Genomic DNA, 57,671 nt, shown 5'->3' with positions numbered 1-57,671 from the left:
CGGGGCCGCCTCGGCCACCAGTGCCTCGCTGGCCTTGGCGGTCTCCAATTCCGTTGCCCCAGGAGTCAATACCGCCGCCAGCGCCGCGTATCGCATCACCTCGGCGGCCCGCCCCAGCCCCTCGGAGAGCAGCCTGGTGATCAACACGATCTGGTCAGGCGCGATACCCAATTCGAGAAACCGGTCGGCGAAGCCCACTGCTTCGGCGTCAGCGCGCAGCAGCACCGCCGCGTCGGGGTCGTCGACGGTCGCCAGCCCCATCGCCCGTTGCAGCCGCTGCACCAGCGCCACGTCGAGGCCGGTCTCCTCGCTGATCTCGCGCGTCGAGACGTACCTTCCGTCGTCCCCAGCCACTCGACGCGAAGCCAGCAACATGGGGGTGACGGCCTGGCGGATCTGGTCGGCCGTGATGCCGCGCGACAGAAGCCAGTCGACCAGCTCTGCACGCTGTGCAGCGGCCTCGCCGTCGAGCCCGTCAAGGAGAGTGGGATCGGCCACCATCAGGTCAAGGTATACCCACGGGCCGCGTGGACGGCCGGAGCGGTCGATGCGGCCAACAATGCCGACATGTCCTGGGGATAACGGACGTCCACGATCACCGAGTCCCCGAAGCGGTACGGCTTGCCCGCCACCAGACCACCGAACTGCTTACGCAGCCGGGACATCTCGGCGCGCACCGTCACCACCCTGGACCGATCGCCGTAGAGATCCTCCGCCAGTTCGGGGGCGGTCCGGCCCTGCTGGTTGGTGGCCAGGACCAACAGAATCTCGGCGTGGCGGCTGGAAATGCCGCGCCGCCAGCTGCCGAACTGGCCGGCCATCTCCAGCGACGGTTCGCCATCCCGCAGATCGAGGACGACGCGCGAGGGCGCTGCGCTGGGCTCGGCGTCGTCGGCAACCCGGACCAGCCACCCGCCCGGCAGCGCCTCGACATCGCACATGCCCAACGGGGGAATCCACACCCGTCCGGGTAACCCGTTCTCGGGCAACAGGATCCGATTGTGCAACGGCAGGCAGTCGACCGCGGCGACCCAGCCTTCGGCGTCGACCGCCAGCGCGGGACTGCCCACTCTGGCCAAGATGGGCGCCGCCACCGCGCGCAACCGGTTCAAGGTTCTGTCATGTGCCTCGCGCAGTTGCGATTCGGCCAGCCGCGCGACCAGATCCACCAGCGCGACCGTCGTCGGATGCACCGTCGAGGCCGGGCCCGATACGTCCACGATGCCGATGACCTGACCGGTGCGCGGGTCCTTGATCGGCGCACCGGCACAGGTCCACGGATGGTGACTGCGCAGGAAATGTTCGGCCGAGAAGATCTGCACCGCACGATGGGAGGCCAGCGCGGTGCCGATCCCATTGGTGCCCACCGCGTTCTCACTCCACGTCGCGCCCTCGACGAAACCGAGTCGATCGGCGAGACCGAGCACCCGCGTCGAGCCCGAGCGCCACAGCACCCGGCCCCGGGCATCGGCCACTACCAGGATGTTGTCACCCTCTTCGATCACCGACTCCAGCCCGCGGGACACGTCCTCGAGCACCGCGATCAGCCCGGACTGTTGGCGCAGCAAGTCCAACCCCGTCGTCTCGACCTGTGGCGGGATGTGACGGTCCGGGTTTATCCCCTTGGCCCGCAGCCTGTTCCAGGAATCTTCGATCACCGCCCGAGGACGGGCCGGCGCACGGTCACCCGACATGGTGGCGTCATAGACCGCCGACAAGAGCATGGCGTACTGCCGCGGATCCTCACCAGGCGATACCGCGGGCTCAGGTACCGAAGAACCGGACATCACCGCCGATTGTGCTCCACATCACATCTAGACGCCAATCGGCACCCCCGTCGGATCGACCAGCACCTTCATCTTCTCGCCCGCGTGCAGGGCTTCGAATCCCTCGTCGATCACGTCGTCGAGCGCGATCGGGGTGACCCATCCCGTCGTGTCGTACCTACCCTGCGCCATGAGATCGATGACCGCCTCGAAATCCGCCGACGTGTAGCACAGCGAACCCTGGATCCTGGACTCGTTCATCACCAGATTGAGCAACGGTGTCGCCAACGGTTTCTCGTAGATCGCCACGCTGACGGTGGGCTTGCGGGCACCGACGCAGGCCGTGGCCGCCGCGATCGCCGGGGCCACGCCGGCGGCATCGAAGGCCGCGTCGGCGCCCCGTCCATCGGTGTGGTCGACGATGAACTCCGGCACGTCGGTGGTGGTCGGGTCCAAGGTCCTGGCACCGAGCGCCTCGATCGCAGTCCTGCGGGTGAGCGAAGGTTCCACCACGAAAACGTCGTCAAGCCCCTTGCCGCGCAACGCGAACCACAGACCGATGCCGATCGGCCCGGCCCCGAAGATCACGGCCGTGTGCAGCGGACCCACCTCACCGAGCGTGGCGGCGTGATAGGCCACCGCCATGGGCTCGACCAGTGCGCCGAGTTCCAGCGAGACGTTGTCGGGAAGCCGGTGCAGCATGTCCGTCGGCACCACGGTGTATTCGGCCATGCCACCGTCGGACATCAGGCCGTGGAAGCCGATCTGCCGGCAGATGTTGTAAGTGCCGGCCCGGCACGGCCCGCAGTGCCCGCACCGGTAGATCGGCTCGATCGCGACGCGCTCGCCGGGGGCATAGTCGGTGACGCCCGCACCGATCTCGGTGATGGTTCCGGAGAATTCGTGCCCCATGGTCAGCGGCAACTGCCGGCCGGTCAGAGGGTGCGGTCCGGTCGGCACGAAGATCGGACCGGCATAGTATTCATGCAGGTCAGTGCCGCAGATCCCGTTGAAGCCCACCTTGATCTTGACGGTGCCCGGGGCAGGGTCGGGTTCGGGGACATCGGCGACTTCGACTTTGTTCGGTCCGTAGTACACGGCTGCTTTCATAGGGACGTTCTAGGCCCTCGACCGGGTGCGCCGGAAGGGTTGCAACCCCGTGCAACCCTTGTTGCGGCGTTTGACACGGTGTGGGCTGGGCCACATGACGCAGACCACCGCCGCACCGCTGGCCACACTGTCACCACAAGAACGGGTGGATGCCTGGCTGGCCGATTTCGAATCCGCACTGGCCGACCGCGACATCGAGCGCGTCGCCGGAAAGTTCGCGACCGACAGCTTCTGGCGTGACCTGGTCGCCTTCACCTGGAACCTCAAGACCCTCGAAGGTCGGGACGGCATCGCCGACATGCTGACCGCACGGCTGCACGACACCGACCCGTCCGGCTTCCGGACCTCGGAAACCCCGACCGAGGAATTCGACGGAGACCACGTCGTCACCTCGGCGTTCATCGAATTCGAGACGGCGGTCGGCCGCGGCAAGGGACATCTGCGGCTGCGCGACGAACTGGGCTGGACCTTGCTGACCACCCTGCAGGAACTCAAGGGTCACGAAGAGCGCAAGGGCGCGACCCGGCCGCTGGGTGCGGTGCACGGCTCCGATCCGGACCGACGGTCGTGGGCCGAGAAGCGCCTCGACGAAGATCTGACACTGGGCTACACCGAGCAGCCCTACATCGTGGTGATCGGCGGTGGGCAGGGCGGTATCGCCCTGGGCGCCCGGCTCCGCCAGCTCGGTGTGCCCGCCATCGTCGTCGACCAACACGAACGCCCCGGCGATCAGTGGCGCAAGCGCTACAAGTCGCTGTGCCTGCACGATCCGGTGTGGTACGACCACCTGCCTTATCTGCCGTTCCCGGCCAACTGGCCCGTGTTCGCGCCGAAAGACAAGATCGGCGACTGGCTGGAGTTCTACACCCGGGTGATGGAAGTGCCGTACTGGAGTTCGACCACTTGCCTTTCGGCGGCCTACGACGAAGACGAACAGCGGTGGACAGTCGAGGTGAACCGCAACGGCGAGCCGGTGACGCTGCGCCCGGTACAGCTGGTGCTCGCGACGGGAATGTCGGGCAAGCCCAGCATCCCGACGCTGCCGGGCCAGGAACTGTTCCGCGGCGACCAGCACCACTCCAGCCACCACCCGGGGCCGGACAAGTACGTGGGTAAGCGAGTGGTAGTGATCGGCTCCAACAACTCCGCTCACGACATCTGTAAAGCGTTGTACGAGAACTACGTCGACGTCACCATGGTGCAGCGCTCGTCAACCCACGTCGTGAAATCGGATTCGCTCATGGAGCTGGGCTTTGGTGACCTGTACTCAGAGCGGGCCGTCGCGGCGGGAATGACCACCGAGAAGGCCGATCTCACCTTCGCATCGCTGCCGTACCGCATCATGGCCGACTTCCAGCGGCCTATCTACGACGCGATCCGGCAGCGCGACAAGGACTTCTATGCCCGATTGGAAGCCGCCGGATTCGATCTGGACTTCGGTGACGACGATTCCGGCCTGTTCATGAAGTATCTGCGGCGCGGCTCGGGCTACTACATCGACGTCGGCGCGTGCGAGTTGATCGCCGACGGCAGCATCAAGCTCGCGCACGGCGAGGTGGACCGGCTGACCGAGAACTCGGTAGTGCTGGCCGACGGCACCGAACTGCCCGCCGATGTGGTGGTGTACGCCACCGGTTTCGGCTCGATGAACGGCTGGGCGGCCGACCTGATCAGCCAGGAAGTCGCCGATCGGATCGGCAAGGTGTGGGGCCTCGGCTCTGGCACCACCAAGGATCCCGGGCCGTGGGAGGGCGAACAGCGCAACATGTGGAAGCCCACCCAGCAGCCCAACCTGTGGCTGCACGGCGGCAACCTGCACCAATCCCGGCATTATTCGCTGTATCTGGCGTTGCAGCTCAAGGCCCGCTACGAGGGCCTGGCGACGCCGGTGTACGGACTGCAGGAGGTCCATCACCTGAGCTGACGACCCACGACATGGCGCCCCGAACGTGAGTCCCCCACATGCCGTTCGGGGCGCCCGCGTGTGTGCGGCCTTGGTATACAGCAGTAGTGCGATGGGTGTGGCGTTTGGGAGTCCTGCTGATCGCGGCGGTGACCGCACTCGCCGCGGGCTATTGGGTGATGAACTCACGCAGCTTCACGCTCGCCGGTCACCTGGTGCACCGCGTAGAGACTTCCGCCAAGGTCGTCGCGCTCACCTTTGACGACGGTCCTACCGGGTACACCCCCGAGGTGCTACGGATGCTCGACGACGCCAAGGTTCGAGCGACCTTCTTCCTCACGGGCGCGGAATTGACGGCCGCGCCCCAGTACGGCGCCGCGATTGCCGCCGCCGGCCACGAGATCGGCAATCACAGCTACTCGCATCGGCGGATGGTGCTGATCTCACGGGACACCGTCGCCGACGAGATCGAACGGACCGATTCCGCGATCCGGGCCACCGGTTATCAGGGCGCGATAACGTTCCGCCCGCCCTACGGGAAGAAGTTCTGGGCCCTGCCGCGATACCTCGCCGCCCACGATCGGACAATGGTCACCTGGGACGTCGAACCCGATTCCGCCGCTGGCGCGAACGCCGACGCGATAGTCGCCGAGACGGTCTCGGGGGTACGGCCGGGGTCCATCATCCTGCTGCACGCGATGTACGACAGCCGCGACGCCTCGCGGGCGGCCGTCCCCCGCATCATCGACGAATTGCGCACGGCGGGTTATCGATTCGTCACCGTATCCGAACTGCTGGCCACTCCGTGACGGGCCTGCTGCACGGGCTGACGCCCATCATCGGCGACGAGCCCGAGGTGCTGATCCTGGGCAACATGCCCAGCGCCATGTCGCTGGCGTCAGGCCAGTACTACGGGAATCCGCGAAACGCGTTCTGGCGCATCACCGGCGCACTCTTCGGATTCAGTGCCGACGCGCCCTACCCGGAACGAGTGGCGCAGCTGTGCGCCCACCACGTCGCGGTGTGGGACGTACTGCGGTCGTGCCGCAGGGTGGGCAGCCTCGACTCCGCAGTAGAGCGCGACAGCATGGTGCCCAATGACTTTGACGCATTCTTCACCGCACACCCCACGCTGCGCCAGCTGGTTTTCAATGGGGCTGCCGCCGAGACCAACTATCGACGCCTGGTGGGCACTCCTCCGCTTCCCAGCGTGCGGGTGCCCTCGAGCAGCCCCGCGCAGACCATGCGCTACGAAGACAAGCTGGATGCCTGGCGGCGGGCGCTGAACGCTTAGCCACAGCCAGGCGATGCCCTGAGGCTTGACACTGTTGCGTGTCCCTGGGTGGTGGCATAATCGAACATGTGTTCGAAGGTGGGTGCGAGTCTGATGTTGCGTTGATCGACAAGATCAGCGCTGCCGCGCGGGCGGAGTCGGTGGCGATCGCTGCCCGGCTGGCCGCGATCGCGGCCTTGGACACGCTGCGCGAACAGGAACTGATCGACAGCATTCTGTGGCGCACCGATCCCTACGAAGAGGTGTGTGCCGAGGTGTCGGCAGCGATGCGGATCGCCCGCGGCCGGGCCGGCACCCAGGTTCACCACGCCCGAGTACTACGCGACAAACTGCCCCAGGTCGCAGCCCGGTTCGCCGTCGGCGACATCGACTACCGGGTGGTGCGGATGATCATCGCCCGCACCGGCATCGTCGACGAATCGGTGTGGGCCGCGCTGGATGCCGAGTTGGCCGGCCGGGCGCATCGGTGGATGCGGTTTTCTGAGCGGCAGCTACGCGACCGGATCGATCACTGGATCGCCCAACACGACCCCAACGGGGTGCGGGTGCCCCCGGATTTGGCCCAAGACCGGTTCGTGCAGGTCGATCCCGGCCGCCCCGGTACGGCCACGATCTGGGCGAACGTGGACGCCGAAGACGCTGTGGCATTGGATCAACGATTGGACGCCCTGGCCGACACCGTGTGTGAGCACGATCCACGCACCCGGGAACGGCGCCGCGCCGAGGCGATCGGGCCGCTCGCCAGGTTGGAAGCTCACCTGGTCTGCCGCTGTGGTCGCGAGGACTGCCCGGCCGCGCAGAAACGGGCGGCGGCCAATGCCGCTGTGGTGCATGTGCTGGCCCAACGCGCCACCGTCGACGGCACCTCCGACGCCCCGGGATATCTGCCCGGGTACGGGATCCTGCCCGCCGAATCAGTACGCAACCTGGCCGGTCGCGCCACGATCAAACCGGTGCGCGTACCTGCCCCGCCCAGCGACACCGGCGACCCGCCTGCCGCGCCCGCGCCCGAGCCCGCCGAGGCATCCGAGCCCGGGTATCGCCCATCGGTGGCGTTGTCGGAGTTCATCCGCTGGCGGGATCTGACCTGCCGATTCCCCGGCTGCGACGCCCCGGTGGCGCGCTGCGACATCGACCACACCGCACCCTGGCCGGTAGGTCCGACGCATCCGTCCAACACCAAGCTCTACTGCCGAGCACACCATTTGATCAAAACGTTCTGCCCCGGCTGGACCGACCGCCAATTCCCCGACGGCACCGTCGAAATCACCACACCCACCGGCCACACCTACCTCACCGAACCCCACGGTGCGGCAATGTTTCCCGACCTGGCCCACCCAACCGGGGACCTGGACCTCCCGGCGCCGCCGGCACCGAACACCGATCCCACCCGCGGCACCAAGATGCCCAAACGCACACAAACCCGCGAACAAGACCGCCAAGACCGCATCAACGAAGAACGACGCCTACGCGCCGAACTCAACAACGACCTCGAAACAGAACGCCAATACCAAGCCTGGCTCGCCGAACAATACGAACCACCCCCACCCTTCTGACTAAGGTACAAACGTGCCACCACCAAGTGACATGAGCGGTAGCGTCCTTGGGTAGCTGCGGATGGGAGAAGCCATGAAGCTCTTCATCATCGGAGGCCTGGCCACCGTACTCACGGTGGCCGGTCTGATCACCTCGGCCCCACCGGCCAGTGCCGGCTGCCTGTATGGCGGCAACGTCATCAGCAAGTGCGACGGACCCATCCAACCCGACGGCAGCTGGCAACGTTGCATCGGAACGTGGGGCTATGTGCCCAGCGGTTGGAGCTCCCACCTGGTGCCCGTCAAGCGCTGCGACCCGATGGGGCCCGGCCACGACTATCCGTTCGATTTCACCTTCGCCGATCCACCGACTCATATCGACGACTGATCGACACCATGCACCGCCGCGTACTCCCCCGGCGTACTGCCCAGCATGGACCGGAAGTCGTTGATGAAATGGGCTTGGTCATACCAGCCGAGTCGCACTGCGAGATCAGCGAAATCGATATCCGGCGCGCTCTCGATCTCCAACGCGGCCTGCTGTAAACGGTATCTGCACAGCACCCACTTGACCGTTACCCCCACATAGCGCCGGAACACCCGCTGCGTGGTTCGCGTGCTCCATGGCGAAAGCTCCATCACCTGCTCGACTCGGTGCAATGACGCGTCGTCACGCATCCGATCGACCAATGGCGTCAACGCCCGGTACGTCGGATCCACCTCGCCGGCCGTCGCACCGATCGCCGAATCCATCCCCAGCCGCACCGCTGTCACGTCCTCACCCAGAACAAGTGGGGTGCCGAGCAATTCGTCGTCCGCCTGTTCAACTCGTCCGGTCATCACCGCGGCGTCCCCGCCGAACCGGGCGGTGAAAGCACCGGGCCGGAATCGGGCCCCCACGACAGACCCGCGCCCGCTGATGGTGATGCGGAAGACCTTGGGCACCACCCCGTGTATCAGCGTGCTGGGTAACCGATGGCCATGGCGCACAACATCATCGCCCCACTCGCGGGTCAGGTGCATGGCCGGGAAGGTGATCACGGTGCTCTCGAACGGACCCGCCTCGTGCCGGTCCCAGGACACCGACCAGAAATGCTCGACGAACCTCGCCGCATCCTCCGACGGCGCCCAGCGGTGGAGGTCGAAAGCAGAGGCATTGCCCGCACGGCCGACCACGCCCCGCTCTGGCGCGTTTTTCCAAGCCGCCACACCCCCAGCCTACGAAACTGGTCGGTATGAGTGTCACACCGATTCCGCAGGGCTACACCAGCCTCACTCCGTTCATCTGCGTGGACGGCGCCGCCGAGGCGATCACGTTCTACCAGAACGTGTTCGGCGCCGAAGTCGTCGAGCGGATGGACGGACCCGACGGCACCGTCGCACATGCCGAACTGGACTTCGGCACCGGCCGGCTGCAACTCGGCGACCCCCAAGAGGCCTATCAGATCGCCGCCCCGGCGCCGGGCGCCGCCGCGACTCATTCGATCGGGTTCTACTGCCCCGACGTGGATGACGTGGTGGCCCGAGCCGAGGAGGCGGGTGCGACGATCCGCGAACCCGCACAGACCTTCGTCACGGGCGACCGGTTTGCCTCCGTCCTCGACCCCTTCGGCCAGCGCTGGACCGTGATGACGCGTGTCGAGGACTTGACGCCGGCCGAACGCGAACGCCGCGTCGCGGAATGGGCGGCCGGCGCCGGAGGCTAACGTGGCGGGATGTCTTGCGTGTTCTGCGCCATCGTCGCCGGGGAAGCCCCCGCCATCCGTATCTACGAGGACGACGACTACCTGGGCATTCTCGATATCAGGCCGTTCACCCGCGGGCACACCCTGGTGATCCCGAAACGACACAGCGTCGACCTGACCGACACCCCCGCAGAGACCGTCGCGGCGATGGCCCGGATCGGCCAGCGCATCGCGCGTGCAGCCCGACGATCAGGGCTGCACGCCGACGGCAACAACATCGTGATCAACGACGGCAAGGCCGCGTTCCAGAGCGTGTTCCACATCCACCTGCACGTGGTGCCGCGCCGGGCCGGCGACAAATTGTCGTTCGCCAAAGGCATGTTTCTGCGCCGCGACCCGGACCGCGAGGAATCTGGGCGCCTGCTACGTGCGGGGTTGGCGCAACTCGACGAATCCGCGCAGGATTGAGCGCATGAGCGATCTGTCCCGCATCGAGCAGGTGGGCTTGCGGTTGCTGCACGTTCACGACTTGATCTATCAGAAGTCCAACGGCCTGATCGGGCATCGGTTCCCCGGCATGCCGCCGAGCCTGCTCCTGCGCACCACGGGCGCCAAAACCGGCCAGCCCAGGATCAATACGCTGAGCTATGCCAGGGACGGCAAGGATTACCTGGTGGTCGCGTCGATGGGCGGTGCACCGCGCTCACCCGGCTGGTATCACAACCTCAAGGCCCATCCCCGTATCGAGATCAACGTCGGTACCAAGCGACTCGCCGTCACCGCCAGGCCCGTCCTACCCGACGACCCTGACTATCAGCGGTTGTGGAAGATCGTCAACGACAACAACTCTCACCGCTACGAGGCGTACCAGAAAAAGACCACCCGGCCGATCCCGATCGTGGTGCTCACGCCCTAGAACAACTCCTTGGCGAGCAGTTCCAGCGTCGTGTCGCGCGCCGTCGCGGTGGCCGGATCGGCGCCGCGACGGGCCGAGCCCACCGGGTTGACCATGACCTCGTCGACGTCGAATTCTGCAGCCAATGCCCGGACCTGCTCGGCCGCTTCGGTGGGCGAACCGACCACTGCGCGCCGAAGCCCGGCCGCCACGATGGCCTGAGCTTGCGGGCTGAGCGTCGTCGCCTCGGCATCCTCGACGAGATCCAGCGCCCCGAGCGGCTGGCCCGTGCGCAGCCGGCCCATCATCTGCAGCTGCGGCAGCAGCAGCGCCTCGGCCTCCTCGGTGGTCTCGGCCACCGAGGCGTTGACGGTCAGGAAGGTCACCGGCTCGGCCGCCAGATTGCTGGGCTGGAACTCGTCGCGGTAGACGGCCAGCGCCTCAGCGGTGCCCTGCCCGGAGAAGTGGTGAGCGAACACGTAGGGCAAACCCTTCGCCGCAGCCAGATGCGCCGAGTACATCGACGAGCCCAGCAGCCACATCCGCGGCTCGGTAACCGCCGCCGGCGTCGCCTTCAGCACATAGTTCTCGCGCATCAGATCCCGCGGCAGCGGCACCCGGACCCCGCGTGCACTCATCAGGGCGACCACGTCGTCCAGGTACTGCGGGAACGCCTCGATATCACGGTCGTCGCGGCCGGCGGCGCCGCGCAGCGCCAACGAGGTGACCGGGTCCGAGCCCGGGGCGCGGCCGATGCCGAGATCAATGCGGCCGGGGTGGGCGGCTTCGAGCAGCGCGAACTGCTCCGCCACCGCCAGCGGGGCGTGGTTGGGCAGCATCACCCCGCCCGAACCCAGCCGCAGCTGGGTGGTGTGTGCGGCCAGATGCGCAATCAGGACCGGCGGGCTGGTGGCCGCGACCGCGGGCATGTTGTGATGCTCGGCCAGCCAGTAACGGGTGTATCCCAGCCGGTCAGCGGTCTGTGCGAGGTGAGTCGTTGCCGTCAGGGCATCGGCGGTGGTCTGGTCGGTACGCACCGGGACGAGGTCGAGGACAGAAAGCCGCATGACAGCGTCAACGTCATGAGCGGTCCGGTTCGTTCCCGCCCGCCTCTGTCACCATCCGCTTCGCGGCGATGAAGATGTCGTCGAGCATGGCCGGGGTGAGCCGGCCCGTGAAGGTGTTCTGCTGGCTGGGATGAAAGCAGCCGAGCAATGTGACCGGACCGAATGCCGAGCGCAGCTGCGCCGTGGCGCCGTGGCCGAACTTCGGCGCGGGTCGGGGTGCCCCGATCAGCTCCAGCGCCGCCCGCCACGCGAACCCGCCCAACGCGATGACCACCCGTACCGACGGCCCGACCAAGCGCCATTCCGCCTGCAGCCACGGCGCACAGGTGGCCCGCTCGGCCGGGGTGGGCGCGTTCGCCGGCGGAGCGCAGCGCACCGCTGCCGCCATGCGGGTGTCGATCAGCCGCAGGCCGTCGGCCGCATCGACACTTTCGGCTTGGTTGGCCAGACCCACCCTATGCAGTGCCGCGAACAGGAAATCCCCCGACCGGTCGCCGGTGAACACCCGGCCGGTGCGGTTGGCCCCTTGGGCGGCCGGGGCCAGCCCGACGATGAAGATGCCAGGGTTCTCCGGGCCGAGGCCGGTGGCCGGTCGACCCCAATATGGTTGATCGGCAAACGATTTCCGCTTGGCCACGGCAACCTCCTCACGCCACTCGACCAACCGGGGGCAGGCCCGGCACACCGAGATAGGCGCGTCGAGTTCGGCCAGCGAACCCGCTCGGGATGCCAGTCGCCGGACCTGCGCGGCCGTCTTGGCCACCGGGGTCGACGCATCCGCGGGATCGCCGGGCCAGCCCGAGCCGGGCGGCACCGGCGACGGGAAGAGGCTGCCCGTCGCAGGGTGAGGCAATAGCACCACCTCACTGTGCCGGAAATTCGATCGCGACGGGTGCGGGCGCGCTGTTAGATTCGGCCGCGATACCCCATGACCAACACCAAACGCGGCCCACTGCTGCTGATCCTGTTCGCCGCGTTGGCGGCGGGCGCGGGCAACGGAATCACCATCGTCGCGTTCCCGTGGCTGGTGTTGCAGCGCAACGGATCCGCGCTAGACGCGTCGATCGTGGCGATGGCCGGAACGCTGCCGCTGCTGGTCGCCACCCTGATCGCCGGGGCCGCCGTCGACTATCTGGGGCGGCGGCGGGTATCGATGATCTCCGACCTGCTCTCGGCGCTGTCGGTCGTCGCGGTCCCCGTACTGGCCCTGTTATTCGGGGTCGACGCGGTCAATGTCGCGGTGCTGGCGGTACTGGCCGCGCTCGGTGCATTCTTCGACCCGGCCGGGATGACCGCGCGGGAAACCATGTTGCCCGAGGCCGCCTCCCGGGCCGGCTGGACGCTGGACCACGCGAACAGCGTGTACGAGGCGGTGTTCAACCTGGCCTACATCGTCGGGCCCGGCATCGGTGGTCTGTTGATCGCCACGGTCGGCGGCATCAACACCATGTGGGTGACCGCCGGGGCGTTCTGCTGCTCCATCCTGGCCATCTCGGTGCTAAGGCTGGAGGGCGCGGGCGCCCCGGACCGCTCGATGCTGACCGAGGGCGTGCTGGCGGGCATCGTCGAAGGGCTGCGATTCGTGTGGCGCACTCCGGTGTTACGCACGTTGGCGATCGTCGACCTGGTGGCCACCGGCCTCTACATGCCGATGGAATCCGTTCTTTTCCCGAAATACTTCACCGACCGCGACGAGCCCACCGAACTGGGCTGGGTGTTGATGGCGCTGAGCATCGGCGGCCTGTTGGGTGCGCTGGGGTATGCGGTGCTGAGCAGGTACCTCAGCCGCCGGGCCACCATGCTGACCGCGGTGATCACGCTCGGGGTGGCGATGACGATCATCGCGTTCCTGCCGCCGCTTCCGTTGATCCTGGTGCTGTGCGCGCTCGTCGGGTTCGTCTACGGCCCGATCGCGCCGATCTACAACTACGTCATGCAGACCACCGCGCCGCCACACTTGCGCGGTCGCGTGGTCGGCGTGATGGGTTCATTGGCGTATGCCGCCGGACCGCTCGGGCTGATCGTGGCCGGACCACTGGCCGACGCGGCAGGGCTGCACGCGACGTTCCTGGCCCTGTCCTTGCCGATGCTGGCACTCGGCATCGTCGCGGTGTTCCTGTCGGCTCTGCGTGCGTTGGACCGGCCTAACCCCTGATGCGCGGCGGGGCAAAGACTTTCGCCAACTGCCGGACCGCCGCAGGATCGCCGTCGATCACCAGCCTGCCATCGGCCACCAGAGCGGGGACCTGCGCCGGGTCCATCGCCGCGCCCAACACCTCTGCCTCGCCCGTGAGTGTCACATCGACCACGGTCGCGTCCTCGCACGCCTCGATGCGCTCCGGCCCGATGTCGACGGTCGCCTGCCCCTCTGGGGTCACCAGACGCACCGTGACCGGTGGTCCGTCACGGTCCGCACTGGCGAACGCACGCACCGCGCGAATCAGCCACTCTGGCCGCACCGCGGCCCCCGGCTCGCGGGTCTCGAGCAGGTGCCGCCCCCACCGGATGTAGGCGTTGATCACGTCCTCCAGTGCCCGGCCGTCGTCGGTGAGCTCATAGACCGTCGTCGACGCGGGCTTGGGCAGTTTCAGCTTGTGAACGAGTCCGTGCGCCTCCAGGTCACGCAGCCGCCCGGCCAGCATGTCGGTGGCGATCGGGGCCAACGAGTCCAGAAGGTCTCCGTAGCGCTTGGGGCCTTCGAGCAGATCCCGCACCACCAGCAGGGTCCATCGATCCCCGACCAGGTCCAGGCTTTTCGCCAGAGCGCAGTGCTGTCCGTAGGAGCGTGCCGCCATACCTGCCAGAATAGCTGCGATTGGAATTTCCAACTTAATGCTTGTTTTTTCCAAGTCGCTGGGCCTACCGTGAGGTCATGACACCTCTCGTCGATATCGACGCCACCCCGGTCTTCGACCACCTGCTCGACATCCGCATCGCCTTCGAGTCGGTAGAGGTTTTCTCCACTCCCTTGGGTACTCGCATGACCTATGTCGTCAAGCAAGGCCGGTGCGTCGGACCCCGTATCGCGGCCGACGTGCTGCCCGGCGGAGGTGATTGGGTTCTGCTCGGCACCGACGGGGTGGCACGCCTGGATGTGCGCGCCACCCTGCGCACCGACGACGGGGCTGTCATCTACCTGACCAACACCGGCCGCGTTCAGATGGACCGGGCATCCGCCGATCGGTTCACCGCCGGAGAACTCATCCGCCACGACGAGATGACAGCGCGGTCCAGTCCGCTCTTCGAAACCGGCGACGACCGCTACCGCTGGCTGAACGCAATCCACACCGTTGCCATCAACCAGGTATCGCTGCGCGAAGTGCACTACCGGGTGTTCGCCGTCGTCTGACCCCCGCTCGTAGGATCGCGGTGTGCTGTCAGAGCTGATCGCGGAGCTGCCCGAAGGTGTCGTCGTCACCGACCCCGACATCCTGGCGTCCTATCGTCAGGATCGGGCTGCCGATCCGGCGGCGGGGACGCCGCTGGCGGTGGTCCGGCCCACCCGCACCGAGGAGGTGCAGACCGTGCTCCGCTGGGCCAGCCAACACCAGGTGGCCGTGGTGCCTCGTGGCGCGGGCACCGGGTTGTCCGGCGGGGCGACAGCGCTCGACGGCGGAATTGTGTTGTCCACCGAGAAGATGCGCGACATCACCGTCGACCCGGTCACCCGCACCGCCGTCGTACAGCCCGGGCTGCTCAATGCCGAGGTGAAGAAAGCGGTTGCCGCGCATGGGCTCTGGTATCCACCGGACCCGTCGTCTTTCGAGATCTGCAGCATCGGGGGCAATGTCGCCACCAACGCGGGCGGGCTGTGTTGCGTCAAGTACGGCGTCACCACCGACTACATCCTGGGCCTGCAGGTGGTGCTGGCCGACGGCACCGCGGTGCGCCTGGGCGGCCCGCGCCTCAAAGACGTTGCGGGCCTGAGCCTGACCAAGCTGTTCGTCGGGAGCGAGGGCACGTTGGGCGTGGTCACCGAGGCGACGCTGCGCCTGCTTCCTCCTCAGCACTCCCCCTGCACCGTGGTGGCCACATTCGATTCCGTGGCAGCCGCATCGAACTCGGTCGTGAAGATCACCGGCAAGATCCGGCCGTCGATGCTGGAATTCATGGACGCCGTGGCGATCAACGCCGTCGAGGACAAGCTCAAGATGGGTCTGGACCGCAACGCCGCGGCGATGATGGTGGCCGCGTCTGACGATCGCGGTGCCGCGGGCGCCGACGACGCCGAATTCATGGCTCGGGTGTTCACCGAATGCGGTGCCACCGAGGTGTTTTCCACGTCCGACCCCGATGAGGGCGAAGCCTTCGTGGCGGCTCGCCGGTTCGCCATCCCCGCCGTCGAGGCCAAGGGATCACTGCTGCTGGAGGATGTCGGGGTGCCATTGCCCGCCCTGGCCGAACTGGTCAGCGGGGTGGCGGCGATCGCGGCCGACCGAGACCTGCTGATCTCGGTGATCGCCCATGCCGGTGACGGCAACACCCACCCGCTGATCGTCTTCGATCCGGCCGACGCCGACATGGCCGCGCGGGCCCACCTGGCCTTCGGCGAAATCATGGATCTCGCTGTGGGACTGGGCGGCACCATCACCGGCGAGCACGGCGTGGGCCGGCTCAAGCAACCGTGGCTGGCCGGCCAGATCGGCCCGGACGCAGTGGAACTCAATCACCGGATCAAGCGGGCGCTGGACCCGCAGAACATCCTCAACCCCGGCGCGGCGATCTAGCCGCGGCTCACGCCATGCCCATCGCCGCCAGCACGCTGTTGGTGCGCAACAGGATCAGGCCCACGAACAGCACCAGCGCGGCCACCGAGACCCCGGCCTGAATCGCATTTCGGCGGGCGCTCGGGGCATACACGAAGGCCGCCGCAATCGCCGCACCGGTCACCAGGCCGCCGATGTGACCCTGCCAGCTGATCGCTCCGGTTCCCAGCGCCGGCCCGGCGAACGTGAACACCAGGTTGATCACCACCACCGCGCCGATCATGCGGACGTCCAGATTGAGCTTGCGGGCGACCACGAAGATCGCGCCGAACAACCCGAATATCGCGCCCGACGCGCCGGCAGTCGGGGTGTCCAGCGGCGTGAGCAGATACACCAGCACCGAGCCACCCAGCCCGCTCAGCGCGTACAACGTCCCGAATCGCAGCCGGCCCAGCCACTGTTCCAGCGGCGGGCCCACCACGTAGAGCGCCCACATGTTGAACAGCAGGTGCATCAGGCCGTAGTGGAGGAACGCCGAGGTGACCAAGCGGTAGTACTGGTCGCCCAGGGCGATCGCGCGGGGCCACAGCGTCAGATCGGTGGTCAGCTGCTGGTGCGAGGCCATCTGCAGCACGAACATCAGCACGTTCACCGCGATGAGCGCATAGGTCAGGATCGGCGCGCCCGTGCGGGCCACGCCGCCGAACTGGGTCCGCGCCGCCGGCACCGTCCTGGCGCCTTGGTTCACACAGTCCACGCACTGGTGGCCGACAGCCGCCGAGCGCATGCACTCCGGGCAGACCGGACGCTGGCACCGCGTGCAACGCACATACGTGGGGCGGTCCGGATGCCGGTAACACATCGGCGTCTGGACAGGCTGCGGCGCGTCAGGGGTGCTCATCACGCCCGAGCCTAATGGCAAACCCGCTATTGACACGTTCGCGAGAAGTGTCGTACGAATAAGACATGGCAGCGATTTTGTCTCACAGCCCCGCCAGGTTCGTCCCCGCCGACGCCGACACCTGGCCCAACCCGTGGCCCATGTACGCCGCATTGCGCGACCACGACCCGGTCCATCACGTGGTGCCCGAGGAATCGCCCGAGCACGACTACTACGTGCTGTCCCGACACGCTGACATCTGGGCCGCGGCCCGGGACCACGGCACGTTCTCCTCAGCGCAGGGCTTGACCATCACGTACGGCGAGCTGGACATGATCGGGCTGGCCGACAATCCGCCGTTCGTCATGCAAGACCCGCCGGTACACACCGAGTTCCGCAAGCTGGTCTCCCGCGGCTTCACCCCACGCCAGGTGGAAGCCGTCGAGCCGAAGGTGCGGGAGTTCGTCGTCGAGCGCCTCGAGGGGTTGCGCTCGAACGGCGGCGGTGACATTGCGGCCGAGCTGTTCAAGCCGCTGCCGTCGATGGTCGTCGCGCACTACCTCGGGGTGCCCGAGGAGGACAGGGACCAGTTCGACGGGTGGACCGACGCGATCGTCGCCGCCAACAGCTCGGCCGGCGGCATCACCGCGGCCATGGGTACCGCAGGTGCTGCCGTCGCCTCGATGATGGGCTACTTCTCGGAGCTCATCGAGCGCCGCCGCCGCGAACCCGGCGATGACACCATCTCGCACCTGGTGGCGGCCGGAGTGGGGGCCGACGGGGACATCGCCGGCGTGCTGTCGATCCTCGCCTTCACCTTCACCATGGTCACCGGCGGCAACGACACGACCACCGGAATGCTCGGCGGCGCAGTACAACTCCTGCAGCAGCGGCCCGATCAGCGCAAGCTCCTGGTGGACGACCCCGAGCTGATCCTGGAGTCGATCGACGAGTTCCTGCGCCTGACGTCGCCGGTGCAGGGCCTGGCCCGCACCACGACCCGTGACGTCACCATCGGAGACACCACCATCCCGGCCGGGCGCAAGACACTGCTGCTGTACGGGTCGGGCAACCGGGACGAACGTGAATTCGGCGACAACGCAGCCGAACTCGATGTCCGGAGATCCCCGCGCAACATCCTCACGTTCAGCCACGGCGCGCATTTCTGCCTAGGCGCCGCGGCCGCCCGGATGCAGTCCCGGGTGGCGCTGACCGAATTGCTCTCGCGCTACCCCGATTTCGAGGTTGACTTGGACTCGGTGGTGTGGGCCGGCGGCAGCTATGTGCGGCGGCCGCTGTCGGTGCCGTTCCGATCGGGGACCTGATGCCCCGCGACTGGTTGTCGTCCCGGCGGTCCGAGGTGGCCGCCGACCACATCCTCGACGCCGCCGACGCCCTCTTCACCCAACAGGACGCGGCGACCGTCGGGATGCACGAGATCGCCGCTGCCGCCGGGTGTTCGCGTGCCACGCTGTACCGGTACTTCGAGAATCGCGATGCGCTCTACACCGCCTACGTGCACCGTGAGGCGCGCCGACTGTACGAAGAGGTCAGCGAACAGGTCGTCGCCGTCACCGATCCGGCGCAACGGCTGATCGAAGGTGTGATCACCGCGCTGAATGCGGTGCGCGACAGCCCGGCACTGGCCTCGTGGTTCGCCACCGCACAGCGCCCGATCGGCGGCGAGATGGCCGAGCACTCCGAGGTGATCCGGGCGCTCGTGGAGGGGTTCGTCCGGTCACTGGCAGGTGAATCGAGGCAAGCCGACGAGGAGGTGGGCCGCCGGGCCCGGTGGTTGGTGCGGGTCATGGTGTCGCTACTGGTCTTCCCCGGCGTCGACGAGGCGGACGAGCGCACCATGTTGGCCGAGTTCGTCGCCCCACTCGTCGTCCCGGGACAACTACCCGTCGAGTAGGCGATTGCCGGGCGGAACAGGCTGAGCTGGCCCATACTTTCGACTATGGCCAGCCATCCGACGCCCCTGCCACCGCTACCGGCGGTCGCCGGCATCGCCGAGGTGGTATCGGTCATCGACACCATCACCGATTGGGCCGCGGAAAACGCCAGTCGGCTCGGCTATTTCGCTGCCCTGTACAAGCGGATCACCATCGCGGTCGGCACCGCGGTCACCGAAGGCGCATTCGAAGACGGCCCGCGGATGGACCGCCTCGACGCTGCGTTCGCGTCCCGCTACTTCGATGCGCTCAACGGATACTTCCATCCAGACCGGTACCCGAAACCCACCCGGTCGTGGCGGGCCACCTTCGAGTGGGCCGGCAAACCCGGACCAATCCTGGTGCAACACATGCTCGCCGGAATAACCGCCCATATCGTGCTGGACCTCGGCATCGCGGTGCAGGGCCTGGCCGGCGCCGGCCGGCTCCCGTCGCTGCACAAGGATTTCAACACCATCAACGCGGTGCTGGCCGGCCAGATCGGCGGGGTGGTCGACGACATCAACGAACTCTCACCGGCGCTGGCCGACATCTATGCCGTTCTCCGGCAGCATCAGATCTTCGTCCTCAACGAGGCCATCCGCTCCCTACGCGACAGCGCCTGGCGGTTCGCGACGGTACTGGCGCTGGAACCCGGATTCGCTCGGCCGGCCACAATCTGGGCGCGAGACCTACAGGTGAGCCGCCAGGCGCAGGCCGTGTTCGACCCACCGAGCCTGGTCGGCGCATTCGACCTGGCGATCGGACAGATCGCCGCGCGTGAGAGCCGGGATGTCGCCTACAACGTTCGCGTACTCGACGAGATCGCCTCGACACCGGCGCCGATCCAGACCGCGCTGTAGACCGGTCCGTCAGGCCACCCAGTAGGCCTGCGCCTTGATGGATTTGCGCGGGATGCCGTACTCCTCGCGGAAGACCCGCGCGACCGCGCGGGTGGTGCGGTTGTTGCACGCGACCCAGCCGAAGTGGTCGGACGCATCGAACGCCGATGCGCTGAGGGTCTCCAGCAGATCCTCCGTGAATCGGTCCACCCAGACGATCTCCGCGCTCCCGTTGACCGGTAGCTCACGGTCGTCGTCGTATCCGGCTTCGAGAAAAACCCACGCCGGGACGTCCCCGATCGCTTCCAACAGCGAGTTGATGGCAGGCAGCGACGCGGTGTCCCCGACGATCAGGTATCCGGCCGGCGCGGGTTCGGGCAACGCGAAGTTGCTGCCGAGGACCGTCACGTCCAGAACATCTCCGGGCATCGCCGCCCGCGCCCAGCGGGTGGCGATGCCGTCGTGCATGGCGAAATCGATGTCGAGGGTGCCGGCCCGCGGATCGGGGTTGACCAACGTGTAACCCCTTTGATGGGCCTTGCCGCCGTCGGGGAACCAGCCGCGCACCCACATCGTCGGATGCACCCGGTGCTCGGCGAGCAGCCTCTCGGCGCGGAAGTGCAGCCTCAGATAGTTCGGCGTGAGCTCGGTACTACCGGTCACCGTCAGCTCGTAGTCACCGCCGCGCCAGAGTTTGACCAGGGCCCCTTCCAGCCCGCGCGACGCCTTTTCCTCAGCCATGCGCACCCTCCAGATCTTTGTTAGGTAAGCATACCCTAACTACAAGATCAGGAGCGGACGCGCGTGAACCGGTGCAGCAGCCAAGCAGCCGGAATGGTGAACACCATGGTGAGCACGAACAGGTTGAACATCGACCCCGTGTAGACCGGATCCCGCATCACCTCGACCATCACCAATTCCATGATCATCAGGTGGATCAGGAAGATCTCATAGGAGATCTCACCGAGGAAGACCATCGGCCGGGAAGCCAAAAAGCGGTTGTACCAACCGCGGTCACCGAGTGCGGGTGGGGCCACCAGCAACGCCGCGATCACCGCGTAGAAGAACGTCTTGAACAACGCCTCACTCAACTTGGCCGGCGACGTCGTCGGCTCCCCCGCGATCGGCGTCGACGCGATGAAATAACACACCACGGCCAACGGCACGCACACGACGGCATAGCCGCGCACCTTGAGCTGGCTCAGCACGGTCAGCGCCATCCCCGCCACAAACCACGCCATATAGGTGGGCAGCCAAAGCCGGGCGCCGTCAGGCAGATTCGCAGAATCGTGCACGATCCATAGCCACACCGGCGACACCGCGGCCAGCAACACCAACCCGAAGAACAACAAGCCCGGCCGCCAGCGCCGCCGGCACAGCACCACCAGCAGCAGGTAGGCGAGCAACGGCAGCGCGACGTAGAACGCCGCCTCCACCGCCAGGCTCCACATCTGGGTCAACCCCTGATGCAGATAGGAGAACAGATAGTTGTCGGTGTAGATCTGGGTCAAAGTCAGGTTGCGGAACAGGCCGACCCAGGTGTGGCCGGGGTTCGGGCCCCCGGTCCGAAAGTGGTAGAGCAGGTAGGCGATCACCACCGTCACCACGTACGCGGGCATGATCCGTCGCACCCGATGCCACGCGTAGCGGCGCACCGACGGTGCCGTGTAACTGGTCGCCGCCGCTGGATCCGATTCGCGGCTCGCCGCGGCCACCCATGGCCGGAACAGCAGAAAACCACTGAGTACGAAGAAGATCGGCACACCGATCTCGGCACGCGAATACACCAGCCCCAGGTAGCCCTGCGGATATTTCCCCGTGGTGTAGGCCGCGTGCGTCAGCACCACCAGAATGGCGGCCACCGCTCGGATCCCGGTCAGTGCGGCGACGCGCGTCGACCCGGAGGGCACCGCGTCTACCGACTCAAGGCCTCCCTGATCCGACGTGCCCGTCACACTTCTGGAGACCGTCACTTGGTCTTCCGGTGCGGCTTCCCCGAGCGGTCGCGGTAACCCGAACGGTCCTTGCTCTCGGAACGGCCCTTGTTCTCGGAACGACCCTTGTACTCACGACGCGGTCCGCGATCGTCACGCTCGCCACGATCGGGCGTCAGATTGATCAGCATCCCCGAGATCCGGGTGTTCTCCAACGCCTTGAGTGTCTTGCCGGACAGCTTCTCGGGCAGCTCAACCAACGAGTAGTCCCCGCGAATGGTGATGTGGCCGAACTCGTTGCGGTGCAGACCGCCCTCGTTGGCGATGGCGCCGACGATGTGGCCGGGCCCCACCTTGTGCCGCTTGCCCACCGAGATCCGGTACGTCGCCAGGCCTTCGCGCGGAGGGCGCTCCTTGCGCGGCGGCCGCTCGCCCCGGTCGTCACGCTCCCGGCGCTTCTCCGGTGGCGGCTCGGTCATCAGGAACTCTTCGCCGTTACGCGACTGCAGTGCGAGCGCCGCGGCGATATCGGCCATCGGGACGTCGTTCTCGCGCTCGTAGTCCTCGATCAGCCTGCGGAACAACTCCAGTCCGTCGGCGTTGAGCGAATCGGTGATCGAGTCACGGAACTTGGCCACGCGTTGCGCATTGACATCGTCGACGCTCGGCAGCTCGGCCTCGATGACCTTGGAGCGGGTGTGCTTCTCGATGGCCTTGAGCAGGTGGCGTTCGCGCGGGGTGACGAACAACAGCGCATGCCCGGAGCGGCCGGCCCGGCCGGTGCGGCCGATGCGGTGCACGTAGGACTCGGTGTCGTGCGGGATGTCGTAGTTGACGACATGGCTGATGCGCTCGACGTCGAGGCCGCGGGCCGCGACGTCGGTGGCGATCAGGATGTCGATCGTGCCGTCCTTGAGCGCGGTGATGGTGCGCTCGCGCTGAGCCTGATTGATGTCACCGTTGATCGCGGCGGCCGCGAAACCACGGGACTTGAGCCGCTCGGCGACCTCCTCGGTGGCCTGCTTGGTGCGGACGAACACGATCATCGCGTCGCCCTCCTCGACCTCGAGCACCCGCGTCAGCGCATCCAACTTGCGGGCACCGGCCACCTGGATGAACCGCTGGGTGATGTTCTCAGCGGTGGCCGTCTTGGCCTTGACCGTCACCTCCACCGGATCGTGCAGGTACTTCGAGGTGATCTTGCGGATGGCCGGCGGCATGGTGGCAGAGAACAACGCCACCTGCTTGTACTCCGGGGTGTCGGCGAGGATCCGCTCCACCTCTTCGGCGAAGCCCATGGTGAGCATCTCGTCGGCCTCGTCGAGCACCAGGTAGTCCAGGTTCGACAGGTCCAGCGTGCCGCGCTCGAGGTGATCGATCACACGGCCGGGAGTGCCCACCACCACCTGCGCACCGCGCCGCAGACCCGACAACTGCACCGTGTAGGAGGCGCCGCCGTAGATCGGCAGCACGTTGATCTCGGGCAGGTGCGCGCCGTAGCGGCCGAAGGCCTCGGCGACCTGCAACGCCAGCTCACGGGTGGGCGCCAGCACCAAGGCCTGGGTCTTGCGGCTGGAGGTGTCGATCTTGGACAGGATCGGAATGGCGAAAGCCGCAGTCTTGCCGGTGCCGGTCTGGGCCAGCCCGACCACGTCGGAGCCCGCCAGCATGGCCGGGATGGTCGCGGCTTGGATCGCCGACGGCGACTCATAGCCGACATCAGTGACTGCCTTCAGCACCGCAGGGTGAATCTGCAGGTCGGCAAACGTTGGGGCGGTCTCCCCCGAATCCGGGTCTGGCGAGGTCATCGCTTCAGAAGTCTAGTGCCAATCGACGGCGATCCCGGCCGCGCGCCTGCACAAACCCGCCACGGGAGCGCGGTAGGTTGCCCAACTGTGAAACGGGTCGCAATGTTCGCCATGGCCCCCGGGGTCGTATTGGCGACCGTGCTCACGCTCACCGGATGCGGATCGGGTGACTCCACGGTCTCCAAAACCCCCGACGCGGGACCCGGACCGGCGCCGACATCGGCGCCCAAACCCGCCGCCAAGGCGGCGCCTACGTCGGCACCACCGCAGGCCGACCCCTGCGCGGTCAACCTCGCCGCCCCCGAGATCAGCAAGGCCGTCTCCGAGTTGCCCCGCGACCCACGCAGCAACCAGGCCTGGAGCCCCGAGCCGTTGGCAGGCAACTACAACGAGTGCGCTCAACTGTCGGCGGTGATCGTCAAGGCCAACACCAACTCCGACCACCCCAACACCCGGGCCGTGCTGTTCCACCTCGGCAAGTTCATCCCCACCGGCGTGCCCGACACCTACGGCTTCAACGCCATCGACAAGACGGCCAGCACCGGTGACACCGTGGCACTTCAGTACTCCGGTGGATTCCACGGGCTGGCCAGCACGGTGAAGTTCCGCTGGAACGGCGGCGGCGTGGAATTGATGGGCAACGTGGGCTGAGGCGTTCGGCGCGACTGCATACGTCCAATAGGCGGCAACACCGGGCGAATGTCGGGCTACCATGCTCCGGCAGAGGCTGAATTACCGTCGACGGGGGTTTTAACTATGTCCGGAGCAGAGATCGCTGCAAGCGTACTATTAACGCCAATATTCGAAGAAATACTTAAACGGTCAATTACGATCGGCGAGGCCCACAAGCGGAACCGCCGCTACAAAATTGATGATAAAGAGAAAAATATCTTTCGCAACTTTGACGTTGCCCACCTGGAGACAAAGGTCGAGACGCTAACTTTGTACGCGGATCTTCCGCCTGGCGTATCCCTTCGAGACATCGAGTCCGCCCTGACGACTCCAGAAGTCCGCGGTAACGTGAAGGAGCTAATTGCCGGAGTTATCGCGGACGCGAATCCGCAAACAATAGAGGGGATCGGCGAACTCTTTGCGATCAATCTCACGCGCTCCATAGGCGCCAATTGCCTTGACTCGTCCGATCTGCCTGCGAAAGTCTTTAACCTCCTGCTTAACGCGTGCCGAGATGTAGTTGACCGAATCCAGCATTCCGACCCCGAGCTCTATTCCGGCCTGAAGCAATCCGGCCAGCTGATGCTCATCCTTTCCAACCTACAATCGATAGAGCGACATATAAAATGCGGCCTCCGCACCTATCGAGACCCAGAGGTTATCGCTCAACACACCGAATTCGATGCTACATACAGGGCCCAGCTAATACAGTCCCACGACTACCTCGAGCCGCCCGATTTTGAAACTAAGCGAAAAATCCCATTCGACAAGCTATATGTCAGCCCGACGTTTGTACCGTGGGCACACGAAACCCGCACTCGCACGAGAGTTAACGTCGACGCGTTATCATCTATGATTGATCGCACTGTCGTACTAGGCGATCCGGGTGGCGGCAAATCTACCGTCTCAAAATACCTCACCTGCAAGGCAGCCCGGAGTCAAGTAAACAGTACAATACCGTTCTTAGTAATCCTCCGGAATCTGCCCCCGACATCCCGATCGACGGAGACAATTGTCGATCATATCGAAAACAGGATGAAGTCCTATTATCAGTGCTCTCCGCCGACCGATTACGTTGAGCACGCCATGCTTTCGGGCAGAGCATTAGTTATATTCGACGGGCTGGATGAGCTGCTGGATGTTGCGGACAGGCGGGACATTACCGAACGAGTCGAATTATTCTCGAATAGATATCCTCTAGCTAGAGTATTGGTAACTTCAAGAAAGGTTGGTTACGATCAGGCCAGGCTAGATCCCTCGATCTTCGCCCGCTATGACCTTGCGGGATTTTCAAATGCCAATGTAGCCATCTACGCCAGTAAATGGTTCGCCCTTGTAGATTCACTTTCGGACGAAGAGGGAAACAACCTAGCATCCTCGTTTCTGAAAGAAAGCATCAATGTCCCGGATCTTCGTCGGAATCCTCTGATGCTAGCACTGATGTGCATCATTTACCGTGGTGAGGGTTTTATCCCCAAGAATCGCCCAGCCGTTTACGAGCGATGCGCGAACCTTCTGTTCGAAAAGTGGGATAGTTCCCGAAAAATTCAACCAAAGCTGCGCGCTGCAGATTTTGTGGACGCAGCGATGAAGCATCTTGCCTATTGGATGCTGACCTCAAATGAAGAAAACGAAGGAGTTTTAGAATCATCGCTGGTTAATGAATGCGCGACCATGCTTAGAGATAACTTCGCCAATGACCAAGAAGCGACGATCGCGGCTACTGAGTTCGTAACGTTTTGCCGCGGCCGCGCCTGGGTTTTTTCCGACGCTGGTTCAACGGCTGATGGCGAATTGCTCTATAAGTTCACCCATCGAACCTTCATGGAATATTTCGCTGCTTTCCACCTGACCAAGATCCGAGAGACAGCGCAGCAGCTTGGCAGAGCCCTTTTGCCCAAAGTCAGCAATCAAGAATGGGATGTTACCGCACAGCTTGCAGTCCAGATATTCGACAAATCGCGCCTAAACGGCGCGGAGCGCATCTTCAATTATTTTATTTTAAACAGAACAAAGCGCTCTCTATTTCGTCGCATTAATATCACCAGCTTCATCGTCCGATGCATGTCGTTTATTCCGGTTTCGTATGCATTTATCGAAGTCATCGTCCGGCGCGTTGTTGACGAGTTACATGAGCTTGCGTCGGGCACCGCGCCCGAATCAGTTTCACTACGCGGAATACCGATCGCGTCACTACCCGCACTCCTTGCAGTTCGCACCGAATCGGTCGCTGCTGTTGCTTCTCTGCTGTCGGCCGAGATCGAACGGTTGATGTCGACAGATGAGGCAGGACGCGCTGCCGCACGCTTTCTCATTGCGGAGCTTGTCGATACCTGGCGCTACCCTAATTCCTCAGGGGCTCTGCCGACGGCCAGTAGTCAGGAGTGGGACGAATGGAGTGTGTCCGAATTTTCGAAATGGAAGTCTCAATTACTAACCAATCGCGATGACAACCCACTATATTGGTTCATCGCCGAAGACCTTCAGCTGATAACGGTTTCTGAGTTAAAAGTCAAAATACTCGAAAGCTACAAGGTGCGCCTTCCGCTCGATTTTGCCTTTGTCCAAGGCAGATCGGACATGTTTTCGTTAATGTCCTACGGACCGCTTGTCGAATTAGTCTCCTTTGCACTAGACCGGGAGGAAGAAGACAGATCCAATAAGGAAATACATCGAATCGAGATGCTCACCAATGCAGTGGAAGCTCTCTCAGCCCCACCATTCATCACCTATCCCGGTAACCCTTTACCTCCGCAGATATTCGACCTTGACATAGCCGATAGATACCTCAACTTGCCGCCTCGGCATCAATGGCTGGTCACAGTTTTCGCGCTTATTTCATGGGAGACGTATGAGAAGCATGGTGCATTGATCGATGACTCCCTAGCCGACATGTACCCAAAACCTATCCGGGACTATTTGTTGGCCCGGAGGGCAGTCATCCAAGAGAAACAGACAGATGCCGAGATAATCGATGTCTCCAACTACCCGGAGAACCAACGTGCGTTAGTGGCTGATTGGGCTGCCGGAAAGGTCGATCTCGTCAGCCGGATTGAGAAGTGATGTAGGAAGCCGCGATTTCCAGCCTGCCGGTCCGGAGATATGTCGGCTCCCTCACCTACAGTGACAACGTGTTCGTCACCGAAGGCGCGTCGGGGCCGACGGTCATCTACAGCGCCTCGGATCTGGCCGCGGCCGCCCGCTGTGAGTATGCCCTGCTGCGCTCGTTCGACGCGCAACTCGGGCGCGGCCCGGCGGTGTCCTCCGACGACGAATTGCTGGCTCGCACGGCACAACTCGGCGGCGATCATGAGCAACGCCACCTCGAAGAGCTGCGCGCTGACTCTGAGGTGACGGTGATCGGCCGGCCCACCTACACCGTGGCCGGGCTGACGGCGGCGGCCCACGCCACGCTCGACGCGGTGCGACGCCGCGACCCGGTGATCTATCAGGCCGCGATGTTCGACGGGCGCTTCGCCGGCTTCGCCGATTTCCTCATCTGGGACGGTGAGCGCTACCGCCTGCGCGACACCAAACTGTCCCGCTCGGTGAAGGTCGAGGCGCTGCTGCAGCTGGCCGCCTACGCCGACGTGCTGTCGGCCGCCGGGGTTCCGGTTGCCGACGAGGTCGACCTGGTCCTGGGCGACGGTGCGATGTCCAGCTACCGCGTCGACGAACTGCTGGCGGTGTACCGGCCACGGCGCGCCGCGCTCCAGTCCTTGCTCGACGGCCATCTTCTCGGCCGCACCGCGGTGCAATGGTCCGACGACACGGTGCGGGCGTGTTTCGGCTGCGGTGAGTGCGAACAGCAGGTCCGCGCCACCGACGATCTGTTCCTGGTCGCCGGGATGCGGGCCAGCCAGCGCGCCAGGCTCATCGAGGCCGGCGTCAGCACCAGGCGCCAACTGGCCGACCGCGCCGTTCCGGTGCCCGGATTGGCCCAGCGCGCGCTGACCGCGCTGCGGGGGCAGGCCCGCCTGCAGGTCGCACCGCAACCAGATGGCAGGCCGCCGTACGAGGTCGTCGATGCGCAACCGCTGATGCTGCTGCCGGATCCGGACAAGGGCGACCTGTTCTTCGACTATGAGGGCGACCCGTTGTGGACGGCCCACGGCCAGGACTGGGGCCTGGAATACCTGTGGGGCGTGCTGGGTGCCGAGGGGAATTTTCAGGCGTTGTGGGCGCACGACCGGGCCAGCGAACGCCAGGTCCTCATCGACTTCCTGGACCTGGTTCGCAAGCGCCGCAAACGTTTTCCCAAAATGCACATCTACCACTACGCGCCCTATGAGCGCAGCACCCTGCTGCGTCTGGCCGGCCGCTACGGCGTGGGCGAGAACGATGTCGACGACCTGCTGCGCAACGGCATTCTGGTCGACCTTCTTCCGTTGGTACGCAAGAGTATTCGCGTCGGCACCGAGAACTACAGCATCAAATCGCTGGAACCGCTCTACATGGGCAACGAACTGCGCGACGGTGAGGTCACCAAGGCCACCGATTCGATCACCGAGTACGCCCGCTACTGCGCGCTGCGCGAAGCCGGTCACCACGACGAGGCCGCCACCGTCCTCAAGGAGATCGAGGACTACAACCGCTACGACTGCCGGTCCACCCATCGGTTGCGGGACTGGCTGATCAACCGCGCGTTCGAAGCCGCGGTGCCACCGCGCGGCCCGCAACCGGTGCGCGACGGAGGACCGATCGAGAAGGCCGACGCCGTCGACCGCAAGCTGCTCAAATTCGCCGGGGACGGTGTGGAACCGCGAACCGACGAGCAGCAGGCCGTGGCCATGATCGCCGCGGCCCGCGGCTTCCACAAACGTGAAGACAAACCGTTCTGGTGGGGGCACTTCGACCGGCTCAACAACCCTGTCGACGAATGGGCGGACAGCACAGGGGTTTTCGTCGCGGAAAAGGCAGAGGTGGTCACCGACTGGCACACCCCGCCGCGGGCCCGCAAGCCGCAGCGGCAGGTCCGGTTGACCGGCGCCATCGACTCCGGAGAGCTGGGTGCCGAGGTATACGCGCTCTACACCCCACCGGCGCCGGCAGGCCTGTCCGACGACCCGGACCGTCGCGGCTTCGGCAGCGCCACCGTCGTCGGCTGCGACAACCCGGAGGCACCCACCGAGGTGCTCATCACCGAACGCCGACCCAAAGACGGTGACACGTTCACGCAGGTGCCGTTCGCGCTGACCCCCGGCCCGCCCATCAACACCCGGCCCCTGCAGATGTCCATCGACAGCACGGCGGCCACCGTGTCCGCCGCGTTGCCCAAACTGCCCGCCGACGCGGTCACCGACGTGCTGCTGAGGCGCCCGCCACGCACGGTCAGCGGCCGGCCACTGCCCCGCAACGGTGACACCGCGGCCGACATCACCGCGGCACTGCTGGATCTGGATGGCTCGTATGTCGCGGTGCACGGGCCGCCCGGCACCGGCAAGACCTACACCTCGGCGAAGATCATCGCCGGCCTGGCCAACGAACACCGTTGGCGCATCGGCATCGTCGCGCAGTCGCACGCGGTGATCGAGCATCTGCTCGAGCAGGTGCTCGACGCCGGCGTGCCCGCCGAACATGTGGCCAAGAAACGCAAGGGCGCCGACCCGCGGTGGACCCCGATCAGCGAGAACGCCTACGCCGCATTCATCGCGGACCATCCCGGCTGCGTGATCGGTGGTACCGCATGGGATTTCGCGAACGAGGGCCGGGTACCACGACAATGCCTCGATCTTCTGGTGATCGAAGAGGCCGGCCAGTTCAACCTGGCCAACACCATCGCCGTCGCCCCGGCTGCGCGTAATCTGCTGCTGCTGGGCGATCCTCAGCAGTTGCCCCAGGTCTGCCAGGGCACCCACCCCGCACCGGTCGACGACTCCGCACTGGGCTGGCTGGTCGAGGGCGCCCACACGCTGCCGGCCGACCGTGGCTATTTCCTGGACTGCTCCTTCCGCATGCACCCCGCCGTCTGCGCCCCGGTGTCACGGCTGTCCTATGACGGCCGCCTGCAATCACACGAAAAGGTCAGTGCCGCACGCAAACTCGACGGCATCGAACCCGGAGTCCGGACACTCGAAGTCGCGCACCTGGGAAATTCGACCGACAGCCCCGAGGAGGCCGCCGCCATCGTCGCGGCCATCACCGGCCTGCTCGGCACCATCTGGACCGACGAGCACGGCAGCACACCGCTGGGCCAGGAGCACTTCCTGGTGGTGACGCCCTACAACGCCCAGGTGACCACGGTGCGCCGAGCACTCGACGCGGCGGGCCTGACAGAGGTACAGGCCGGCACCGTGGACAAATTCCAGGGCAGGCAGGCCCCGGTGGTGTTCGTGTCGATGACGGCCTCCTCGGCCGCCGACGTGCCCCGCGGCATCGGGTTCCTGCTGAACCGCAACCGGCTCAACGTGGCGATCAGCCGGGCGAAGTATGTCGCCTACATCGTGCGCTCACCGCAGCTCACCGACTATCTGCCGGCCCAGCCCGACAGCCTGATCGCCCTCGGCGCCTTCCTGGCCCTGACCAACCCTGTGATACACCCGAGCGGTGACTGAAACGCTTACCGAAACGCTTGCCGGGATCGTCGGCGCCGGGTACGTCACCACCGATCCCGACGTGTTGGACGGCCGGTGCGTCGACCACACCGGGCGTTACCGCGGGCGGGCGACGGCGCTGGTGCGCCCCGGCACCGCCGACGAAGTCGCTGCGGTGCTGCGGGCCTGCCGCGACGCGGGAGCGTGCGTGACGGTGCAGGGCGGCCGCACCTCGCTGGTGGCCGGCACGGTTCCCGAGAACGACGACATCCTGCTGTCCACCGAGCGACTCACCCAGGTCGGCGCAGTCGACACCGTGGAACGGCGGATCAGCGTCGGCGCCGGAACTCCCCTGGCTGTCGTCCAGCGGGCCGCCACGGCAGCGGGCCTGGTGTTCGGCGTGGACCTGGCGGCCCGGGAATCGGCCACGGTCGGCGGCATGGCCTCCACCAACGCCGGCGGGCTACGCACCGTGCGCTACGGAAACATGGGCGAGCAGGTGCTGGGCCTGGACATCGCGCTTCCCGACGGATCCGTGGTGCACCGGCACAGCCGGGTACGTCGCGACAACACCGGCTACGACCTGGCCGCCCTGTTCGTCGGCGCGGAGGGCACGCTGGGAGTGATCACCGCACTGGACCTGCGCCTGCATCCCACACCCACGCATCGGATCACCGCGATCTGCGGCTTCGCCGATCTCGACGCACTCGTCGGAGCCGGCCGGATCTTCCGTGACCTCGACGGCATCGCCGCCCTGGAGTTGATCGACGCCCGGGCCAGCGCGCTCACCGCCGAGCACCTCGGCGTGGCCGCCCCCGTCGAAGGCGCCTGGCAGCTGCTGATCGAATTGGCCGCCGACAGCGACCAGACCGAACGCCTGGCCGACGCGCTGGAGGGCGCCGAGCTGTGCGGCGAACCCGCCGTCGGAGTCGACACAGGCGCCCAGCAACGGTTGTGGCAGGTCCGTGAATCGGTTGCCGAGGTGCTCGGATTGTTCGGCCCGCCACTGAAATTCGACGTCTCACTGCCGCTGTCGGCGATCAGGGGGTTCTCCGACGCGGCCGCTGAGCTGATCGCCGGCCATGCGCCAGAAGCGATCCCGGTGCTGTTCGGCCACATCGGCGAGGGCAATCTGCATCTGAACGTGCTGCGCTGCTCCACCGACGCCGAAGCCGAGTTGTACACCGCGATGATGGGCCTGATCGCAGCACACGGGGGCAACGTCAGCTCCGAACACGGCGTCGGCTCACGCAAACGCGACTACGTCGCGATGTCACGCACCGAGGCCGACATCGCGGCCATGCGGGCGGTCAAGGCCGCGTTCGATCCGGACGGTTATCTCAATCGCGCGGTGCTGTTCCATCGCTCTCGGCCATGAACTCGGCGTAGAGGTTCTCCCACGCCGGAGCGCGGAACACATCCGTGGCCGCCTCGTCGTCCGGTTCGTCGTCGCTGCCGTGATGGCTCACCGTGAACTCGACGTAGTCGTCGTCATCGTCGTCCCGGGGGTCCAGATACGGCTCCGGGTTCGGCGCGAAGGCGGGCTCGGCGTCGAAACCGAGCAGGAACAGCGCGGCCACCACCCCGAACAGAGCGACGAACGCCGGCAGCAGCATCGCCTGCGACATCGCCGCGGCGAAAGGCGCGTGCAGGAACGCGGGCAGTTGGGCCACCGCCCCCTCACCGCGGGGCGCCGCGCTTGCCGCGCCCGGCATCTCCGCACCGATCCGCGACGTCATGTACGCCGCGATCCCGGCACTGCCGAGCACCGACCCGACCTGGCGGGTGGCGTTGTACACACCAGAGCCGGCCCCGGCCAGATCGGGCGGGAGGTTGCGGGTCGCGGTCGCCGCCAGCGGGGACCAGATAAAGGCCATCCCGACGCCCATCACCAGCTGCGGCAGCAGCAGCCGCCAGATCGGCGTGGTCGGCGTCATCTCGAAGGCCAGCCAGGTCAAGCCGATCGCCATGGCCGAGAAGCCGAAGCCGATCACCGGCGTCGGATGGGCCCGGTCGACGATGCGGCCCACCACCGGAGCCAGCACGCCGCTGGCGATCGCCGTCGGCGCCGTCAACAGGGCCGAGCGGATCGGCGACAGCCCGCACACCGTCTGGGCGTAGAACATCAGCGGCAGGATCATCGCCGTCACCGCGAAGCCGATCGTCGCGACACCCAGGTTCGCCAGACCGAAGTCGCGGTCTTTGAAGATCCGCAGCGGGATCAACGGCTCGGCGGTATTGACCGCCTGCCAGCAGACGAAACCCACCATCACCGCGATGCCGACCGCGCCGGTGGCCCACACCCACGGCGCCCAGTGCCGCGACTGCCCCTCCTGCAGCGCGAACACGATCAGGAACATGCCGATGCCCGACAACACCACGCCGAGCACGTCGAACCGGTGCGGCTGAGTCGGCAGCACCGGGACCAGCCACACGGCCAGCGCCAGGCCCAGGATCCCGATCGGCACGTTGACGAAGAAGATCCACTGCCAGCCCAGTCCCCCGACCAGTACGCCCCCGGCCAGCGGTCCCACCAGCGTCGCCACCCCCGCGGTCGCACCCCACACGCTCATCGCCACCCCGCGCCGCTCCGGCGGGAAGATCCGGGTGATCGTCGACAAGGTTTGCGGCGTCAACAAGGCGGCCCCGATGCCCTGCACCACGCGGGCCGCGATGAGCATCTCGATGCTTCCGGCCAGGCCGCACCACAGCGAGGCCCCGGTGAAAACGGCCAGCCCGGCCAGATACAGATTCTTGGGCCCGTACACATCGCCGAGCCGGCCCGCGACGAGCAGCGGCACCGCATACGCGAGCAGGTATGCGCTCGTCACCCAGATCACGCCGTCGTAATCGGCACCGAGCTCCTCCATGATCGTCGGGTTGGCGACCGCGACGATCGTCGCGTCGACCAGGATCATGAAGAAGCCGACCATCATGGCCCACAGCGCGTTCCACGGGCTGGGGGTATGGGCGTTCGGCGCTGGGGACATGGCGATGTGGAGTGTTGGGCCTCGGGTCCGACCTAGTTGGGTTGTTGGCGGGCCCAGCCGACGCTACCCGGGACCAGGTCAGGCTGGCTCGACAACCGCATCGGAAACGATGTCGAGCGTGTCGCCTGAGTATTCGCTCGGCTCGTCGCCGCCGTTACGCCGGCCGACCAGCAGCAGCGCCGCCAAGGCGATGGCCATGCCCGCCGTCATGACCCACGACAACGCCGCCGCGCCGTTGCCCAGCGCCCCGATCGCGGGCGCCACCGCGGCCCCGAGCCCGAACTGTGCGGCCCCCAGCAGCGCGGCCGCCGTCCCGGCAGCGTCGGGATGACGCGACAGCGCAACCGCCGGCGCATTGGGGAGCACCAGGCCCATCCCGGCCAGGATCGCCAGCACCGGCGCGACGAACGCGGCCAGCCCGCCCACGTGCGCGACGGTCAGCACCACGAACACCACCCCGGCCAGCGTCGACCAGGCCAGCGCCGCCACCGTGATGGCCTGCGGTGAGAACCGGCGCAACAACACCACGTTGAACTGGGTGGACCCGATCAGCGCGATCGCGCCCGCGGCGAACACCAGCGCGAACGCCTGCTGGTTCAAGCCGTAGTGGCCCTGTAGGACGAAAGGCGCCGCCGAGATGTAGGCGAACAGGCCGGACATGCCCAGCGCGGCCACCAGCACCAGGATCACGAAACGCGAATCACGCACCAACTCGACGTAGGTGCCGACGATGCCGCGCACCGCCAGCGGGCGCCGGTGCGACACCGGCAGCGTCTCGGGCAGCGCGAGCGCGGCCATCGCCAACAGACCACCGGCCGCCACCACGAGCGCGACGAAAACCCAATGCCAGGAGCCGTGCAACAGCACCGCCGCCCCCAGCGACGGGGCCAGCACCGGGGCCACCCCGAGAACCAGCATCAGCCGGGACATCACCGTGGCCGCCACGGTGCCGCTGAACAAGTCACCGACCACGGCGATGGCCACCACCGAGGCGGCCGCCGCACCCATGCCCTGCAGTGCGCGTGCCAAACCGAGGACTGCGATGTTGGGCGCCAGCACACACAGCACCGAGGCCACCATGTGCAGCACGATGCCCACCATCAACGGGCGCCTGCGCCCCAAGGAGTCCGACAGCGGCCCGACGATGAGTTGCCCCAGGGCCAGCCCGGCCAGGGTTCCGGTGAGCGTCAACTGAGACATCGAGGAGGACACCGACAGCTCGTCGGCGATCCGGGGCAGCGCCGGCAGGTACATGTCGATGGTCAACGGACCGAGCGCCACCAGTGCGCCCAACACCAGAATCATCCGGAGCCGGCCCGGCGGTGCTACCGGGGCCAGGACTGTCGTCTGGTCCACGTCGGGCGATGATGCCATGGAGTTGAACAGCCCCGCATTCGAGTTTTTTCTTCCCGTTTGCTGTGCGCAGTGACCGCGGTCACCCTCGGGCACCCGCGGGAGGTTGTCGTTCGTTAGCCTGGCAGTCAACGATGGGTTCACACCTGGGAGGCCCCGAAGTGCGAGCGCGGTCCAAAGCCCAACTACCGGCGAAGGTCGAGGAGACCGAAGATCCCAGCGCCGCGGCCAAGGTGCTCTCGGCCATCATCGAGCGCAGCTCACGCGTGCAGGCCCCTGCGGTCAGGGCATACGTCGACCGGTTGCGCAGCCATCAGCCGGACGCCACCCCGGCCGAGATCGTGGCCCGACTCGAGAAGCACTACCTGGCCGCCGTGATGGCCAGCGGTGCCGCCGTCGGCTCGGCGGCGGCGTTCCCGGGCATCGGGACCCTGGTCGCACTTTCGGCCGTGGCCGGTGAGACGGTCGTCTTCCTGGAAGCCACGTCGGTGTTCGTGCTGGCCGTCGCCGAAGTGCACGGCATACCTGCCGACCACCGCGAACGGCGCCGTGCCCTGGTGCTTTCGGTCCTGGTGGGCGACGACAGCAAGCGCGCGATCGCCGACCTGCTGGGTACCGGGCGAACCAGCGGCGCGTGGCTGTCCGACGGTGCGGCGACGCTTCCGCTTCCCGCCGTCTCGCAGCTCAACTCCCGGCTGGTCAAGTACTTCGTCAAGCGGTATACGCTCAAGCGCGGCGCGATGGCTTTCGGCAAGATGCTGCCGGTGGGTATCGGCGCTGTCATCGGCGGTGTCGGCAACCGGCTGATGGGTAAGAAGATCGTCGCGAACGCCCGCCAGGCGTTCGGTGCGCCCCCGCCGCGGTGGCCTGCAACGTTGCATGTGCTGCCGCCCGCCGAGTCGTGAGGTCCATGCCGACCTCCGGTAGCGCCGAAAGGCGATAGCCTTTAGGCGGCGGTCGAGCGGGGTCAACCGCCCACAGAAGAACACAAGCGGCGAGCCTGCATGTGACGGCTGGCCGGACACAAGAATCGAGGCGAGTGTCTGCCGTGAGCAGTTCACCTTCACCATTCGGGCAGAACGAGTGGTTGGTCGAGGAGATGTATCGCAAGTTCCGCGAGGATCCCTCTTCGGTGGATCCGAGTTGGCACGAATTTCTGGTCGACTACTCCCCTGAACCGACTACCGACACCACCGCCGCCAACGGCCAGGCGGCACCGGCTGCCCCGCCGGCAGCAACGCCCGCCGCGCCGGCAGCGGCCGCCCCGGCAACTCCCGCGCCTGCGGCTCCGGCCAAGGCCGCCCCGGCGAAAGCGGCCCCGGCCAAGCAGGCAGCGGCCAAGCCCGCCGGCCCGACCCCGAGCGAGGGTGACGAGTCCCAGGTGCTGCGCGGTGCCGCGGCCGCCGTCGTCAAGAACATGAACGCCTCGCTGGAGGTGCCCACCGCGACGAGCGTGCGGGCCATCCCGGCCAAACTGATGATCGACAACCGCGTCGTCATCAACAACCACCTCAAGCGCACCCGGGGCGGCAAGGTCAGCTTCACCCACCTGCTCGGCTACGCCATCGTGCAGGCGGTCAAGAAGTTCCCGAACATGAACCGCTACTTCGCCGAGGTCAACGGCAAGCCGACGGCGGTCACCCCGGCCCACACCAACCTGGGCCTGGCTATCGACCTGCCCGGCAAGGACGGCCAGCGTTCGCTGGTGGTGGCCGCGATCAAGCGTTGCGAGACCATGCATTTCGGCCAGTTCATCGCGGCCTACGAGGACATCGTGCGGCGGGCCCGCGACGGCAAGCTGACCGCCGAGGACTTCTCCGGCGTGACGATCTCGCTGACCAACCCCGGCACCATCGGCACCGTGCACTCGGTGCCGCGGCTCATGCAGGGCCAGGGCGCGATCATCGGCGCCGGCGCCATGGAGTACCCGGCCGAGTTCCAGGGCGCCAGCGAGGAACGCATCGCCGACCTGGGTATCGGCAAGCTGATCACCCTGACCTCGACCTACGATCACCGCATCATCCAGGGCGCGGAGTCGGGTGACTTCCTGCGCACCATCCATCAGCTGCTGCTGGACGACGAGTTCTTCGATGAGATCTTCCGCGAGCTCGGCATCCCGTATGAGCCGGTGCGCTGGCGCACCGACAACCCCGACTCCATCGCCGACAAGAACGCCCGCGTCATCGAGCTGATCGCGGCTTACCGCAACCGCGGCCATCTGATGGCCGACATCGACCCGCTGCGGCTGGACAACACCCGCTTCCGCAGCCACCCCGACCTGGACGTCAACAGCCACGGCCTGACGCTGTGGGACCTCGACCGCGAGTTCAAGGTCGACGGCTTCGCCGGCAAGCAGTACATGAAGCTGCGCGATGTGCTCTCGGTGCTGCGCGACGCCTACTGCCGCCACATCGGTGTCGAGTACACCCACATCCTCGAGCCCGAGCAGCAGCGCTGGATCCAGGACCGCGTCGAGATCAAGCACGACAAGCCGACCGTCGCCGAGCAGAAGTACATCCTGAGCAAGCTCAACGCGGCCGAGGCCTTCGAGACCTTCCTGCAGACCAAATACGTTGGGCAGAAGCGCTTCTCACTCGAAGGCGCGGAGACCGTCATCCCGATGATGGACGCCGCGATCGACCAGTGCGCAGAGCACGCACTCGCCGAGGTCGTGATCGGCATGCCGCACCGCGGCCGGCTCAACGTGCTGGCCAACATCGTCGGCAAGCCCTACAGCCAGATCTTCACCGAGTTCGAGGGCAACCTCAACCCGTCGCAGGCCCACGGCTCCGGCGACGTGAAGTACCACCTCGGTGCGTCGGGCAACTACATCCAGATGTTCGGCGACAACGACATCCAGGTGTCGCTGACCGCCAACCCGTCGCATCTGGAAGCGGTCGACCCGGTGCTCGAGGGCCTGGTACGCGCCAAGCAGGACCTGCTGGACAGCGGCCGCGACGCCGACGTCTCCGGCGAGTACCCCGTCGTCCCGCTGATGCTGCACGGCGATGCCGCGTTCGCCGGCCAGGGCGTGGTCGCCGAGACGCTGAACCTGGCCCTGCTCGACGGCTACACCACCGGCGGCACGATCCACATCGTGGTCAACAACCAGATCGGGTTCACCACGGCGCCAACGGATTCCCGTTCCAGCGAGTACTGCACCGACGTGGCCAAGATGATCGGCGCACCGATCTTCCACGTCAACGGCGACGACCCGGAAGCCTGCGCCTGGGTGGCGCGGCTGGCGGTGGACTTCCGCCAGGCGTTCAAGAAGGACGTCGTCATCGACATGCTGTGCTACCGCCGCCGCGGACACAACGAAGGCGACGACCCGTCGATGACCCAGCCGTACATGTACGACGTCATCGACACCAAGCGCGGCTCCCGCAAGGCCTACACCGAAGCCCTGATCGGCCGCGGTGACATCTCGATGAAAGAGGCCGAGGACGCGCTGCGCGACTACCAGGGTCAGCTGGAGCGGGTGTTCAACGAGGTTCGCGAGCTGGAGAAGCACGCGGCCGAGCCCAGCGAATCGGTCGAGGCCGACCAGCAGATCCCGCAGCGCCTGGCGACCGCGGTGGACAAGTCCCTGCTGGCCCGGATCGGCGACGCCCACCTGGCCCTGCCGGACGGTTTCACCGTGCACCCCCGCGTCAAGCCGGTGCTGGAGAAGCGCCGCGAGATGGCCTACGAGGGCAAGGTCGACTGGGCATTCGCCGAGCTGCTGGCCCTGGGCTCGCTCATCTCCGAGGGCAAGCTGGTCCGATTGAGCGGCCAGGACACCCAGCGCGGCACCTTCACCCAGCGCCACGCCGTGATCGTCGACCGCAAGACCGGCGAGGAGTTCACCCCGCTGCAGCTGCTGGCCACCAACACCGACGGCACCCCAACCGGCGGCAAGTTCCTGGTCTACAACTCGGCACTGTCCGAGTACGCCGCGGTGGGCTTCGAGTACGGCTATTCGGTGGGCAATCCGGACGCAATGGTGTTGTGGGAGGCCCAGTTCGGCGACTTCGTCAACGGCGCCCAGTCGATCATCGACGAGTTCATCTCCTCGGGCGAGGCCAAGTGGGGCCAGCTCTCCGACGTCGTGCTGCTGCTGCCGCACGGCCACGAGGGCCAGGGGCCCGACCACACCTCGGGCCGCATCGAGCGCTTCCTGCAGCTGTGGGCCGAGGGTTCGATGACCATCGCGGTGCCGTCCACCCCGGCGAACTACTTCCACCTGTTGCGCCGCCACGGCCTCGACGGCATCCAGCGCCCGCTGATCGTCTTCACCCCGAAGTCGATGCTGCGCAACAAGGCCGCCGTCAGCGACATCCGCGACTTCACCGAGAACAAGTTCCGCTCGGTGCTGGAGGAGCCCGTCTACACCGACGGTGAAGGTGACCGCGGCAAGGTCACCCGGGTGCTGTTGTGCAGCGGCAAGATCTACTACGACCTGGTCGCGCGCAAGAACAAGGACAACCGTCAGGACGTCGCGATCGTGCGGCTCGAACAGCTCGCTCCGCTGCCGCGGCGCCGGCTGGCCGAGACACTCGACCGCTACCCGAACGTCACCGAGAAGTTCTGGGTGCAGGAGGAGCCGGCCAACCAAGGTGCCTGGCCGTCGCTCGGCCTGACCCTGCCCGAGGTCTTGCCGGACTACTTCACCCCGATCAAGCGGATCTCGCGGCGCGCGATGTCGGCCCCATCCTCGGGCTCGTCGAAGGTGCATGCCGTCGAGCAGCAGGAGATCATCGACCTGGCCTTCGGGTAACCCAGCCGCGCGAGCGTGCGCGTCTGCCGGTAGACACGCCGGTGTACATCAGCATTCTGCGCACGCTCGCGGCTCGAGTTTGAATCACCTCGCGCACAATGCTGTTGCCGGCCAGAGGCGGTCACTAGACAACTAGGGTGACCATCGCAGCCGCCCCGCCCACCGCCCCCGCGGCGACGCCCGCCTCGGAAAACCCCGTGCGCACCGCGGTGCTGGCCAGCGTGCTCGGCACCACGATCGAGTGGTACGACTTCTTCCTCTACGCCACGGCCGCGAGCCTGGTGTTCAACCACACCTTCTTCCCGGACCAGAGCTCGTTCGTCGGCACGATGCTGGCTTTCGCCACCTTCGCCGTCGGGTTCGTCGTCCGGCCGATCGGCGGATTCGTCTTCGGCCACATCGGTGACCGGATCGGCCGCAAGAAGACGCTGGCGCTGACCATGCTGCTGATGGGTGCGGCCACCGCGTTGATGGGACTGCTTCCCACGGCGGCCCAGATCGGTGTGCTGGCGCCGATCCTGCTGCTGCTGTTGCGCGTGGTCCAGGGCTTCGCTCTCGGCGGTGAGTGGGCCGGCGCGGTGCTGCTGGCCGTCGAGCACAGCCCCCGGCACCGCCGCGGACTGTTCGGCAGCATCCCGCAGGTCGGGCTGGCGCTGGGCCTGGCGCTGGGCACCGGGGTGTTCGTGCTGTTGCAGCTGTGGCTGTCGCCCGAGGCGTTCCAGACCTACGGGTGGCGCATCGCGTTCCTGTTCAGCATCGTGCTGGTGATCTTCGGCGTCGTGGTGCGCTTCCGGGTGGCCGAGACCCCGGCGTTCGAGAAACTGCGCCGCGATGACGAGCGCGCGACGATCCCGGTCAAGGAGATCTTCCGTCCCCCGGCACTGCGCTCCACGGTGCTGGGCCTGCTGTCACGCTGGGGCGAGGGCGCCGCGTTCAACACCTGGGGCGTGTTCACCATCGCGTACGCGACGACGACGTTGCATCTGGGCAAGGTGCCGGTGCTGGCCGTGGTGACCGCGGCGGCTCTGCTGATGGCGGTCCTGCTGCCGGTGTCGGGCCTGTTGGCCGACCGCTTCAGCCCGAAGGCCGTCTACGCCTCGGGCATCGCCGCCTACGCGGTCGTGGTCTTCCCGGCGTTCGCGCTCTTCGGCACCGGGAGCATCGTGGCCTATGCGGTGGGAATGTTGTTGGCGTTCGGCGTCATTCACGCCTGGTTCTACGGCGCGCAGGGCACGCTTTACGCGTCCCTGTTCCCCACCCGCACCCGCTACACCGGATTGTCGACGGTCTATCAGCTCTCTGGGGTCTACGCCTCAGGCCTGACCCCGCTGATCCTGACGGCGCTTATCGCCGCGGGCGGCGGAACCCCTTGGCTGGCGTGCGGATACCTGGTGGCCACCGCGGTGGTCAGCGTGATCGCCACACTGCTGCTGCGGCCGGAGCACTAGCGCCGTCAGCGGGTCAGCACCGCGGGACCCGATTCGGTGATCGCGACCGTGTTCTCGGTGTGGGCGGTGCGGGAGCCGTCGGCCGAGCGGATGGTCCAGCCGTCGCGGTCGTAGACGACGCGGTTGGTGCCCGCGCAGAGCCATGGTTCCAGCGCCAGGGTCATTCCGGCCCGCAACTTCATGCCGCGACCGGGCTTGCCCCCGTTGGCGACGTGCGGGTCCTCGTGCATGGTCCGGCCCAGCCCGTGGCCGCCGAACTCGAGGTTGACGGGATAGCCGTAATCGGCGGCGACGGCGCCGATCGCGGCCGAGATGTCGCCCAGCCGGTTGCCCGGCCGCGCGGCGGCGGTGCCGGCCTCCAGCGCCTCCACGGTGGCCCGGATCAGGCGTTCGTCGGCGGCCGCAGGCGTGCCGACAATGACCGTGCGGGCCGCGTCGGCGACCCAGCCATCGATGGACACCGCGAAGTCCATGCTGAGCACATCGCCGTCGCGCAACCGGTAGTCGTGCGGAAGACCATGCAGCACAGCGTCATTGACCGAAAGGCAGATCACGTTGCGGAACGGGCCCTTGCCGAACGACGGCGCGTAGTCCCAGTAGCAGGACTGCGCCCCGCGGCGCTCGACCATGTCGCGAGCGTGGTGTTCGAGGTCGAGAAGGTTGACACCGACCTTGGCGAGCCCGCTCAACGTGCTGAGCACCTCGGCCACGAACTGCCCGGTGACCCGCATCTTCTCGATCTCAGCGGCGCTCTTCAACTCGATCATGTGCCTCCTCCTCGGTATTTAAATACCAACACTAGCGGTATATAAATACCGGCGCTACCGTGGTGTCGTGGTCCGCACCCCGCTCACCCCCGCCCAGATCGCCGCCGGCCGTCGGCTCGGCGAGACCCTGCGCGTCGCCCGGGGGGACCGTTCGCTCGACGAGGTGGCCGCACGCGCCGGCATCTCTCCGGAGACGCTGCGCAAGATAGAGACCGGTCGGTTGCCGTCCCCGGCGTTCGGCACAGTCGTCGGGCTGAGCACCGCCCTGGACATCCCCCTGCAGACGCTGGCCGACGTGTGGCGGGACGCCGCCACAGCAGAGGCCGCCATACGCGAGACCGCCGGTACCGCGTAACCTCGTAACTCAACACGTGTCGGACTACACGAGGGAGTGTTCCATGGAGGGCTTCGCCGGAAAGGTCGCCGTTGTCACCGGCGCCGGATCGGGCATCGGGCAGGCACTGGCCATCGAGCTGGGACGTTCGGGCGCCAAACTTGCGATCTGCGACGTCGACACCGAAGGCCTGGCGGTCACCGAAGAACGCCTCAAGGCGATCGGCGCCGAGGTCAAAACCGACCGGCTCGACGTCACCGAGCGCGAGGCGTTCCTGCTCTACGCCGACGCGGTCAAGGAACACTTCGGCAAGGTCAACCAGATCTACAACAATGCCGGCATCGCGTACACCGGCGACGTGGAAGTCAGCCAGTTCAAGGACATCGAACGGGTGATGGATGTCGACTTCTGGGGAGTCGTCAACGGCACCAAGGCATTCCTGCCGCACCTGATCGAATCCGGCGACGGGCACATCGTCAACGTCTCCAGCCTCTTCGGCATCTTCTCGGTTCCCGGCCAAGCCGCCTACAACTCGGCCAAGTTCGCCGTCCGCGGCTTCACCGAGGCCCTGCGCCAGGAGATGGCCCTGGCCAAGCACCCGGTCAAGGTGACGTGTGTGCACCCGGGCGGCATCAAGACCGCCATCGCGCGCAATGCCACCGCCGCTGAGGGCCTGGACCAGAAGGCGCTCGCCGAGACCTTCGACCGCAAGCTCGCCAACACCACCCCGCGGCGCGCCGCCAAGATCATCCTCGAGGCCGTGCGGAAGGACAAGGCACGCGTGCTGGTCGGCCCCGACGCCAAGATCCTCGACGTCATCGTCCGCATCACCGGCTCGGGCTACCAGAAGCTGTTCGCCTCCGCGATGGGACGCATGATCCCACGCTGACGCCGGCGCGCCGAGGGTCTAGTGTCCCAGCGGATTGGCCGCAAGGAACGCGTCGGCCACCGCACCGGGATCTTTACCCTCGGCGACCTGCCTGCGCATATCGGCCAGCGATCCCGTGTCGAGAACCCCGGCGATCTCGTTGAGCGCCAGGATCTGCCGCTCGTTGAGCGTGTTGCGGCGGTACAGCGGCACCACGTTCTCGCCCCGGATCAGCGACGTCTTGTCGGCCAGCACGGTCAGATCCGACGGGATGGCCGGATCCGCCGTCGTCGACCAGGCCGCATTGATCTTGCCCGCGCGCAGTGCCGCGAACAGGCTCTCGTCATCCGGGAACACCAGCGCCTTTGGCAGCGTGCAGGAACCCACCACCGTGGCGATCCTGGCGCCGGCCACCGCACCCGGACGGGCCTTCGCGCAGTTTCGGCGCAGCGCGCTCAGATCGGTCCCGCCCCAGGCTGTGGCCGTGGGCTCGGTGACGGCGAGGGCGGGCTTGTCCTGCGCGGACATGGTGTAGTCACCGGCGGCTACGCCTTCCGGCAGCGCCGAGACCAGATCCCGGTACACCTGCTCGTCAGCTCGTGCCGTGGCGCCCGGATCCAGCGCTGTCAGGAACCGGCCGGTGAACCCGGGCTGCACCGTCACCGATCCAGAATCCAGCACGCCCGGGACGCCGTCGGTCTCGGTGACCACAGCCGGGGTGCCGTAGTAGCGCAGCGCCGCTGCATACAGATGGCCGAGCAGCACCGACTCGGGCGCCGGTCCGGCTCCGACCGCGAGTGCGGGCGGGCCCGACCGGCCGCCGCAGCCGGCCGATACCAGTGCGACCAGCACCAGCAGTGCCAACGCCAGGATGCGGCGCATTCGTGAACTCAGGATTCTGCGGGGTCTACCGCTGCTGCGACGGCGGCTGCGACGGCGGGACCGACGCGGGGGTCCAGCGCGCTGGGCACGATGTGGTCGACCGCGAGATCGTCACCGACGACCGAGAAGATCGCCTCGGCTGCGGCCACCTTCATCTTCTCGGTGATCCGACGCGCCCCGGCATCCAGCGCGCCGCGGAACACCCCTGGGAAAGCCAACACGTTGTTGATCTGGTTGGGGAAGTCGCTGCGTCCGGTCGCCACCACCGCGGCGTACTTGCGGGCGGCGTCCGGGTGGATCTCGGGATCCGGGTTGGACAGCGCGAAGACGATGGAGTTGGGCGCCATCGTCGCGATCAACTCCTCGGGCACCACACCGGCCGACACCCCGAGAAACACATCCGCGCCCTGCAGCGCCTCGGCCACCCCACCGGTGAGCTTGCGCGGGTTGGTCCGCCCGGCCAGCTCGGCCTTGAAGGAATTGAGGTTGTCCCGACCCGAGTGCACGATGCCCTGCGAATCGAGCACCACCACATCACTGATGCCCTTGTTCAACAAAATGTTGGCACACGCCACACCCGCGGCACCGGCACCGGAGATCACCACCCGCAACGCATGAATATCCCGCTCGAGCACCTTGGTCGCCCCCAACAGCGCCGCCAGCACCACAATCGCCGTACCGTGCTGGTCGTCATGCATCACCGGGCAGTCCAGCGCCTCGATCACCCGACGCTCGATCTCAAAACACCGCGGCGCCGAAATGTCCTCCAGGTTCACCGCCCCGAACGTCGGACGCAACCGGATCAACGTCTCCACGATCTCGTCGGGATCCTTGGTGTCGAGCACGATCGGGATCGAATTGAGCCCGCCGAAAGACTTGAACAGCGCGCTCTTGCCCTCCATCACCGGCAGCGATGCCGCCGGACCGATATCGCCGAGACCCAGCACCGCAGTCCCGTCACTGACCACCGCCACCAACCGATTAGCCCAGGTGTACTTGGCCGCCAACGTGTGATCCGTGGCAATCGCCCGACTGACCTGCGCCACCCCCGGCGTATACGCAATCGACAGCGCACGCTGAGTATCCAGCGGCTCCTTCAACTCCACCGAGAGCTTTCCACCCTCATGCGCATCGAAGATCTCGGCATCGTCGATCACAACTTGCGGGGTGCGCTCCGCTGACGAGCGCTCGGACGAGGAGGCGACTGTACTTTCCGACACGGCGCAAGGGTACTTCAATGCCAATTCTCACAGGGTCCGGATCCCCGCTGGTGAGCCTTACTTAATAGTAACTACGCGTAGCATTCGTTGTGCTGATCTGGTTGGGAACACACCGCGCAGGAAGGTCGCAGTCATGCCCTCGTTCCGCGCCCTGCCACCGGCCCTGCGGGCCACCGCAAAGGCTCGTTCCGCAGAGCCCGACGCCAAGTCGATCCACGTTCCGGTGGCTCGGGCCATGGTCGATTGCGGCGTCTACAGCGGTGGCGACCGCCTGCCCGGCAAATACACCCACGCCGCGGCGCTGAACAAAGTCCGCGAACTTCAGTCCGCCGGCGAGAAGGCATTCGTCTGGATCGGCCTGCACGAGCCCGACGAGTTCCAAATGCAGTCGGTGGCAGATGTTTTCGGCCTACACGAGTTGGCTGTCGAGGATGCCGTGCATGCCCACCAGCGCCCCAAACTGGAGCGCTACGACAAGACCCTGTTCCTGGTGCTCAAGACGGTCACCTACGTCGAGCACGAGTCGGTGGCGCTGGCTCGCGAGATCGTCGAGACCGGCGAGATCATGATCTTCGTCGGACCGGACTTCGTGGTCACCGTCCGCCACGGCGAGCACGGCGGCCTGGCCGGGGTACGGAAACGCCTCGAATCCTCGCCTGCCATCCTCAAACTCGGACCGTTCGCCGTGATGCACGCGATCGCCGACCATGTCGTGGACAGCTACCTCGACGTCACCGATCTGATGGAAACCGACATCGACACGATGGAGGAGGACATCTTCTCCCCCCGTACGCGCACCAACATCGAAAGCATCTACCTGCTCAAGCGCGAGGTCGTCGAAATGCGGCGGGCGGTGGCGCCGTTGACACTCGCCCTGGCCCGGTTGCTGACCGACCACAACGACCTGATCTCGGTCGAGGTACGCCGCTACATGCGCGACGTGCACGACCACAACGTGCAAGCCTCAGACCGGATCGCCAGCTACGACGAAATGCTCAGCTCGCTGGTGCAGGCCGCGCTGGGCAAAGTCGCCATGCAGCAGAACGTGGACATGCGCAAGATCTCGGCGTGGGTGGCCATCGCCGCCGTGCCGACCGCGATGGCCGGCATCTACGGGATGAACTTCGAGCACATGCCCGAATTGCAGTGGACCTGGGGCTATCCCGCCGTGCTGTTGCTGATGGCCACCATCTGCCTGGTGCTGCACCGCACCTTCCGGCACAACGACTGGCTCTAGCCCTTCTCTCAGCTTGGATTGGCGGCTCGCCGCCGTGGATCCATCACGTCCACCCCGTCGGTCTGCCACGCCTCACGCATCGCGTCGGCCCCCTTGAGCCGCACCCAGGCCGCCTCGGTGGCGGTGATCGGAGTGGCCGACAGCACCGACACCGCGGACAACGGTTCGGGCAGCTCGACCTGACCAATGTCGCTGGGACCCAACAGGAATGCGCTGAACGGTGCGGAATCGAACAGCGGCGTCTCCAGATCGATGAGCGCGTCGGCCTCCAGCACCAGGCCCTCCACCGCCGGGGCGGCGGCCAGCACGGCCAGCGACCGGGCCAGCCCAGTCGGGGTCGGCCCCCGCAGCGAGAGCACCACCTCGGCCCGGGGGCCGTGGATCGGGTCGGATACCAGCTCGGTCGGATCGAACATCGGGTGACGCGAACAGCCCAGCGTCACATAGTGATACAGCTCCTGTCCGGCACCACCGGCAGCCAGGTCAGGACCGAACCGGAGCACATCGATGCGCTCGGTGCCCAGAAAGGTGACGCTGGCGCTGACCGGTTCCGCGGTGATGCCTGCCGCGCCGAAATGCTCGCCCACGTGGGCGCGAACGGCAGCCAGGACGTCGATCACTCTGCTGTCGGTTCTTCGGCTGAATCGGTCTCTTCGGTTTCGGGCTCGGCGGGTTCTTCGGCCGCGGCGGGCTCCTCGGCGGCAGGTTCGGTGCGGGTCAGATTCGCCCCCGTCTCCGCGTCGAAGATCACCAGTTTCGACGTGTCGAACGCCAGTTGGATCTGCTGGCCGGCCGTCACCGTGGATTCCGCCGACACCCGGGCCACGAATTCGTTGACACCGGTACCGGAATCGGCGGCCAACTCGGCGAGCTGCGCCGCTTCGGCGCCGGCACCCTCGATGGTGAAATGCACGTACTTGTCCGCACCCAGCGACTCGACGATGTCGGCGCGCACTGGAAAGCTCAACGCCCGGATGCGAGCATACCCGTCGAGCAGTGCGGCATCTTCCAGTTGCTCGGGCCGGATACCGACGATGATGTTGTCCGGCTTGGGTTGACGTGCCAGCAGATCATGCACCTGCTGGGTCAGCGTGACATCACCGAACGGCAACCGCACCCCGACATCGGTGAACGTCGCCGGGAAGAAGTTCATCGCCGGTGAGCCGATGAAGCCGGCCACGAACAGGTTCGCCGGGTTGTTGTACAGCTCGTCGGGCGTGCCGATCTGCTGGATCTCGCCCGCCAGCAACACCACAACCCGATCACCCAGCGTCATCGCCTCGGTCTGATCATGTGTCACGTAGACCGTGGTGGTGCCCAGCCGGCTCTGCAACCGCGCGATCTCGGCGCGCATCTGCACGCGCAGCTTGGCGTCCAAGTTGGAGAGCGGCTCATCCATCAGGAATGCCTTGGGGCGCCGCACGATCGCCCGGCCCATCGCCACCCGCTGACGCTGGCCGCCCGACAGTTGGGCCGGTTTGCGGTCGAGCAGTTCGGTCAGGTCGAGGATCTTGGCCGTCTCCTCGACTTTCGCCGCGATCTCGTCTTTCTTGAGCTTGGCCAGGGTGAGTGGGAACGCGATGTTCTGGCGCACCGTCATGTGCGGGTAGAGCGCGTAGGACTGGAACACCATCGCGATATCGCGGTCCTTGGGCGCCTTCTCGTTCACCCGCTCCCCGCCGATGCGCAGCTCGCCTGACGAGATGTCCTCAAGTCCGGCAATCATGTTCAGCGTCGTCGACTTACCGCACCCCGACGGTCCCACCAGAATGATGAACTCGCCGTCGGCGATGGTCATCGAGAACTCTTTGACGGCAGCCCTGGTGCCGCCCGCACCGTCGGGGTAACTCTTGGTGACCCGGTCCAACACGATTTCGGCCATCCAATTACCCCTTTACCGCACCGGATGTCAGGCCAGCGACGATGCGCCGCTGGAAGATGAGAACAAAGATAATGATCGGGATGGTGATGACCATCGCCCCTGCCGCGATCGACCCCGTGGGCTCCTCGAATTGCGAACTGCCGGTGAAGTTCGCGATCGCCACCGGCGCCGTGATCGCCCGCTCAGTGGCGGTCAGCGACAGCGCCAGCAGCAGGTCGTTCCACGCGAAGATGAAGACCAGGATGGCCGCGGTGACGATGCCCGGGGCGGCCAGCGGAGCGATCACCTTGCGGAAAGCCTGGGCCGGCGTGGCGCCGTCCATCTTGGCGGCCTTCTCCAGGTCCCACGGGATCTCCCGGAAGAACGCCGACAGCGTATAGATCGCCAACGGCAGGGCGAAGGTGATGTAGGGGATGATCAGCCCGGGCCACGTGTCGAACAGCCCGATGCTGCGCCACAGGTTGAAGATCGGGGTCACCAGCGAGATCTGCGGGAACATCGCGATCAGCAGCGCCACGCCCACCAACAGTTTCTTGCCCGGGAAATCCAGGCGGGCCACCGCGTAGGCAGCCATACCGCCGATCACCACGGCGATCACCGTGGTGATCAGGCCGATGCCGATCGAGTTGACCAGCGCCGAGGTGAAGATGTTTCCGCTGAAGATGCCCTTGTAGTTGTCGAACGTGATCTCGGCTGGAATCAGCTTGCCGTCCTTGACGCTCGACGTCGGCTTCAACGACAACGACAGGATCCACAACACGGGGATCAACGCATACAGCACCACCAGGATGTTCACGACCGTCCACCCGGTCGCGCGGCGTGCGCCCACCCGCTCGCTCATCGGTTCCCCTCGCTCTTCGCGCAAGCGCTCATCGGTGCCCCTCCGTCTCTGCGCCAGGCGCCGACGCACCGAACAACTTGATGAAGACGAACGCGATCACCGCCACCGACACAAAGATCAATACGCTGATGGCCGAACCCAGACCGAGGTTGAAAGCCTTGAACAGGTTGTCGTACCCCAGGATCGAGACCGACCCGGTGCTGTTGGCTCCCCCGGTCAGCACATAGATGTTGTCGAAGATCCGGAACGCGTCGAGGGTGCGGAACAACAGTGCGACCAGGATGGCCGGTTTGATCAGCGGCAGAATCACTTTCACCAGCCGCGTCCAGGCCCCGGCCCCGTCGACCTGGGCCGCGTTGAGCAGATCCTGCGGCACCAGCGCCAGGCCGGCCAGCAGCAGAAGCGCCATGAACGGGGTGGTTTTCCACACCTCGGCGAGCACGATGATGGCCAGCGACGGCAACTGTTCGGTCAGCGGAGCACTGCCGTCGGGTAGCAGGTTGGCCAGGTAACCGGTGCCCGGTGTCCACGCGTAGTACCAGCTGTAAGAGGCCGCCACCGTCACGATCCCGTAGGGGATCAGAACCGCGGTACGGACCACGCCCTTACCGAAGATGGTGCGGTGCATGACCAGCGCCAGCGCCATACCGAGCACGAACTCGATGGCCACCGACACCACGGTGATCGCCAGAGTGACCGCGAAAGCCGTCCACCAGTAGCGGTCGGTGAGGATGGTCTGGTAGTTGGCGAACCCCACGAAGGCGGTGTCGTCGGGGGCGGCCAGGTTGTAGCGCTGCAGGCTCAGCCACACCGCATATCCGATCGGATACGCGGTCACCGCGATCATCAGGACCACCGCGGGAGCGATCAGCGCGAACGCCAATTTTCGTTCGGAGGCGCGGTTGTCGGTGCGCGTCACGGGATCAGCCCCTTGCCGTCGATCGCCTTCTGCACCTGTTCCGTCAGCTCATCGGCGGTGCGCTCCGGATCGATGTCGGTGATCGGAGCCAGGGTGGCCGAAATGCGGGTGGACACAGCCTGATACACGGGTGTGGCAGGCCGCACGGCGGCATTCGTCAACTGTTCGCGGATGATCGCGTACTGCGGGTACTTGGCCTGGAATGCGGGATCGTCGTACAACGACTCGCGCACTGCGGGCAATCCGCCCTCGACGGAGGTGTAGCGCTGGTTCTCGACGTTGCGCAGGCATCGGATGGCCTCGAAGGCCTCGGCCTTGTGCTGACTGGTCTTGGCCACCGCGAGATTCAGCCCGCCGATGGTCACCTTGGCCGGCTCCCCCTCACGCACGCCCGGATAGTTGGCGAAGCCGAACACGTCCTTGCTCGCCTCATAGGCCGCCTCGAACTGCTCGTCGGTCGGCGAGAAGGTGCCCAGATCGTTGATCGCCCCGGTCAGATCGGGCCGTTTGTCGAGCGGCAGGAAGTTCACCCCGCCCTTGACGGCGTTCTCCAGCAGTGAGGGCAACACGAACGGCCAGTTGACCTCGAGCGCGGCCTTGCCCTGCTCGAGCGCCAGTCGGGCCGTCGCTTCGTCGGTCTGGGTGACCGACGGATCGGCACCGGGTGCGGTGGCAACCGATTTGATGATCTGCAGCGCCTTGACCGTGGCCGCGCGGTGCTCCGGGGTGTCGGTCAGCGTGACCGTCTTGCCGTCGTCGGAGAGCACCTGACCGCCCGCACTGGCGAGCAGGGTGTTGAACCACACCACCAGCCCCTCGTACTGCTTGGCCTGCACCGCAATCCAACTGGGCTTGCCCGCCGCATGCAGCCGGTTGGCCTCCGAGACCATCCCGTCCCAGGTGGACGGCGCCGGATCCATCAAATCTGCTCGGTACCAAAGCAATTGGGTGTTGGTGGTGATGGGCGAGGCATACAACTTGCCTTGCCATCGGGCCGTCTCCAACGGTCCGGGCAGGGTGTTGGACTCGGCGTCGGACTCCGCTTCTCCCGCCGGGTCCTCCGACAGCGGCACGGCCCAGCCGGCCTCGGCGAACTCGGCGGTCCACACCACGTCGAGCGCCATGATGTCGAGCGTCTTGTCGTTGCCGGTCAGCCGGCGGGCCAGCTGCAACCGTTGGTCGTCAGCACCTTTCGGCAAACTGATCTGCTTGATGGTGAAGCGGTCGCCGAGTTCGGCGTTGCACCGTTTGGCGACGGCCGTGAAGGTCGCCATCTCGTTGGCCGGCGTGTAGTAATTGATGACGATCCCGCTGTCGGCCTCACCACACGCCGACAGGACCGAGGCCGTCGTCAACGCGGCCACTGCCGCAGCACATAGCCGCCGAGCGCGCACGCCCTGCCTCCCGTTCGCCTTCGATGTCGCCGCTGGAAGCGGCTCCCGCGCGCAAACCGTAGAGCTATGCGGAGCTCATGTGCAACCGTTTGGGCGTGCCGCGTCACAATCGTGACCTGCGGACATTTGCCACCGCGGCCGGCACAGGGCCGCGGGTCAGCTCAGATCGTCAAGCGCGCCAGCAGATCCCGCCCCTGCTCGGCACTCTGCGGATCGCACAGGACGTCGTAGCGGCCCGCGACCAGCTGCATCGTCGAACTGAAATCTCTTGTGCCGCGAGCCATCGCATACGGAATGGCCGAGGTGATCAGGCCGAAGAAGACACCAGCGACCAGGCCGGTGAGCAACGCGCTCCACGGGTTGGGGCTGAAGAAGCCCAGGATCAGGCCGATGAACAGGCCCAGCCAGGCACCCGACAGCACACCGCCGCCGAGCACCTTGGGCCAGCTCAGCCGCCCTGTGACGCGCTCTACCTGCATGAGGTCCACACCGACGATCGTCACCTGCTGCACCGGGAACTGCTGGTCGGACAGGTAATCGACGGCCCGCTGGGCCTCCGCATAGGTCGGGTAGGAACCGATGGGCCAGCCTTTGGGCGGCGTCGGCAACGCGCCGCGTGCGGCGGACGCTGCACCCGGTGTCTGACCGGACTGAAATGGGCTCGTCATATCGAACTTCACTCTCCTGTCCACCGCCAGCACAGCGGCTGCTCTTGTTACAGCAACGCCCTTACACCGCTTTTGGTGCCGGCGTCACGCCCCCGGGGCCTCACGGTCCGTACGCTAGGTTGATCAGCATGACAAACCCGGACGGCAACGCGGGCGAAACGCCGCCATCCGACCCCGGCTCCCAGCCGTCGGAACCGTTGTCCGGCGGCTACGAAGCACCTTCCATCGAGCATTCCCAGGATCTGCCGCAAAACGCCGGGGCGCAACCGTCATACGAATTCGGACCGCAGGGCTATGAGGTCACCGCGCCGTATCCGCCTGCCATCGACTATCCGGCGGACATCCCGCCCGACTATCCGCAGTCCTACCCTCCGCCTTATCCCCCTCCGCCCTATCCGCCTCCCTATCCGCCGCCGGTGCCCGGTTATCCGCCGCCGCCGGGCTACGGGCCACCGGGTTATCCGGCATATCCCGCCGGATACGGAATGCCGCCGGCAACGACCAGCAACGTCGCCATCGGGTCGCTGGCGGCCTCGCTCGTCTCGCTGTTCATGTTCGGCATGTGCGGCCTCGGACTGCTGGCCGCCGTCGTCGGAATCGGGCTCGGCATCACCGCGCTCAAGCAGATCGACCGGAGTGGACAGTCAGGGCGCGGTCTGGCGATCGCCGGCATCATCCTGGGCGCCATCGGCGCCCTCATCGGCTTGGGCTGGGTCCTGTACTTCGTGGCCGTCATGTTGGCCGTGTAGCGGCCGAATTACGCTGCGGCGCCGCACGACCCGATCAGCTCGGTGGCCGGAACGGTTCGGCGAGTCGAGTCATCCCCGCTGCCCGCCCTTTGCCGGCGATCACCAGTGCCATCTTGCGGCTGGCCTCGTCGATCATCTCGTCGCCCAGCATCACCGCTCCCCTGGCACCGCCGGCATGCGAGGTATGCCATTCGTAAGCGTCCAGGATCAGCTCGGCGTGGTCGTAGTCGGCCTGGCGTGGACTGAAGATCTCGTTGCCCGCGTCGATCTGGTCGGGGTGCAGCACCCACTTGCCGTCATAGCCCAGCGCCGCCGAACGTCCGGCCACCCGGCGGAACCCGTCCACGTCGCGCACCTTCACATACGGCCCGTCGATGGCGTTGATGCCGCGACTGCGCGCGGCGATCAGGATGCGCATCAGCACGTGGTGATGCGCATCGCCGATGTCGTAGCCGTCGGGCTGCCCACCGACTTCGAGGGTGCGCATGTTGAGGCTGGCCGCCATGTCTCCGGGGCCGAGCACCAGCGCCTGCACCCGCGGGGCCGCTGCGATCGCATCGATGTTCGTCAGCCCCTGCGCGTTCTCGATCTGTGCCTCGATGCCGATGGCCCCCGGCTCCAGGCCGTGAGTGGCCTCCAGCTGGGACAGCAACAGATCAAGGGCCTGAACGTGAGATGCCTCGGTGACCTTGGGCAACACGATCAGGTCCAAGGTGGCGCCGGCCGCCGCGACCCCCGAAACCACCTCGATCACGTCGGCGTAGGTCCACGGCGTGGTCCAGTCGTTGACCCGTACCCCGCGCAGCTGTCCGGCCCAACCGTCCTCGGCGAGCGCCGCGGCGACCTGGGCGCGGGCCGATTCCTTGGCGCCGGGGGCGACCGCGTCTTCCAGATCGAGGAACACCTCGTCAGCGGGCAGACGTTTGGCCTTCTCGATCATCTTCAGGCTGCTTCCCGGAACCGAGAGGCACGTTCTACGGGGTCGATACGTGTTCTCCACGACCACAGTCTCTACCCTTTGTTTCATGGCGGCGGTGAACAGGGTCTACGCAGCCCGGCTCGCGGGGATGGTGGTGCTGGGCCCCGACGGGGAATCCATCGGCCGTGTCCGCGACGTGGTGATCAGTATCAGCATCGTCCGCCAGCAGCCGCGCGTTCTCGGCCTGGTGGTCGAATTGCTCACCCGGCGAAGGATTTTCGTTCCCATCCTGAGGGTGACCGCGATCGAGCCGGGTTCGGTGACCCTGGCCACCGGCAGTGTGTCGCTGCGCCGTTTCGCGCAACGCCCCGGAGAGGTGCTGGTCTTGGGTCAGGTGCTGGAGACCAGGGTCCGGGTCGACGATCCCGATCTGGAGCAGCTGGCCGGAATCGACGTCGTGGTAGTCGATCTGGGTATCGAGCAGACCCGGACGCGCGACTGGATGGTGACGCGGGTGGCCGTGCGCCCGCAGCGACGTCTGGGGCGGCGCAGCAACATCCACGTCGTCGATTGGCAGAACGTGCACGGGCTGACACCGTCGGGGCTGGCGATGCCCGACCAGGGAGTGGCCTCACTGCTCGAGCAGTTCGAGGGTCAACGCCCGGTAGAGGTGGCCGAGGCCTTGCGTGAGCTTCCGGTCAAACGGCGCTACGAGTTGTACCGGGCCTTCGACGACGAGCGCCTGGCCGACGTGCTGCAGGAACTGCCCGAGGACGAGCAGGCCGCCGTACTGCGCCAGCTCAACACCGAACGCGCCGCCGACGTGCTGGAGGCGATGGATCCCGACGACGCCGCCGACGTTCTGGGCTCGATGACCCCGGCCGACGCCGAGGCCCTGCTGCTGGAGATGGACCCCGAGGATTCCGAGGACGTGCGCCGCTTGCTGGCCCACTCGCCCGACACCGCGGGCGGCCTGATGACCAGTGAGCCGGTGGTGTTGGCCCCCGACACCACCGTGGCCGAGGCATTGGCGCGGATCCGCGACCCCGATCTGACGCCGGCGTTGGCCTCACTGGTCTTCGTCACGCGGCCGCCCAGCGCCACCCCGACCGGGCAGTATCTGGGCTGTGTTCATCTGCAGCGGTTGCTGCGTGAACCGCCCGCGGAACTGGTCAGCGGCATCGTTGACACCGACCTGCCCAGCCTGAGCCCGGCCGACTCGCTGGCCGCGGTGACCCGCTACTTCGCCGCCTACAACCTGGTCTGCGGTCCGGTGGTCGACGAGGAGAACCACCTGCTGGGAGCGGTGTCGGTCGACGACGTGCTCGACCACATGCTGCCCGACGACTGGCGCGAACGTGACGAGCCCGAAATCCCGGCGGCGGGCTCATGAGCGAAACCTCTGCGCGCCAGCGGCTGGACACCCCGCGCGCGACCCGTGGCTTCGGGCTGCACGTCGACGTGGAAGCGGTGGGCGCGTTCAGCGAGTCGATCGCCCGCTTCCTCGGCACCGGGCGATACCTGGCCATCCAGACGATCGTCGTGGTGGTCTGGATCGCCCTCAACATCGGCGTCTTCACCTTCCAGTGGGACCCGTACCCGTTCATCCTGCTCAACCTGGCCTTTTCGACCCAGGCCGCCTACGCCGCCCCGCTGATCCTGCTGGCACAGAACCGCCAGGAGAACCGCGACCGGGTCGCACTCGAAGAGGACCGGCGCCGAGCCGAGCAGACCAAGGCCGACACCGAGTATCTGGCCCGCGAGCTGGCGTCGCTGCGGCTGGCGGTGGGCGAGGTCGTCACGCGCGATTACCTGCGCCGCGAGCTGGAGGAACTGCGCGAACTGATCATCGAGCTCGGCCCGCAGACCGATCCCGATCGGAGCAGTTCGAGCAAAGCCGACCCCGGCGAGCGCAGGTCGAAACGCAGTGGTTGATCTCGCTGTCGACCATTGTCGTAACAACGCAAACCTCGACTATGTATGGTGACTTGGTTCACAACATGACCGAAGCTGACTTAAGGACGGGTACGTGCGCGTAGGGGGAGGAGCGGTGATCGCAACCGCTCGGCGCCATGTGAACCGCCTGGTGCGCTCGCCCGCGCTCGGCGTCGCCGTGTTGGCCCCCATCGTGTTGGTCGCCGGGGCCGGATCGACCCCGGGCACCGAGATCTCCGACACCGCGGTCACCCCGCTGGCCGCCGTCGCGCCCCAGGTCGACCGCTCGGGTCCCGCCGTGGTCGCCGCCGCCAGGCCCCCGACGAACTTCCGCATCAAGCCGATGACCTCGCTCTCAGCTCCCCCGCCGGCGTTCGTCGTCAATACCCCTGGCGCCCTTGGCATTCCGGGAACCTCACTGAAGGCGTACCGCAACGCCGAACGGATGATGGCCGCCGCCTACCCCGGCTGCGGTATCAGCTGGAACCTGCTGGCCGGCATCGGCCGCATCGAGTCGGGCCACGCCAACGGCGGCGCGACGGACGCCCGGGGCACCGCAGTGCGCCCCATCTACGGTCCCGCGCTCGACGGCACCCTGCCGGGCAACGAGATCATCGTCCAGAGCGTTCAGGCCGGGCGGGTCTCGTACGTCCGCGCCATGGGCCCGATGCAGTTCCTGCCCGGAACCTGGGCCCGGTACGCCTCCGACGGCGACGGCGACGGCAAGGCCGACGTACAGAACGTCTTCGACTCGGCACTGGCCGCAGCCCGCTACCTGTGCAGCGGCGGGCTCAATTTACGCGACCAGTCCCAGGTGATGACGGCGATCCTGCGCTACAACAACTCGGTGGCCTACGCCCGCAACGTGTTGGGCTGGGCCGCGGCGTACGCCACGGGTGTCGTGCCGGTCGACCTGCCCGAGATCACCGGGTCGATCCCCCCGATCGGCGATTCGCACCTGGACAACCCGGAGGGCCTCGGGCCGGGCCTGCCCGCCGATGCCACCGGACTGCCCGCCGGCGATCCGCTGGCCCTGATTCCGCTGCTGAACCGCAACGAGACCGGCACGCAGAACGTTCCTGGCTTCGCGCCCGGGCAGGTGCTCGGTCCGTTGCCCGGTCCGGCCCAGGCCATCCCGTCGCAAACCCCGGCCGCGCCACCGCCCTGGGTGCCGCCGTGGGAGCAGCCGCGTCAGCCCACGTGTGTGGTGTTCTGCTTGGGTGAGCAGGCTCCGCCGCCCGCGCCCGGCCCGGAGCAAATCCCGCCGCCTGGGCCCGCACCCGGACCGGCACCGCAGGCGCCGCCGCTCGGCCCCGCACCGGCCCAGATCTCTCCCCTGGCTCCCGCCCCGGCCCCGGCCTCCCCGCCGGTCGAGGCCGCGCCGGCTCCTCCCGGGCTTGGGCCGGCACTGGGGCCCGCCCCCGGACCGGCACCGGGCCCGGCCTGACACCGGCCTGAATCCAGCCCTCGGCGCCGCCGCCGTAGACTCGGCGGTGATGTCCGAATCTGCCACTGAGCTGCAATCCGCAGTTCGCGCTGCGCTTGCCAAGGTGATCGACCCCGAATTGCGGAAGCCGATCACCGACCTCGGCATGGTCAAGAACATCTCGATCGAGGCCGATCACGGCGTGCACGTCGAGATCTACCTGACCACTGCGGCGTGCCCGAAGAAGAACGAGATCGCCGACCTGGTGAAGGCTGCCGTCACCGACGTCCCCGGCACCGGGGCCGTCAAGGTGAGCCTCGACGTGATGAACGACGAGCAGCGTGCCGAGTTGCGCAAGATGCTGCGCGGCGATTCCCGCGAGCCGGTGATCCCGTTCGCCCAGCCCAACTCCTTGACCCGGGTCTACGCGGTGGCCTCCGGGAAGGGCGGGGTCGGCAAGTCCAGCGTGACGGTCAACCTGGCCGCCGCGATGGCCGCCCGCGGGCTGACCGTCGG

52 protein-coding genes (2 of these 52 cut by a window edge) are annotated in these 57,671 nt (G+C 66.6%); 29 read left to right on the top strand and 23 right to left on the bottom strand.

The genetic code is table 11. The features are described from left to right. The 3 genes in view from K6L26_RS10000 to K6L26_RS09990 are tightly spaced (at most 27 nt apart) and all read right to left on the bottom strand, a layout consistent with a single transcriptional unit that may run on beyond the window. On the bottom strand, positions 1–501 hold the 5' portion of the coding sequence (locus K6L26_RS10000) for an adenylate/guanylate cyclase domain-containing protein (RefSeq protein WP_019348678.1). Its footprint begins 609 nt before the window's first position; the window shows 501 of its 1,110 coding nt (coding positions 1–501); its start codon is at positions 499–501; the stop codon falls past the left edge of the window. Further along, positions 501–1,787, bottom strand: a complete 1,287-nt coding sequence (locus tag K6L26_RS09995; protein WP_221853064.1) for a helix-turn-helix domain-containing protein — start codon at positions 1,785–1,787, stop codon at positions 501–503. Before K6L26_RS09995 ends, K6L26_RS10000 begins: the two co-directional genes overlap by 1 nt. A 27-nt stretch (positions 1,788–1,814) precedes the next feature. Further along, positions 1,815–2,876 (bottom strand): 2,3-butanediol dehydrogenase, encoded by a 1,062-nt coding sequence (locus tag K6L26_RS09990; protein WP_076212668.1) that lies wholly within the window; start codon positions 2,874–2,876, stop codon positions 1,815–1,817. A gap of 94 nt (positions 2,877–2,970) precedes the next feature. On the opposite strand from K6L26_RS09990, the gene K6L26_RS09985 reads away from it, so the two are divergent. From K6L26_RS09985 to K6L26_RS09965, 5 genes are all read left to right on the top strand, one after another. Then, complete coding sequence (locus tag K6L26_RS09985; RefSeq protein ID WP_221853063.1) at positions 2,971–4,800, top strand: flavin-containing monooxygenase; 1,830 nt, start codon at positions 2,971–2,973, stop codon at positions 4,798–4,800. Positions 4,801–4,958: 158 nt separating this feature from the next. Beyond that, the gene (locus tag K6L26_RS09980) at positions 4,959–5,588 is read left to right on the top strand and encodes a polysaccharide deacetylase family protein (protein WP_245008742.1); all 630 of its coding nucleotides are present in this window, start codon (positions 4,959–4,961) and stop codon (positions 5,586–5,588) included. Further along, positions 5,585–6,073 (top strand): DNA-deoxyinosine glycosylase, encoded by a 489-nt coding sequence (locus K6L26_RS09975; RefSeq protein ID WP_064894726.1) that lies wholly within the window; start codon positions 5,585–5,587, stop codon positions 6,071–6,073. The genes K6L26_RS09980 and K6L26_RS09975 overlap by 4 nt, the downstream gene beginning before the upstream one ends. 68 nt (positions 6,074–6,141) lie before the next feature. Continuing rightward, positions 6,142–7,629, top strand: a complete 1,488-nt coding sequence (locus tag K6L26_RS09970; protein ID WP_221853061.1) for an HNH endonuclease signature motif containing protein — start codon at positions 6,142–6,144, stop codon at positions 7,627–7,629. Positions 7,630–7,702: 73 nt separating this feature from the next. Further along, positions 7,703–7,996, top strand: a complete 294-nt coding sequence (locus K6L26_RS09965) for a CDGP domain-containing protein (RefSeq protein WP_043369626.1) — start codon at positions 7,703–7,705, stop codon at positions 7,994–7,996. Here the strand turns inward: K6L26_RS09965 and K6L26_RS09960 are convergent. Next, positions 7,981–8,817: an AraC family transcriptional regulator gene (locus tag K6L26_RS09960; RefSeq protein WP_221853060.1), complete on the bottom strand. Its 837-nt coding sequence runs from the start codon at positions 8,815–8,817 to the stop codon at positions 7,981–7,983. The two genes, K6L26_RS09965 and K6L26_RS09960, sit on opposite strands and share 16 nt — an antisense overlap. Before the next feature lie 26 nt (positions 8,818–8,843). Between K6L26_RS09960 and K6L26_RS09955 the strand changes: the two genes are divergently transcribed. Genes K6L26_RS09955 through K6L26_RS09945 form a run of 3 tightly spaced genes read left to right on the top strand, consistent with a single transcriptional unit; the run spans position 8,844 to position 10,209 of the window. Beyond that, positions 8,844–9,314, top strand: coding sequence for a VOC family protein (locus K6L26_RS09955; RefSeq protein WP_064897159.1), 471 nt, complete (start codon positions 8,844–8,846; stop codon positions 9,312–9,314). Between the two features lie 9 nt (positions 9,315–9,323). Next, positions 9,324–9,761 carry an HIT family protein gene (locus K6L26_RS09950; RefSeq protein WP_221853059.1) on the top strand — a complete coding sequence of 146 codons (438 nt, stop codon included), beginning with the start codon at positions 9,324–9,326 and terminating at the stop codon, positions 9,759–9,761. 4 nt (positions 9,762–9,765) lie between these two features. Next, complete coding sequence (locus K6L26_RS09945) at positions 9,766–10,209, top strand: nitroreductase family deazaflavin-dependent oxidoreductase (RefSeq protein WP_064897155.1); 444 nt, start codon at positions 9,766–9,768, stop codon at positions 10,207–10,209. On the opposite strand, the gene K6L26_RS09940 is transcribed toward K6L26_RS09945, so the two are convergent. Both K6L26_RS09940 and K6L26_RS09935 read right to left on the bottom strand, forming a co-directional pair. Continuing rightward, complete coding sequence (locus K6L26_RS09940) at positions 10,206–11,255, bottom strand: LLM class flavin-dependent oxidoreductase (RefSeq protein ID WP_221853058.1); 1,050 nt, start codon at positions 11,253–11,255, stop codon at positions 10,206–10,208. The two genes, K6L26_RS09945 and K6L26_RS09940, sit on opposite strands and share 4 nt — an antisense overlap. A 13-nt stretch (positions 11,256–11,268) precedes the next feature. Further along, the gene (locus tag K6L26_RS09935; protein WP_076211977.1) at positions 11,269–12,114 is read right to left on the bottom strand and encodes a uracil-DNA glycosylase; all 846 of its coding nucleotides are present in this window, start codon (positions 12,112–12,114) and stop codon (positions 11,269–11,271) included. A gap of 69 nt (positions 12,115–12,183) precedes the next feature. On the opposite strand from K6L26_RS09935, the gene K6L26_RS09930 reads away from it, so the two are divergent. Beyond that, complete coding sequence (locus K6L26_RS09930; RefSeq protein ID WP_019346852.1) at positions 12,184–13,410, top strand: multidrug efflux MFS transporter Tap; 1,227 nt, start codon at positions 12,184–12,186, stop codon at positions 13,408–13,410. Here the strand turns inward: K6L26_RS09930 and K6L26_RS09925 are convergent. Continuing rightward, the gene (locus tag K6L26_RS09925) at positions 13,400–14,050 is read right to left on the bottom strand and encodes a winged helix-turn-helix transcriptional regulator (RefSeq protein WP_221853057.1); all 651 of its coding nucleotides are present in this window, start codon (positions 14,048–14,050) and stop codon (positions 13,400–13,402) included. The two genes, K6L26_RS09930 and K6L26_RS09925, sit on opposite strands and share 11 nt — an antisense overlap. 77 nt (positions 14,051–14,127) lie before the next feature. Here K6L26_RS09925 and K6L26_RS09920 point away from each other — a divergent pair, with 77 nt between their 5' ends. Next, a complete protein-coding gene (locus K6L26_RS09920; RefSeq protein WP_064897149.1) occupies positions 14,128–14,604 on the top strand; it encodes a DUF3237 domain-containing protein in 477 nt (158 codons plus the stop codon). Between the two features lie 22 nt (positions 14,605–14,626). Continuing rightward, a complete protein-coding gene (locus K6L26_RS09915; protein WP_221853056.1) occupies positions 14,627–15,982 on the top strand; it encodes an FAD-binding oxidoreductase in 1,356 nt (451 codons plus the stop codon). 7 nt (positions 15,983–15,989) lie between these two features. Here K6L26_RS09915 and K6L26_RS09910 read toward each other — a convergent pair whose 3' ends face one another. Beyond that, positions 15,990–16,862 carry a rhomboid family intramembrane serine protease gene (locus K6L26_RS09910; protein WP_221853055.1) on the bottom strand — a complete coding sequence of 291 codons (873 nt, stop codon included), beginning with the start codon at positions 16,860–16,862 and terminating at the stop codon, positions 15,990–15,992. A 65-nt stretch (positions 16,863–16,927) separates the two neighbouring features. On the opposite strand from K6L26_RS09910, the gene K6L26_RS09905 reads away from it, so the two are divergent. Genes K6L26_RS09905 through K6L26_RS09895 form a run of 3 tightly spaced genes read left to right on the top strand, consistent with a single transcriptional unit; the run spans position 16,928 to position 19,638 of the window. After that, positions 16,928–18,166, top strand: coding sequence for a cytochrome P450 (locus K6L26_RS09905; protein ID WP_221853054.1), 1,239 nt, complete (start codon positions 16,928–16,930; stop codon positions 18,164–18,166). Beyond that, positions 18,166–18,756, top strand: a complete 591-nt coding sequence (locus tag K6L26_RS09900; RefSeq protein ID WP_036395170.1) for a TetR/AcrR family transcriptional regulator — start codon at positions 18,166–18,168, stop codon at positions 18,754–18,756. The genes K6L26_RS09905 and K6L26_RS09900 overlap by 1 nt, the downstream gene beginning before the upstream one ends. Positions 18,757–18,801: 45 nt before the next feature. Then, entirely contained in the window at positions 18,802–19,638 is an 837-nt protein-coding gene (locus K6L26_RS09895) for a DUF5995 family protein (protein WP_019345081.1), read from the top strand. Positions 19,639–19,647: 9 nt separating this feature from the next. On the opposite strand, the gene K6L26_RS09890 is transcribed toward K6L26_RS09895, so the two are convergent. Genes K6L26_RS09890 through K6L26_RS09880 form a run of 3 tightly spaced genes read right to left on the bottom strand, consistent with a single transcriptional unit; the run spans position 19,648 to position 23,359 of the window. Further along, on the bottom strand, positions 19,648–20,358 hold the full coding sequence (locus K6L26_RS09890; protein ID WP_221853053.1) for a siderophore-interacting protein: 711 nt from the start codon (positions 20,356–20,358) through the stop codon (positions 19,648–19,650). 47 nt (positions 20,359–20,405) lie between these two features. Beyond that, positions 20,406–21,590, bottom strand: a complete 1,185-nt coding sequence (locus K6L26_RS09885; RefSeq protein ID WP_085142429.1) for an acyltransferase family protein — start codon at positions 21,588–21,590, stop codon at positions 20,406–20,408. Continuing rightward, positions 21,587–23,359, bottom strand: a complete 1,773-nt coding sequence (locus K6L26_RS09880) for a DEAD/DEAH box helicase (protein ID WP_019345084.1) — start codon at positions 23,357–23,359, stop codon at positions 21,587–21,589. The genes K6L26_RS09885 and K6L26_RS09880 overlap by 4 nt, the downstream gene beginning before the upstream one ends. A gap of 111 nt (positions 23,360–23,470) precedes the next feature. Between K6L26_RS09880 and K6L26_RS09875 the strand changes: the two genes are divergently transcribed. The 4 genes from K6L26_RS09875 (at position 23,471) to K6L26_RS09860 (ending at position 31,942) form a co-directional block, all read left to right on the top strand. Then, complete coding sequence (locus K6L26_RS09875) at positions 23,471–24,010, top strand: LppP/LprE family lipoprotein (RefSeq protein ID WP_221853365.1); 540 nt, start codon at positions 23,471–23,473, stop codon at positions 24,008–24,010. A gap of 105 nt (positions 24,011–24,115) precedes the next feature. Then, entirely contained in the window at positions 24,116–27,094 is a 2,979-nt protein-coding gene (locus tag K6L26_RS09870) for an NACHT domain-containing protein (protein WP_221853052.1), read from the top strand. A gap of 68 nt (positions 27,095–27,162) precedes the next feature. Continuing rightward, entirely contained in the window at positions 27,163–30,585 is a 3,423-nt protein-coding gene (locus tag K6L26_RS09865) for a TM0106 family RecB-like putative nuclease (RefSeq protein WP_221853051.1), read from the top strand. Next, on the top strand, positions 30,578–31,942 hold the full coding sequence (locus tag K6L26_RS09860; RefSeq protein WP_221853050.1) for an FAD-binding oxidoreductase: 1,365 nt from the start codon (positions 30,578–30,580) through the stop codon (positions 31,940–31,942). Before K6L26_RS09865 ends, K6L26_RS09860 begins: the two co-directional genes overlap by 8 nt. Here K6L26_RS09860 and K6L26_RS09855 read toward each other — a convergent pair. Together K6L26_RS09855 and K6L26_RS09850 are read right to left on the bottom strand one after the other, a co-directional pair. Next, positions 31,905–33,554, bottom strand: a complete 1,650-nt coding sequence (locus K6L26_RS09855) for a DHA2 family efflux MFS transporter permease subunit (RefSeq protein WP_036394836.1) — start codon at positions 33,552–33,554, stop codon at positions 31,905–31,907. The two genes, K6L26_RS09860 and K6L26_RS09855, sit on opposite strands and share 38 nt — an antisense overlap. A gap of 78 nt (positions 33,555–33,632) precedes the next feature. Then, positions 33,633–34,928 (bottom strand): multidrug effflux MFS transporter, encoded by a 1,296-nt coding sequence (locus K6L26_RS09850; RefSeq protein WP_076211973.1) that lies wholly within the window; start codon positions 34,926–34,928, stop codon positions 33,633–33,635. A 113-nt stretch (positions 34,929–35,041) separates the two neighbouring features. Between K6L26_RS09850 and K6L26_RS09845 the strand changes: the two genes are divergently transcribed. The 3 genes from K6L26_RS09845 to K6L26_RS09835 all read left to right on the top strand — a co-directional run bounded on the left by K6L26_RS09845 (position 35,042) and on the right by K6L26_RS09835 (position 41,114). Then, positions 35,042–35,812, top strand: coding sequence for a hypothetical protein (locus K6L26_RS09845; RefSeq protein WP_064898059.1), 771 nt, complete (start codon positions 35,042–35,044; stop codon positions 35,810–35,812). Between the two features lie 143 nt (positions 35,813–35,955). Continuing rightward, positions 35,956–39,666, top strand: a complete 3,711-nt coding sequence (locus K6L26_RS09840; RefSeq protein WP_221853049.1) for a multifunctional oxoglutarate decarboxylase/oxoglutarate dehydrogenase thiamine pyrophosphate-binding subunit/dihydrolipoyllysine-residue succinyltransferase subunit — start codon at positions 35,956–35,958, stop codon at positions 39,664–39,666. 143 nt (positions 39,667–39,809) lie between these two features. After that, positions 39,810–41,114: an MFS transporter gene (locus K6L26_RS09835; RefSeq protein WP_085980477.1), complete on the top strand. Its 1,305-nt coding sequence runs from the start codon at positions 39,810–39,812 to the stop codon at positions 41,112–41,114. Positions 41,115–41,119: 5 nt separating this feature from the next. Here K6L26_RS09835 and map read toward each other — a convergent pair whose 3' ends face one another. Then, positions 41,120–41,881, bottom strand: coding sequence for a type I methionyl aminopeptidase (gene map, locus K6L26_RS09830; protein WP_221853048.1), 762 nt, complete (start codon positions 41,879–41,881; stop codon positions 41,120–41,122). Between the two features lie 67 nt (positions 41,882–41,948). Here map and K6L26_RS09825 point away from each other — a divergent pair, with 67 nt between their 5' ends. Both K6L26_RS09825 and K6L26_RS09820 read left to right on the top strand, forming a co-directional pair. Then, the gene (locus K6L26_RS09825; RefSeq protein WP_221853047.1) at positions 41,949–42,236 is read left to right on the top strand and encodes a helix-turn-helix domain-containing protein; all 288 of its coding nucleotides are present in this window, start codon (positions 41,949–41,951) and stop codon (positions 42,234–42,236) included. A gap of 43 nt (positions 42,237–42,279) precedes the next feature. Further along, positions 42,280–43,104 carry an SDR family NAD(P)-dependent oxidoreductase gene (locus tag K6L26_RS09820; protein WP_019347406.1) on the top strand — a complete coding sequence of 275 codons (825 nt, stop codon included), beginning with the start codon at positions 42,280–42,282 and terminating at the stop codon, positions 43,102–43,104. Between the two features lie 18 nt (positions 43,105–43,122). Here K6L26_RS09820 and K6L26_RS09815 read toward each other — a convergent pair whose 3' ends face one another. Together K6L26_RS09815 and K6L26_RS09810 are read right to left on the bottom strand one after the other, a co-directional pair. Beyond that, a complete protein-coding gene (locus K6L26_RS09815) occupies positions 43,123–43,965 on the bottom strand; it encodes a glycine betaine ABC transporter substrate-binding protein (RefSeq protein ID WP_019347407.1) in 843 nt (280 codons plus the stop codon). A gap of 8 nt (positions 43,966–43,973) precedes the next feature. Further along, positions 43,974–45,185: an NAD(P)-dependent malic enzyme gene (locus K6L26_RS09810; protein ID WP_221853046.1), complete on the bottom strand. Its 1,212-nt coding sequence runs from the start codon at positions 45,183–45,185 to the stop codon at positions 43,974–43,976. A gap of 133 nt (positions 45,186–45,318) precedes the next feature. Between K6L26_RS09810 and corA the strand changes: the two genes are divergently transcribed. After that, entirely contained in the window at positions 45,319–46,422 is a 1,104-nt protein-coding gene (corA, locus tag K6L26_RS09805) for a magnesium/cobalt transporter CorA (RefSeq protein ID WP_019347409.1), read from the top strand. A gap of 8 nt (positions 46,423–46,430) precedes the next feature. Here the strand turns inward: corA and K6L26_RS09800 are convergent, their stop codons facing one another. The 6 genes from K6L26_RS09800 to K6L26_RS09775 all read right to left on the bottom strand — a co-directional run bounded on the left by K6L26_RS09800 (position 46,431) and on the right by K6L26_RS09775 (position 52,126). Further along, complete coding sequence (locus K6L26_RS09800; protein WP_064898048.1) at positions 46,431–47,042, bottom strand: suppressor of fused domain protein; 612 nt, start codon at positions 47,040–47,042, stop codon at positions 46,431–46,433. Further along, on the bottom strand, positions 47,039–48,304 hold the full coding sequence (locus K6L26_RS09795) for an ABC transporter ATP-binding protein (RefSeq protein ID WP_019347411.1): 1,266 nt from the start codon (positions 48,302–48,304) through the stop codon (positions 47,039–47,041). Before K6L26_RS09795 ends, K6L26_RS09800 begins: the two co-directional genes overlap by 4 nt. 4 nt (positions 48,305–48,308) lie before the next feature. Continuing rightward, positions 48,309–49,133 (bottom strand): carbohydrate ABC transporter permease, encoded by an 825-nt coding sequence (locus K6L26_RS09790; protein ID WP_174682931.1) that lies wholly within the window; start codon positions 49,131–49,133, stop codon positions 48,309–48,311. 40 nt (positions 49,134–49,173) lie between these two features. Next, positions 49,174–50,064 carry a carbohydrate ABC transporter permease gene (locus K6L26_RS09785; protein ID WP_019346975.1) on the bottom strand — a complete coding sequence of 297 codons (891 nt, stop codon included), beginning with the start codon at positions 50,062–50,064 and terminating at the stop codon, positions 49,174–49,176. After that, on the bottom strand, positions 50,061–51,458 hold the full coding sequence (locus tag K6L26_RS09780) for an ABC transporter substrate-binding protein (RefSeq protein WP_221853045.1): 1,398 nt from the start codon (positions 51,456–51,458) through the stop codon (positions 50,061–50,063). Before K6L26_RS09780 ends, K6L26_RS09785 begins: the two co-directional genes overlap by 4 nt. Before the next feature lie 161 nt (positions 51,459–51,619). Beyond that, positions 51,620–52,126, bottom strand: coding sequence for a YflT domain-containing protein (locus tag K6L26_RS09775; protein WP_019346977.1), 507 nt, complete (start codon positions 52,124–52,126; stop codon positions 51,620–51,622). A 128-nt stretch (positions 52,127–52,254) separates the two neighbouring features. Here K6L26_RS09775 and K6L26_RS09770 point away from each other — a divergent pair, with 128 nt between their 5' ends. Further along, positions 52,255–52,875: a DUF4190 domain-containing protein gene (locus K6L26_RS09770; RefSeq protein ID WP_221853044.1), complete on the top strand. Its 621-nt coding sequence runs from the start codon at positions 52,255–52,257 to the stop codon at positions 52,873–52,875. Positions 52,876–52,909: 34 nt separating this feature from the next. Here K6L26_RS09770 and K6L26_RS09765 read toward each other — a convergent pair whose 3' ends face one another. After that, positions 52,910–53,875, bottom strand: coding sequence for an HpcH/HpaI aldolase/citrate lyase family protein (locus K6L26_RS09765; RefSeq protein ID WP_076112080.1), 966 nt, complete (start codon positions 53,873–53,875; stop codon positions 52,910–52,912). Positions 53,876–53,900: 25 nt separating this feature from the next. Between K6L26_RS09765 and K6L26_RS09760 the strand changes: the two genes are divergently transcribed. The 4 genes from K6L26_RS09760 to K6L26_RS09745 form a co-directional block, all read left to right on the top strand. Then, positions 53,901–55,187, top strand: a complete 1,287-nt coding sequence (locus K6L26_RS09760; protein ID WP_221853043.1) for a magnesium transporter MgtE N-terminal domain-containing protein — start codon at positions 53,901–53,903, stop codon at positions 55,185–55,187. Further along, positions 55,184–55,729 carry a DUF1003 domain-containing protein gene (locus tag K6L26_RS09755; protein WP_221853042.1) on the top strand — a complete coding sequence of 182 codons (546 nt, stop codon included), beginning with the start codon at positions 55,184–55,186 and terminating at the stop codon, positions 55,727–55,729. Before K6L26_RS09760 ends, K6L26_RS09755 begins: the two co-directional genes overlap by 4 nt. Before the next feature lie 118 nt (positions 55,730–55,847). Then, positions 55,848–57,176 carry a lytic transglycosylase domain-containing protein gene (locus K6L26_RS09750; protein ID WP_245008741.1) on the top strand — a complete coding sequence of 443 codons (1,329 nt, stop codon included), beginning with the start codon at positions 55,848–55,850 and terminating at the stop codon, positions 57,174–57,176. Positions 57,177–57,225: 49 nt separating this feature from the next. Further along, positions 57,226–57,671 carry the 5' end (the start) of an Mrp/NBP35 family ATP-binding protein gene (locus K6L26_RS09745; RefSeq protein ID WP_043370522.1) on the top strand. It continues 697 nt past the right edge of the window, so only the first 446 of its 1,143 coding nucleotides appear in the window; the start codon lies at positions 57,226–57,228; the stop codon falls past the right edge of the window.

This window comes from Mycobacterium farcinogenes (genome assembly GCF_019739075.1).
GTDB lineage: Bacteria > Actinomycetota > Actinomycetes > Mycobacteriales > Mycobacteriaceae > Mycobacterium > Mycobacterium senegalense.
This window is presented reverse-complemented; position numbering and strand designations above follow the sequence as displayed.

What these genes read in the sequence shown, in the direction of transcription:
- K6L26_RS09855 (WP_036394836.1), bottom strand. Translation starts at nt 33,554, where the DNA reads ATGTCCCCAGCGCCGAACGCCCATACCCCCAGCCCGTGGAACGCGCTG.
- K6L26_RS09770 (WP_221853044.1), top strand. Translation starts at nt 52,255, where the DNA reads ATGACAAACCCGGACGGCAACGCGGGCGAAACGCCGCCATCCGACCCC.
- K6L26_RS09880 (WP_019345084.1), bottom strand. Translation starts at nt 23,359, where the DNA reads ATGACCTCGCCAGACCCGGATTCGGGGGAGACCGCCCCAACGTTTGCC.
- K6L26_RS09845 (WP_064898059.1), top strand. Translation starts at nt 35,042, where the DNA reads ATGGGTTCACACCTGGGAGGCCCCGAAGTGCGAGCGCGGTCCAAAGCC.
- map (WP_221853048.1), bottom strand. Translation starts at nt 41,881, where the DNA reads ATGATCGAGTTGAAGAGCGCCGCTGAGATCGAGAAGATGCGGGTCACC.
- K6L26_RS09795 (WP_019347411.1), bottom strand. Translation starts at nt 48,304, where the DNA reads ATGGCCGAAATCGTGTTGGACCGGGTCACCAAGAGTTACCCCGACGGT.
- K6L26_RS09760 (WP_221853043.1), top strand. Translation starts at nt 53,901, where the DNA reads ATGGCGGCGGTGAACAGGGTCTACGCAGCCCGGCTCGCGGGGATGGTG.
- K6L26_RS09930 (WP_019346852.1), top strand. Translation starts at nt 12,184, where the DNA reads ATGACCAACACCAAACGCGGCCCACTGCTGCTGATCCTGTTCGCCGCG.
- K6L26_RS09875 (WP_221853365.1), top strand. Translation starts at nt 23,471, where the DNA reads ATGGCCCCCGGGGTCGTATTGGCGACCGTGCTCACGCTCACCGGATGC.
- K6L26_RS09775 (WP_019346977.1), bottom strand. Translation starts at nt 52,126, where the DNA reads ATGACGAGCCCATTTCAGTCCGGTCAGACACCGGGTGCAGCGTCCGCC.
- K6L26_RS09755 (WP_221853042.1), top strand. Translation starts at nt 55,184, where the DNA reads ATGAGCGAAACCTCTGCGCGCCAGCGGCTGGACACCCCGCGCGCGACC.
- K6L26_RS09965 (WP_043369626.1), top strand. Translation starts at nt 7,703, where the DNA reads ATGAAGCTCTTCATCATCGGAGGCCTGGCCACCGTACTCACGGTGGCC.
- K6L26_RS09905 (WP_221853054.1), top strand. Translation starts at nt 16,928, where the DNA reads ATGGCAGCGATTTTGTCTCACAGCCCCGCCAGGTTCGTCCCCGCCGAC.
- K6L26_RS09820 (WP_019347406.1), top strand. Translation starts at nt 42,280, where the DNA reads ATGGAGGGCTTCGCCGGAAAGGTCGCCGTTGTCACCGGCGCCGGATCG.
- K6L26_RS09910 (WP_221853055.1), bottom strand. Translation starts at nt 16,862, where the DNA reads ATGAGCACCCCTGACGCGCCGCAGCCTGTCCAGACGCCGATGTGTTAC.
- K6L26_RS09920 (WP_064897149.1), top strand. Translation starts at nt 14,128, where the DNA reads ATGACACCTCTCGTCGATATCGACGCCACCCCGGTCTTCGACCACCTG.
- K6L26_RS09995 (WP_221853064.1), bottom strand. Translation starts at nt 1,787, where the DNA reads ATGTCCGGTTCTTCGGTACCTGAGCCCGCGGTATCGCCTGGTGAGGAT.
- K6L26_RS09815 (WP_019347407.1), bottom strand. Translation starts at nt 43,965, where the DNA reads ATGCGCCGCATCCTGGCGTTGGCACTGCTGGTGCTGGTCGCACTGGTA.
- K6L26_RS09850 (WP_076211973.1), bottom strand. Translation starts at nt 34,928, where the DNA reads ATGGCATCATCGCCCGACGTGGACCAGACGACAGTCCTGGCCCCGGTA.
- K6L26_RS09890 (WP_221853053.1), bottom strand. Translation starts at nt 20,358, where the DNA reads ATGGCTGAGGAAAAGGCGTCGCGCGGGCTGGAAGGGGCCCTGGTCAAA.
- K6L26_RS09990 (WP_076212668.1), bottom strand. Translation starts at nt 2,876, where the DNA reads ATGAAAGCAGCCGTGTACTACGGACCGAACAAAGTCGAAGTCGCCGAT.
- K6L26_RS09940 (WP_221853058.1), bottom strand. Translation starts at nt 11,255, where the DNA reads ATGCGGCTTTCTGTCCTCGACCTCGTCCCGGTGCGTACCGACCAGACC.
- K6L26_RS09925 (WP_221853057.1), bottom strand. Translation starts at nt 14,050, where the DNA reads ATGGCGGCACGCTCCTACGGACAGCACTGCGCTCTGGCGAAAAGCCTG.
- K6L26_RS09945 (WP_064897155.1), top strand. Translation starts at nt 9,766, where the DNA reads ATGAGCGATCTGTCCCGCATCGAGCAGGTGGGCTTGCGGTTGCTGCAC.
- K6L26_RS09955 (WP_064897159.1), top strand. Translation starts at nt 8,844, where the DNA reads ATGAGTGTCACACCGATTCCGCAGGGCTACACCAGCCTCACTCCGTTC.
- K6L26_RS09895 (WP_019345081.1), top strand. Translation starts at nt 18,802, where the DNA reads ATGGCCAGCCATCCGACGCCCCTGCCACCGCTACCGGCGGTCGCCGGC.
- K6L26_RS09985 (WP_221853063.1), top strand. Translation starts at nt 2,971, where the DNA reads ATGACGCAGACCACCGCCGCACCGCTGGCCACACTGTCACCACAAGAA.
- K6L26_RS09900 (WP_036395170.1), top strand. Translation starts at nt 18,166, where the DNA reads ATGCCCCGCGACTGGTTGTCGTCCCGGCGGTCCGAGGTGGCCGCCGAC.
- corA (WP_019347409.1), top strand. Translation starts at nt 45,319, where the DNA reads ATGCCCTCGTTCCGCGCCCTGCCACCGGCCCTGCGGGCCACCGCAAAG.
- K6L26_RS09950 (WP_221853059.1), top strand. Translation starts at nt 9,324, where the DNA reads ATGTCTTGCGTGTTCTGCGCCATCGTCGCCGGGGAAGCCCCCGCCATC.
- K6L26_RS09870 (WP_221853052.1), top strand. Translation starts at nt 24,116, where the DNA reads ATGTCCGGAGCAGAGATCGCTGCAAGCGTACTATTAACGCCAATATTC.
- K6L26_RS09980 (WP_245008742.1), top strand. Translation starts at nt 4,959, where the DNA reads ATGAACTCACGCAGCTTCACGCTCGCCGGTCACCTGGTGCACCGCGTA.